This window comes from Peribacillus sp. NPDC101481, assembly GCF_044767165.1.
Lineage (GTDB): Bacteria > Bacillota > Bacilli > Bacillales > DSM-1321 > Peribacillus.
Genome location: NZ_JBIWNJ010000003.1, coordinates 220,112 through 277,782 on the forward strand (window position 1 = coordinate 220,112; position 57,671 = coordinate 277,782).

Annotated in this window: 50 protein-coding genes (1 of these 50 cut by a window edge); 40 read left to right on the forward strand and 10 right to left on the reverse strand. The window is 41.6% G+C overall.

From position 1 onward, the window contains the following. From ACIROD_RS19810 to spoIID, 13 genes are all read left to right on the forward strand, one after another. A partial coding sequence (locus ACIROD_RS19810; protein ID WP_402943345.1) for an NADH-quinone oxidoreductase subunit C occupies positions 1–877 on the forward strand: 877 nt, incomplete at its 5' end. A 5-nt stretch (positions 878–882) separates the two neighbouring features. Beyond that, positions 883–1,980 (forward strand): NADH-quinone oxidoreductase subunit D, encoded by a 1,098-nt coding sequence (locus ACIROD_RS19815; protein WP_101223829.1) that lies wholly within the window; start codon positions 883–885, stop codon positions 1,978–1,980. Beyond that, a complete protein-coding gene (gene nuoH, locus ACIROD_RS19820) occupies positions 1,981–2,988 on the forward strand; it encodes an NADH-quinone oxidoreductase subunit NuoH (RefSeq protein WP_402943348.1) in 1,008 nt (335 codons plus the stop codon). A 33-nt stretch (positions 2,989–3,021) separates the two neighbouring features. Next, positions 3,022–3,441, forward strand: a complete 420-nt coding sequence (gene nuoI, locus ACIROD_RS19825) for an NADH-quinone oxidoreductase subunit NuoI (RefSeq protein ID WP_101223827.1) — start codon at positions 3,022–3,024, stop codon at positions 3,439–3,441. Continuing rightward, positions 3,438–3,956 carry an NADH-quinone oxidoreductase subunit J gene (locus ACIROD_RS19830; protein WP_101223826.1) on the forward strand — a complete coding sequence of 173 codons (519 nt, stop codon included), beginning with the start codon at positions 3,438–3,440 and terminating at the stop codon, positions 3,954–3,956. The genes nuoI and ACIROD_RS19830 overlap by 4 nt, the downstream gene beginning before the upstream one ends. After that, complete coding sequence (gene nuoK / locus ACIROD_RS19835) at positions 3,953–4,267, forward strand: NADH-quinone oxidoreductase subunit NuoK (RefSeq protein WP_101223825.1); 315 nt, start codon at positions 3,953–3,955, stop codon at positions 4,265–4,267. The genes ACIROD_RS19830 and nuoK overlap by 4 nt, the downstream gene beginning before the upstream one ends. Positions 4,268–4,301: 34 nt before the next feature. Further along, on the forward strand, positions 4,302–6,173 hold the full coding sequence (gene nuoL, locus ACIROD_RS19840; RefSeq protein WP_260358787.1) for an NADH-quinone oxidoreductase subunit L: 1,872 nt from the start codon (positions 4,302–4,304) through the stop codon (positions 6,171–6,173). Beyond that, a complete protein-coding gene (locus tag ACIROD_RS19845) occupies positions 6,170–7,693 on the forward strand; it encodes a complex I subunit 4 family protein (protein ID WP_402943353.1) in 1,524 nt (507 codons plus the stop codon). Before nuoL ends, ACIROD_RS19845 begins: the two co-directional genes overlap by 4 nt. Before the next feature lie 3 nt (positions 7,694–7,696). Then, positions 7,697–9,223 carry an NADH-quinone oxidoreductase subunit NuoN gene (gene nuoN, locus ACIROD_RS19850; protein ID WP_101223822.1) on the forward strand — a complete coding sequence of 509 codons (1,527 nt, stop codon included), beginning with the start codon at positions 7,697–7,699 and terminating at the stop codon, positions 9,221–9,223. Positions 9,224–9,372: 149 nt separating this feature from the next. Beyond that, the gene (locus tag ACIROD_RS19855; protein WP_101223821.1) at positions 9,373–9,615 is read left to right on the forward strand and encodes a DUF1146 family protein; all 243 of its coding nucleotides are present in this window, start codon (positions 9,373–9,375) and stop codon (positions 9,613–9,615) included. Positions 9,616–9,773: 158 nt separating this feature from the next. Further along, positions 9,774–10,523: a YwmB family TATA-box binding protein gene (locus tag ACIROD_RS19860; protein ID WP_402943356.1), complete on the forward strand. Its 750-nt coding sequence runs from the start codon at positions 9,774–9,776 to the stop codon at positions 10,521–10,523. A gap of 32 nt (positions 10,524–10,555) precedes the next feature. Beyond that, positions 10,556–11,857, forward strand: a complete 1,302-nt coding sequence (murA, locus tag ACIROD_RS19865) for a UDP-N-acetylglucosamine 1-carboxyvinyltransferase (RefSeq protein WP_098371638.1) — start codon at positions 10,556–10,558, stop codon at positions 11,855–11,857. Positions 11,858–12,062: 205 nt separating this feature from the next. Continuing rightward, positions 12,063–13,100 (forward strand): stage II sporulation protein D, encoded by a 1,038-nt coding sequence (spoIID, locus tag ACIROD_RS19870; RefSeq protein WP_230176120.1) that lies wholly within the window; start codon positions 12,063–12,065, stop codon positions 13,098–13,100. Between the two features lie 19 nt (positions 13,101–13,119). Here spoIID and ACIROD_RS19875 read toward each other — a convergent pair whose 3' ends face one another. Then, complete coding sequence (locus ACIROD_RS19875) at positions 13,120–13,545, reverse strand: VanZ family protein (RefSeq protein WP_101223818.1); 426 nt, start codon at positions 13,543–13,545, stop codon at positions 13,120–13,122. A 152-nt stretch (positions 13,546–13,697) separates the two neighbouring features. Between ACIROD_RS19875 and spoIIQ the strand changes: the two genes are divergently transcribed. The 8 genes from spoIIQ to ACIROD_RS19915 all read left to right on the forward strand — a co-directional run bounded on the left by spoIIQ (position 13,698) and on the right by ACIROD_RS19915 (position 20,226). Beyond that, complete coding sequence (gene spoIIQ / locus ACIROD_RS19880) at positions 13,698–14,636, forward strand: stage II sporulation protein SpoIIQ (RefSeq protein ID WP_402943360.1); 939 nt, start codon at positions 13,698–13,700, stop codon at positions 14,634–14,636. A 435-nt stretch (positions 14,637–15,071) separates the two neighbouring features. After that, the gene (gene spoIIID / locus ACIROD_RS19885; protein ID WP_034315767.1) at positions 15,072–15,344 is read left to right on the forward strand and encodes a sporulation transcriptional regulator SpoIIID; all 273 of its coding nucleotides are present in this window, start codon (positions 15,072–15,074) and stop codon (positions 15,342–15,344) included. Positions 15,345–15,651: 307 nt separating this feature from the next. Then, complete coding sequence (gene mreB, locus ACIROD_RS19890) at positions 15,652–16,653, forward strand: rod shape-determining protein (RefSeq protein WP_101223816.1); 1,002 nt, start codon at positions 15,652–15,654, stop codon at positions 16,651–16,653. 278 nt (positions 16,654–16,931) lie between these two features. Continuing rightward, positions 16,932–17,771, forward strand: coding sequence for a flagellar hook-basal body protein (locus ACIROD_RS19895; protein WP_402943363.1), 840 nt, complete (start codon positions 16,932–16,934; stop codon positions 17,769–17,771). 53 nt (positions 17,772–17,824) lie between these two features. Beyond that, positions 17,825–18,667: a flagellar hook-basal body protein gene (locus ACIROD_RS19900; RefSeq protein ID WP_402943366.1), complete on the forward strand. Its 843-nt coding sequence runs from the start codon at positions 17,825–17,827 to the stop codon at positions 18,665–18,667. 163 nt (positions 18,668–18,830) lie between these two features. Further along, a complete protein-coding gene (locus tag ACIROD_RS19905; RefSeq protein WP_101223813.1) occupies positions 18,831–19,085 on the forward strand; it encodes a DNA-directed RNA polymerase subunit beta in 255 nt (84 codons plus the stop codon). A 129-nt stretch (positions 19,086–19,214) separates the two neighbouring features. After that, positions 19,215–19,643 (forward strand): 3-hydroxyacyl-ACP dehydratase FabZ, encoded by a 429-nt coding sequence (gene fabZ, locus ACIROD_RS19910; RefSeq protein WP_230176123.1) that lies wholly within the window; start codon positions 19,215–19,217, stop codon positions 19,641–19,643. Positions 19,644–19,932: 289 nt separating this feature from the next. After that, entirely contained in the window at positions 19,933–20,226 is a 294-nt protein-coding gene (locus ACIROD_RS19915) for a hypothetical protein (RefSeq protein ID WP_402943370.1), read from the forward strand. Between the two features lie 113 nt (positions 20,227–20,339). On the opposite strand, the gene ACIROD_RS19920 is transcribed toward ACIROD_RS19915, so the two are convergent. Further along, a complete protein-coding gene (locus ACIROD_RS19920; protein ID WP_101223810.1) occupies positions 20,340–20,774 on the reverse strand; it encodes a YwpF family protein in 435 nt (144 codons plus the stop codon). A gap of 360 nt (positions 20,775–21,134) precedes the next feature. On the opposite strand from ACIROD_RS19920, the gene ssb reads away from it, so the two are divergent. From ssb to ACIROD_RS19970, 10 genes are all read left to right on the forward strand, one after another. Then, entirely contained in the window at positions 21,135–21,497 is a 363-nt protein-coding gene (ssb, locus tag ACIROD_RS19925; protein ID WP_101223809.1) for a single-stranded DNA-binding protein, read from the forward strand. Positions 21,498–21,960: 463 nt separating this feature from the next. Continuing rightward, the gene (locus ACIROD_RS19930) at positions 21,961–22,965 is read left to right on the forward strand and encodes an ABC transporter ATP-binding protein (protein ID WP_402943375.1); all 1,005 of its coding nucleotides are present in this window, start codon (positions 21,961–21,963) and stop codon (positions 22,963–22,965) included. After that, positions 22,946–23,914: an ABC transporter ATP-binding protein gene (locus ACIROD_RS19935; RefSeq protein ID WP_402943378.1), complete on the forward strand. Its 969-nt coding sequence runs from the start codon at positions 22,946–22,948 to the stop codon at positions 23,912–23,914. The genes ACIROD_RS19930 and ACIROD_RS19935 overlap by 20 nt, the downstream gene beginning before the upstream one ends. Positions 23,915–23,956: 42 nt before the next feature. Next, complete coding sequence (locus tag ACIROD_RS19940; protein ID WP_101223806.1) at positions 23,957–25,573, forward strand: ABC transporter substrate-binding protein; 1,617 nt, start codon at positions 23,957–23,959, stop codon at positions 25,571–25,573. Positions 25,574–25,688: 115 nt separating this feature from the next. Further along, positions 25,689–26,693: an ABC transporter permease gene (locus ACIROD_RS19945; protein WP_137016483.1), complete on the forward strand. Its 1,005-nt coding sequence runs from the start codon at positions 25,689–25,691 to the stop codon at positions 26,691–26,693. A gap of 12 nt (positions 26,694–26,705) precedes the next feature. Beyond that, entirely contained in the window at positions 26,706–27,608 is a 903-nt protein-coding gene (locus tag ACIROD_RS19950) for an ABC transporter permease (protein WP_101223804.1), read from the forward strand. 206 nt (positions 27,609–27,814) lie between these two features. Beyond that, the gene (locus ACIROD_RS19955) at positions 27,815–31,552 is read left to right on the forward strand and encodes a S8 family serine peptidase (RefSeq protein WP_402943382.1); all 3,738 of its coding nucleotides are present in this window, start codon (positions 27,815–27,817) and stop codon (positions 31,550–31,552) included. Positions 31,553–31,636: 84 nt separating this feature from the next. Further along, positions 31,637–31,780 carry a hypothetical protein gene (locus ACIROD_RS19960; RefSeq protein ID WP_402943386.1) on the forward strand — a complete coding sequence of 48 codons (144 nt, stop codon included), beginning with the start codon at positions 31,637–31,639 and terminating at the stop codon, positions 31,778–31,780. An 87-nt stretch (positions 31,781–31,867) separates the two neighbouring features. After that, complete coding sequence (locus ACIROD_RS19965; protein WP_402943389.1) at positions 31,868–32,020, forward strand: hypothetical protein; 153 nt, start codon at positions 31,868–31,870, stop codon at positions 32,018–32,020. A gap of 279 nt (positions 32,021–32,299) precedes the next feature. Beyond that, the gene (locus ACIROD_RS19970) at positions 32,300–32,716 is read left to right on the forward strand and encodes a hypothetical protein (RefSeq protein WP_402943391.1); all 417 of its coding nucleotides are present in this window, start codon (positions 32,300–32,302) and stop codon (positions 32,714–32,716) included. A gap of 134 nt (positions 32,717–32,850) precedes the next feature. Here the strand turns inward: ACIROD_RS19970 and ACIROD_RS19975 are convergent, their stop codons facing one another. Further along, the gene (locus ACIROD_RS19975; protein ID WP_402943394.1) at positions 32,851–34,296 is read right to left on the reverse strand and encodes an aminotransferase-like domain-containing protein; all 1,446 of its coding nucleotides are present in this window, start codon (positions 34,294–34,296) and stop codon (positions 32,851–32,853) included. 124 nt (positions 34,297–34,420) lie between these two features. Here ACIROD_RS19975 and ACIROD_RS19980 point away from each other — a divergent pair, with 124 nt between their 5' ends. Then, complete coding sequence (locus ACIROD_RS19980) at positions 34,421–35,029, forward strand: LysE/ArgO family amino acid transporter (RefSeq protein ID WP_101223799.1); 609 nt, start codon at positions 34,421–34,423, stop codon at positions 35,027–35,029. A 158-nt stretch (positions 35,030–35,187) separates the two neighbouring features. Here the strand turns inward: ACIROD_RS19980 and ACIROD_RS19985 are convergent, their stop codons facing one another. The 3 genes from ACIROD_RS19985 to ACIROD_RS19995 all read right to left on the reverse strand — a co-directional run bounded on the left by ACIROD_RS19985 (position 35,188) and on the right by ACIROD_RS19995 (position 41,348). Beyond that, positions 35,188–38,160 carry a DEAD/DEAH box helicase gene (locus ACIROD_RS19985; protein ID WP_402943397.1) on the reverse strand — a complete coding sequence of 991 codons (2,973 nt, stop codon included), beginning with the start codon at positions 38,158–38,160 and terminating at the stop codon, positions 35,188–35,190. Next, complete coding sequence (locus ACIROD_RS19990) at positions 38,153–39,778, reverse strand: hypothetical protein (RefSeq protein WP_402943400.1); 1,626 nt, start codon at positions 39,776–39,778, stop codon at positions 38,153–38,155. Before ACIROD_RS19990 ends, ACIROD_RS19985 begins: the two co-directional genes overlap by 8 nt. A 676-nt stretch (positions 39,779–40,454) precedes the next feature. After that, positions 40,455–41,348, reverse strand: coding sequence for a helix-turn-helix domain-containing protein (locus ACIROD_RS19995; protein ID WP_101223796.1), 894 nt, complete (start codon positions 41,346–41,348; stop codon positions 40,455–40,457). Between the two features lie 548 nt (positions 41,349–41,896). Between ACIROD_RS19995 and ACIROD_RS20000 the strand changes: the two genes are divergently transcribed. Next, complete coding sequence (locus tag ACIROD_RS20000) at positions 41,897–42,214, forward strand: hypothetical protein (RefSeq protein WP_101223795.1); 318 nt, start codon at positions 41,897–41,899, stop codon at positions 42,212–42,214. Positions 42,215–42,242: 28 nt separating this feature from the next. Here the strand turns inward: ACIROD_RS20000 and ACIROD_RS20005 are convergent, their stop codons facing one another. Next, entirely contained in the window at positions 42,243–42,386 is a 144-nt protein-coding gene (locus ACIROD_RS20005) for a hypothetical protein (RefSeq protein ID WP_402943405.1), read from the reverse strand. Between the two features lie 459 nt (positions 42,387–42,845). Here ACIROD_RS20005 and ACIROD_RS20010 point away from each other — a divergent pair, with 459 nt between their 5' ends. The 3 genes from ACIROD_RS20010 (at position 42,846) to ACIROD_RS20020 (ending at position 48,991) form a co-directional block, all read left to right on the forward strand. Continuing rightward, positions 42,846–44,282 carry a magnesium transporter CorA family protein gene (locus ACIROD_RS20010; protein WP_230176132.1) on the forward strand — a complete coding sequence of 479 codons (1,437 nt, stop codon included), beginning with the start codon at positions 42,846–42,848 and terminating at the stop codon, positions 44,280–44,282. 374 nt (positions 44,283–44,656) lie between these two features. Continuing rightward, on the forward strand, positions 44,657–46,663 hold the full coding sequence (locus ACIROD_RS20015) for a penicillin-binding transpeptidase domain-containing protein (RefSeq protein ID WP_402943409.1): 2,007 nt from the start codon (positions 44,657–44,659) through the stop codon (positions 46,661–46,663). Positions 46,664–46,921: 258 nt separating this feature from the next. Next, on the forward strand, positions 46,922–48,991 hold the full coding sequence (locus ACIROD_RS20020) for a SpoIID/LytB domain-containing protein (protein ID WP_402943412.1): 2,070 nt from the start codon (positions 46,922–46,924) through the stop codon (positions 48,989–48,991). Between the two features lie 373 nt (positions 48,992–49,364). Here the strand turns inward: ACIROD_RS20020 and ACIROD_RS20025 are convergent, their stop codons facing one another. Then, complete coding sequence (locus ACIROD_RS20025; protein ID WP_402943414.1) at positions 49,365–50,780, reverse strand: alkaline phosphatase; 1,416 nt, start codon at positions 50,778–50,780, stop codon at positions 49,365–49,367. Between the two features lie 257 nt (positions 50,781–51,037). Between ACIROD_RS20025 and secA the strand changes: the two genes are divergently transcribed. The 4 genes from secA to ACIROD_RS20045 all read left to right on the forward strand — a co-directional run bounded on the left by secA (position 51,038) and on the right by ACIROD_RS20045 (position 55,903). Next, positions 51,038–53,413, forward strand: coding sequence for a preprotein translocase subunit SecA (gene secA / locus ACIROD_RS20030; protein ID WP_402943417.1), 2,376 nt, complete (start codon positions 51,038–51,040; stop codon positions 53,411–53,413). Beyond that, a complete protein-coding gene (locus tag ACIROD_RS20035; protein ID WP_402944035.1) occupies positions 53,413–53,859 on the forward strand; it encodes an SLAP domain-containing protein in 447 nt (148 codons plus the stop codon). The genes secA and ACIROD_RS20035 overlap by 1 nt, the downstream gene beginning before the upstream one ends. Before the next feature lie 15 nt (positions 53,860–53,874). After that, positions 53,875–54,030 carry a hypothetical protein gene (locus ACIROD_RS20040; protein WP_157831066.1) on the forward strand — a complete coding sequence of 52 codons (156 nt, stop codon included), beginning with the start codon at positions 53,875–53,877 and terminating at the stop codon, positions 54,028–54,030. Positions 54,031–54,106: 76 nt separating this feature from the next. Beyond that, positions 54,107–55,903 carry an LTA synthase family protein gene (locus ACIROD_RS20045; RefSeq protein ID WP_402943421.1) on the forward strand — a complete coding sequence of 599 codons (1,797 nt, stop codon included), beginning with the start codon at positions 54,107–54,109 and terminating at the stop codon, positions 55,901–55,903. A 21-nt stretch (positions 55,904–55,924) separates the two neighbouring features. Here the strand turns inward: ACIROD_RS20045 and ACIROD_RS20050 are convergent, their stop codons facing one another. Both ACIROD_RS20050 and ACIROD_RS20055 read right to left on the reverse strand, forming a co-directional pair. Then, complete coding sequence (locus tag ACIROD_RS20050) at positions 55,925–56,851, reverse strand: LCP family glycopolymer transferase (RefSeq protein WP_101223786.1); 927 nt, start codon at positions 56,849–56,851, stop codon at positions 55,925–55,927. Positions 56,852–57,136: 285 nt separating this feature from the next. Beyond that, positions 57,137–57,671 carry the 3' portion of a C40 family peptidase gene (locus ACIROD_RS20055; protein ID WP_101223785.1) on the reverse strand. The gene runs 506 nt beyond the window's last position, so the window shows 535 of its 1,041 coding nt (coding positions 507–1,041); the start codon falls outside the window, past its right edge; the stop codon is at positions 57,137–57,139.

Consider the following 57,671-nt stretch of genomic DNA (forward strand, 5'->3'; position numbering starts at 1 on the left):
TGCCCGAAAACGGGAGAAAGAGGAAGCTGCGGAGAAGCCGGAAGATGAAACGGATATAGCGAAGCAAAAGGCGGCGGCAGCGGCCAAGGCGAAAGCAGCGGCATTGGCCCGAAAACGGGAGAAAGAGGAAGCTGCGGAGAAGCCGGAAGATGAAACGGATATAGCGAAGCAAAAGGCGGCGGCAGCGGCCAAGGCGAAAGCGGCGGCATTGGCCCGAAAACGGTCGAAAGAGGATGCGACCGAAAAACCGGAAGGCGATATGGATGCAGCGAAGCAAAAGGCAGCGGCAGCGGCCAAGGCGAAGGCAGCAGCCGCTGCCAAAGCGAAAGCTGCTGCTGCTGCGAAGAACAGGACTGCTGTAAAGGAAAGCGATGAAGTTATCATCCCTAGCGAGCTTTCCCCAAATCAGTTGAAACTCGATCAAATTATTTCTGCTATTGAAAGCCATTTAGGACAAGGGGCATTATTAGAGCACTATATTAATAGATTATCAAAAGATGTACCCACTTTAGTGGCTAATCCGGATACATATTTCTCAATAGCAAAGTTTCTGCGATACGATGAACAGCTTGACTTTTCGTATTTATCGGAACTTCATGGTACGGATTTTGAATCCCATATGGAAATCTATGTACATTTACATTCATTCAAAATGAACCAATCAGTTGCCTTGAAGGTGAAGCTTGATAGGGAATCTCCCGTTATTCCATCATTGGTCTCATTATGGCCAGGAGCAAATTGGCCAGAATGTGAGGCATATGATTTATTAGGTATTAACTTTTATGAACACCCTGATCTAAAACGGATTTTACTTGGTGATGATTGGAAAGGGTATCCCCTTAGAAAAGATTATCAGCCTTATGATGTGGAGGTGTAAGCCCAATGTTAAGGACGGAAGAAATGCTTCTCAATGTCGGGCCGCAGCATCCGAGTACACATGGTGTTTTTCGGCTTGTCATCAAGATTGACGGTGAAATTATAAAAGAGGCTACACCTGTTATTGGGTATCTGCATCGCGGTACGGAAAAATTAGCGGAAAATCTGCAATATACACAAATAATCCCATATACCGATCGGCTCGATTATCTAGCGGCAATGACAAATAATTATGTGCTTTGCCATGCTGTTGAGACAATGATGGGGGTCGAGATTCCCGAAAGGGCAGAATATTTGCGGGTGATCGCAATGGAATTGGGCAGAGTTGCAAGCCACCTTGTCTGGTGGGGTACATACTTGCTGGATATAGGTGCGACGAGCCCTTTCCTATACGCCTTTCGAGAACGTGAAATGATCGTTAATTTATTGACTGAATTGTCAGGGGCACGCCTTACATTCAATTATATGCGTGTTGGAGGCGTGAAATGGGATGCTCCTGAAGACTGGATTGCGAAGGTTGCCGAGTTTGTCCCTTATATGAGGGAGCAGCTTGCCGGTTACCATGAGCTTGTGACAGGGAATGAAATCTTTGTTAATCGGGTTAAGGGGGTGGGCATCTATACGAAGGAAGAAGCCCTGCAGTATTCGCTTAGCGGTGCCAACTTAAGATGTACAGGTGTGAAATGGGATTTACGAAAAAATGAGCCATATTCCATTTACGACAGGTTCACATTTGATGTTCCTACAAGGGAAGAGGGTGATGCCTTTTCTCGCTATCACTGTAGAATGGAAGAAATCGAGGAATCACTGAAAATCATCGAGCAGGCGGTTGAGCAATTTCCAGAAGGGCCTATCCTCGCTAAGGTCCCTAAAATAATAAAGGTTCCTAAGGGTGAAGCATTTGTCAGAATTGAATCGCCAAGAGGGGAAATAGGCTGTTATATCGCGAGTGAAGGGAAAAAGGAGCCATACCGTTTGAAATTTCGCAGACCTTCATTTTATAATCTGCAAATTCTTCCGAAATTATTGGAAGGGGAAAATATGGCGAACTTGATAACGATATTAGGTGCAATCGATATCGTTTTAGGGGAGGTGGATGGATAAATGATCAAGGACCTTCTCCACTCCGCTCCAAGCCTGCTGAATTTTGGCATTTTTTTTGGTTTGGCAGTCCTGCTCCTGTTCGTCGTATTAGGGTTTGTAACCTATGGAATCCTTTCAGAGCGAAAAATCATGGGATTCATGCAGATGCGTGTCGGCCCAAACCAAATTGGGGGGAAATGGGGTCTCTTGCAGACCGTTGCCGATGTTTTGAAACTTCTGATCAAGGAAGATACGATACCCAAAAAAGCTGATAAGCCGTTATATATTTTAGCTCCGGTAATTGCTTTTGCTCCTGCTTTCATGGTCCTTGCCACCTTGCCGTTCACCGATGCCTTCCAATTTGCGGATATAGGTGTCGGACTGCTTTATTATATGGCGATTTCCGGCATATCGACCATCGGCATCGTCACTGCGGGTTGGGCATCCAATAATAAATATTCTTTGATTGGCGGGATGAGGGCAGCCGCGCAAATGATATCTTATGAAATCCCATTGGTGATGTCACTAGTGGGAATCGTCCTCCTAACAGGCAGTTTAAACTTGAATGATATAGTTGCAGCCCAGGAAAGGGTTTGGTTCATTTTTCTTCAGCCGATTGCGTTCATCGTGTTTTTCATTGCATCGGTTGCCGAGTTGAACAGGGTTCCTTTTGACCTTCCGGAAGCGGAATCCGAACTTATTGCAGGCTATCATGTTGAATACTCTGGATTTCGCTGGGCCTTCTTTATGTTATCTGAATATGTGTATATGTTTGCAATGGCAACGCTAACCACTGTATTATTTTTAGGGGGATGGAATTCTATTCCGTTTTTGGATTTTATTCCGGCAGCCATCTGGTTCGGTCTGAAGTTCAGTGCCGTATTCTATGTATTGGTCTGGATTCGTGTAACCTTTCCTCGTATAAGGGCCGATCAATTGATGGAATTCGGATGGAAGGTGCTGCTTCCGGTTGCATTGGCTAATATATTTTTGACGGCACTTATAAAAGAATTGATTAACCTTTTTTAGAAACTTAAGCTGGTCGGAAAGCGAGGGATTTATATGCTTGGTTTAGCAAAAGGTTTAACCTATACATTAAAGAACTTGACGAGGAAAAAAGTGACCTATGACTACCCGAATGAGCCGCTTCCACTTCCTGACCGATTCCGCGGAATCCAGAAATTCTATCCTGAAAAATGTATTGTATGCAATCAGTGCGTGACGATTTGCCCAACGGATTGTATTCAATTAACAGGTAAGAAGCATCCGGACCCGTCGAAAAAAGGGAAAATCATCGATACGTATGACATTAATTTCGAGATTTGCATTTTATGTGATTTATGTACGGAGGTCTGCCCTACAGAAGCAATCGTGATGACGAATCAATTCGAGCTGGCCGAATATAGCCGTGATCATCTATTTAAAAATCTGGAGTGGCTGGATGAAAATGATGAAAATGTCCGGAAGGTGAATAAAGTATGAGTTTGTCGGGTGAATTAATTGCCTTCATTGGTTTGGCACTCGTCTCGATAGTAGGCGGGGTGCTGTTGATTACCTTAACAAAAGTGGTGCACATGGTAATTGCACTTGTTTTTACTTTCTTGGGCATTGCAGGCATTTATATGTTGCTTTCGGCCGAGTTTGTCGCCATTGTTCAAATCCTGATTTATTCAGGGGCTATTACGATCGTGATGCTATTCGGGATTATGCTGACAAAACACCAAGAAAATGATGCACCCGCTAAAGGGGGCTGGGGGAATTTCTCCTTGCTGGCGGCGATTGCTGGATTTGCCGTGGCGGTGTATCTGGGGATTTATAACCTTGATATACCTGTACAGCCAACGGCCTTGCATGAGGAAAATACAAAGCAAATAGGAATCGAACTTTTTTCAAAATATGTAATTCCATTTGAAGTGATGTCGGTACTCCTGCTTGTTGCTTTAGTCGGTGCCATCGTATTGGCTAAAAAAGATGATGAGGAGGGAGATCGATCATGACGGGAGTTCCCTTGTCGGCTTACCTTGTATTGGCACTCGTTTTATTTTGTATAGGGTTGTATGGTGCCTTGACGAAAAGAAATGCGGTCATTGTTTTGATTTCAATCGAGCTGATGCTGAACGCTGCAAATATCAATTTAGTTGCCTTCAGTAAATTGGGGGTAACACCATCCATTACGGGTCAAGTTTTTTCCTTATTCACGATTACGATCGCCGCGGCCGAGGCGGCTGTAGGGCTGGCTATACTAATGTCCCTTTATCGCAATCGGAAGACGGTCAATGTCGATGAAATGGAAATTATGAAGAATTGAAGGTTTATATAAATGAAGAAGGGGATTTGATACGATGATGGAGTACGCATGGCTCATACCGGTCTTTCCACTCGTCACGTTTCTGGTTCTGCTTCTATCAGGCGGGCGGTTGCGGGAACGAGGGGCATTTATAGGAATAATATGTACATTGGCTTCGTTTGTTTTATCGTTGCTCGTCCTGATGGAACGATTTAAAGAACCTACTTATAATATATCGATAGATTGGCTTTCCTTCGGGGGGACGCAACTTTCAGCTGGATTCGAAATCAATCAGCTTAATGCCTTGATGCTTGTGGTCGTTTCCCTTGTCAGCCTGCTTGTCCAGATATATTCGAAGGGGTATATGAAGGGTGAAGTGCGATTCTCCATTTTTTATGCTTATCTGGGCTTCTTCACCTTTGCCATGCTTGGACTTGTCATGGCACCCAATTTATTACAACTTTATATCTTCTGGGAATTGGTCGGGGTGGGTTCTTTCCTGCTCATTGGGTTTTACTTTTATAAACATGAAGCTAAGGCTGCAGCGAAGAAGGCATTCATCATGACCAGGATTGGGGATGTAGGGCTCTTAATCGGCATCATTCTGCTATTCTGGGAAACAGGCAGCTTTGAATATGGAGAGATCTTTCAAGCCGTTCAATCGGGCATGATATCAAGCGAAAAACTGACTTTAATCGCTATTTTGATTTTTATCGGAGCGGTTGGGAAGTCTGGACAATTTCCTCTTCACACGTGGCTTCCGGATGCAATGGAAGGACCGACTCCGGTTTCCGCATTGATACACGCAGCAACCATGGTTGCTGCAGGGGTTTACCTGGTGGCGGCCATGTTTCCGCTATTCATGGCAAGTTTTGCTGCGATGCAGGTCGTAGCGATAACAGGTGGAATTACAGCCATATTCGCCGCAAGCATTGCCATCGTGCAAAAGGATGTTAAGCGTGTATTGGCATATTCGACAATCTCTCAGCTTGGCTTTATGATGCTTGCTTTGGGTACTTCGGGATATGTGGCCGGGGTGTTCCATTTAATGACCCATGCCTTTTTTAAAGCATTGCTGTTTTTGGCAGCAGGCAGTGTTATTCACGCTATACATACACAGGATATGGAAAAGATGGGCGGCCTATGGGGTAAGTTGAATTGGACTGGGCCGCTGTTCTTGACTGGCACGTTGGCGATATCGGGGTTTCCGTTACTCTCAGGTTTTTTCAGTAAAGATGAAATTCTAATGGCAGCCTGGGAGAATGGTAGTTATATATTGTTTGGTCTAGCGGTGGTTACCTCCTTTTTAACTGCTTTTTATATGTTCCGGCTGTTTTTCATGATGTTTGCAGGCGATTCGCGCAGTCAAGTAAAACAGGTCAAGGAATCACCTTCCATCATGCTAATTCCCATGCTCGCATTGGCTTTGCTTGCTGTAATCGGCGGGTATATCCAAACACCATGGTTTGGAACTTTCCTTGGGGAGTGGCTTGTGGAGGGAAATGAAGCTGCTCTAGGCGCCAGCCATAGTGAGGGACCCGTTTGGATAATGTTGCTGGCCGTGCTTGTATCGCTGGCCGGGATATACCTTGCTTATATGATATACGCTAAAAAGAAGTTACCACGGGACTGGCTTGTCAAAGAAAACTCCGGGGTATATCGGGTTTTGGAAAATAAGTATTATATTGATGAGATTTACTATTACACTGCAGGCTATGCAGTCAAGGGCTTTAGTATATTCCTATCTTATATGGAAAGGTTCATTGTCGGCGGCCTGGTTTCCACTGTAACAAGTTCGATAGAAGGATTAGGAAAAATAGGGTCTAAACTGCAAACAGGACAGGTACAGCAATATGGCATGATAGCCTTTCTGGGACTTGCGGTACTGTTGGTGATTTTTGCAGTAACTGGGGGGTATCTAAGATGAATGTCTATTTGCTCTCGCTTTTAGTGTTTTCACCGCTGCTGGGCATAGTGATGGTTGCCCTCATGCCGAAAAAAGAGGGAAGGACGATTAAACAATTTGGCTTTTTCGGAACACTGCCTCCTCTTTTCCTATCGTTCTTTCTATGCAGCCAATATTATTCGGGTGTGGCCCTATCCTTATTTGACATTAAGTTGAATTGGATCAGGTTTGGGAATTTGGAGATGTATGATCCCAAGCTCTTCACGGTTGACTTTGAGTTGGGGCTGGATGGATTAAGTCTCATCTTCATATTACTGACAACAATCATTTCAACACTGGCCGCAATCGCATCCATTTATATAAAAAAGGAATGGAAAGGGTATTATTTGTTATTTTTGATCCTGGAGATTGGGATGCTCGGTGTCTTCACCGCAGAAAATTTAATCCTTTTTTTCATCTTTTTTGAAATGACTTTGATTCCTGCTTTCTTTTTAATTGGCAGATGGGGCTTCCTGGAGAGGGAGAAAGCTTCTTATAGTTTTCTGATTTATAATGGCATTGGTTCGGCTGTTTTATTAGTGGCTATTTTGATTTTGTTTGCCAGGACGGGTACGACCAACATTGCAGCATTGACACAGATGATGACAATGGGCGGTGTTTCACTTTTTGCACCAATATCCGGTTCGATGAAATATGGTTTATGTCTCGCCTTTCTCGTAGCATTTGCGATAAAGCTGCCCGTCTTTCCCTTTCACAGCTGGATGGTGCGGGTCCATGCAGAAGCACCTCCATCCATAGTCATGATACATGCGGGTGTCCTATTGAAAATAGGGGCGTACGGAATCATCCGGTTTGGAATGGGGATATTTCCTGAACAATATAAAAGCTTGGCCTTTACCATTGTCCTATTTGGGGTCCTCAGTTTTTTATATGGTGCATTTCTAGCTTTGGTACAAACGGATTTCAAGCTCGTTTTAGCATACTCATCAATCTCACATATGGGTATCGTCATGATGGGGCTGGGAGCCTTGAATGAAGCGGGCATTCAGGGAGCTATTTTTCAAGTCATCTCACACGGGCTAATTGCTGCTTTGTTGTTTTTCTTGGTGGGAGTGTTGTATGAGCGTACGGGAACCACGATGCTTCCTAAGCTTGGGGGGCTGGCCAAGTCGATGCCGATTTTTTCAGGGTTTATGTTAGCTTGCGGGATGGCTTCACTCGGTTTGCCTGGCATGTCGGGCTTCATCAGTGAATTCATGGTATTTCTTGGCTTATTCAAGAGTCAGCCGTTGCTTGCGGCAATTGGGGTGATCGGGCTGGTTTTAACCGCTGTTTATGTATTGAGGGCGGTCATGCAGATGACTTTCGGGAAAAATGATAGCTTGATAGAAAAAGAGAAATGGGACCTAAGGAGCTGGGAGTTTTTCCCCGCGTTGGTTCTTCTCGCTTTGATAATATCTGTTGGGGTATACCCAAATTTGTTAGGCGGGCCTCTTCAAGGAACGATTGAAGCCATGATGCTTGCTCTAGGGGGGCGATGAAGGATGGATTGGAACACGATGCTTTCTTATGATTGGGGAGCGATGATGCCAGAATTCATCATCCTTGGAACAACCATGATTCTTTCGATATTGGATTTATTCTGGCCAAAGCACTTTAATCGGAGAAAACTGGCATGGCTCGCGCTAACCGGAATCATTTTGGCATGTTTGTCACTGATTAGCCTGCTATCCTTTGAGACAGTCAGTATCTTATCCGATACGTTTCGTTTGGATTCATTTGCAAAAGCTTTTAAGCTGCTGCTGTTATTAGGAGCGGCCTTAATCATCCTTCTGGCTGAAGGATATGAACCGCAAGAGGGGCTGCGGGAGCACCGGGGGGAATTTTATTATCTGTTCCTGACCGCTTTGCTTGGAGCGATGGTCATGTCCTCAAGCGGTGATTTGATAACGCTGTTCGTTGGACTGGAACTGCTTTCACTTTCATCTTATATATTGGTCGGAATACGCAAGCATGATCGGAAGTCCAACGAAGCGTCCATGAAGTATGTAATAAACGGAGGTATTTCCACAGCGATCACTTTATTTGGGATGAGCTATTTATATGGAGTGACCGGTTCCGTCAATCTAGGCGAAATGAGCCGGACGATGGCTGCGATGACGGACGGACAGCTGCAATACATCATGGGCCTCGCTTTCTTCATGGTGTTTGTAGGTATAGCCTTCAAGATAGCTGCCGCTCCATTTCATATGTGGGCGCCGGATGTGTATGAGGGAGCACCGACACCGGTCGCAGCCTTCTTGAGTGTAATTTCGAAAATGGCGGGTTTCGTCATCATCCTGCGCATTTTTCTCTCATTGTTCCTAACAGCTTCCGGTGATACGTTCGGAGCGCTCGACTTTTTGGAAAAAAATAATATCTATATAGCTTCGTTGGCGGGCCTGACGATCATCATTGGAAATGTGGTTGCGTTAAGGCAGCAAAATTTAAAACGATTATTCGCTTATTCAAGCATCGCCCATGCGGGTTACCTGCTTGTAGCGGTGGCCACATTGGGCGGGGGATATTTTCTCCTGGATACTGTCTGGTTTTACCTGATGGCTTATGTATTAATGAATATCGGTATATTCGCAGTCATTCAGCTTCTATCCAGCCAAAGTGGGTCAGAAGATATTAGCATTCTTGCAGGAATGGGGAGGAAATCACCTTATCTTGCCATGGCATTCACCGTATTTATCCTGTCGCTTGCTGGAATCCCCGGTACGACAGGTTTCATTGGCAAACTTAATATTTTTCTTGGAACATTCATAACGGAGCCTGGACATTTTGTCCTTGCGGGAATCATGATTGCAGGTACCATTGTATCCTATGTGTATTATTTCGGCTTATTGGTTCAGGTCTTTTTCCGACCGATTCATTCAGAGAAGGTCATTAAAATCCGTCCGGGTCTTTACATTGTGTTGATCATTTGCGTAATAGGCACCATACTTTTCGGGGTGGCGCCCAATATTGCCTTTGATTTTATTCATGATCAATTTGGCGAATTTACAGACTTTATTTCAAGTAAATGATATAATGCCTGTATCAGAGGCTTGTTCCATTGGATCAAGCCTCTATTTACAGTTTTAAAAAGATATTTTGCAATTCTTCCTTTTAAATTCCAAATATGAAGGGGTTTTGTGTTAGAATAGAATTCGGGTGTCTTTTAGGAGGTATGTACATGTTTTCAGCAATGGGACAGCAGGCTTTAACAGGAATAATTGCACACTTGTTTTTCATCGCAGTTACCTGGTGGGCTCTACAGGCATTACATTTTGATAAAATATTAAGATCCAATTCTGTCATCAAGGCAAGGGTTTTATATATTTTATTAACGGTTGCCATCGGTTCAGTTGTAAGTAATTTCTTCCTCGACTACCTGGGATTTGCAAATCAACTTCCGTATATGTTTAGTAATGACTGATATGCTGTAAGAATTTTCTTATAGCAAAATATGATTCTACTCTTGTATTCGCTTTTGCTTCCTGCCAGTATAAGGGGAAGTTGTCACCAATTGTCGGAAAACTCGAAGTATGATCTCTCTCCTTATGGAAAGAATGTGTAAAAGGGGAGGGATTTAACATGTTTAATTTAAACAAAAAAATGTTATCATACATAGTATTTCTCGGTTTGATGGTGATTTTAATAGGGAATAGTACGATTGTGGCAGAAAGCAAACCAGATATAGTTAAATTGGTGGGACTGTTACAAAAAGATAAAGATTTAGACATAGGCGATTGGTCTGTACTCACTAGAGAAATAAATAAAGAGATTACAACTAAACAAGAGTTTGAAAACGAAGTTACAGCTTTAAAACGAAAATACCCTCAATTTCAATGGCACCGGAAAGATGATGCTTCCGGCTGGAAGGCAGAGGCGTTAACTTACAATGTCGATTCAGGTCTGACCGAGTCTATCAAAATAATGACAACGGAAGAGAAATTTGATAAAGTTACCTATGTTATTTACGAAGTGGAGGGGAAAAAGTGGAAGAAAGCCAATGCGGCATTTTTTACTGCTACGTTCCAAAACAGGGTGAATGACCTATTTATAGGAACTCCTTCAATTTTTTCTTGTATTAAAGGGTCTATCAATGATAATATGGATTCGGTTTTAAGCTCTAAAACTGAAGACCTGTTAGATATGTTCCATGCAAGGGAAATTGAGAGTGTGCATGAAACAAACTTTACATCTATATCTGCACATTCAACATTGTTTAAACAACCTTTGACAAAAGAAAAATTAAATTTGCAGTTTGGGCTACGGACAGAAGGATTGGGTGACCGAACGAACTTTGTAGTTGGCACACCAATCATAACGTTTGAATATTAATATAGAGAAAATGGACGCGGAGGGGAATACTTTTGGAAAAAATCATCGTCCGCGGCGGAAAAAGGCTTAGCGGGACAGTTAAAGTAGAAGGTGCTAAAAACGCCGTTTTGCCAGTTATCGCTGCAACATTATTAGCAAGTGATGGGAAAAGTATCATTAAAGATGTTCCTACGCTCTCCGATGTATATACAATCAATGAAGTATTGCGCAACTTAAATGCAGATGTTGCCTTTCATGACAATCAAGTAACTGTAGATGCATCAAGAGAGTTATTAGAAGAAGCACCATTTGAATATGTACGCAAAATGAGAGCTTCCGTTTTAGTGATGGGCTCATTACTAGCAAGGAATGGCCGGGCCCGCGTTGCTCTTCCTGGTGGCTGTGCCATCGGATCACGTCCTATCGACCAGCATTTAAAGGGCTTTGAAGCGATGGGAGCAAAAGTGAAGGTCGGCAATGGTTTCATTGATGCCGAGGTTGAAGGCAGACTTAAGGGTGCAAGAGTGTATCTTGACTTCCCGAGTGTGGGTGCCACTGAAAACATCATGATGGCAGCAACACTTGCTGAAGGTATAACTATTCTTGAAAATGTGGCCAAAGAGCCTGAAATTGTAGATCTTGCGAATCTCCTTAATAAAATGGGTGCCAAAGTCAGAGGTGCCGGTACTGGTACGATGAGAATCGAAGGTGTCGATAAATTATATGGCACTGAACATACGATTATACCTGACCGTATCGAAGCTGGTACATTCATGACTGCGGCCGCTCTTACTGGCGGCAATGTTCTTGTTCAAGGAGCTGTACCTGAACACCTTACTTCCCTTATTGCCAAAATGGAGGAAATGGGTGTTGAAATTCTTGAAGAAGAAGATGGATTACGCGTTATCGGTCCAAAAACCTTGAAGGCCATTGATATCAAAACAATGCCACATCCTGGTTTCCCGACTGATATGCAATCGCAAATGATGGCATTACTACTTCGTGCTGAAGGAACAAGCATGATTACGGAGACCGTTTTCGAAAACCGTTTTATGCATGTTGAAGAATTCCGTCGCATGAATGCCAATATTAAAATAGAAGGTCGTTCCGTTATCGTTAACGGACCAACTAACATTCAAGGTGCTGAAGTAGCTGCAACAGATTTACGTGCCGCGGCAGCGCTCATCCTGACTGGATTGGTTGCAGATGGCATTACACGTGTTACAGAATTGAAGCATCTTGACAGAGGGTACGTGAATTTCCATGGTAAATTGGCATCTCTAGGTGCTGATGTGGAACGTATTAACGAAGATGTACCTGCTGAAACAAAAAAAATCGCAGATTTAAACGCATAAGTTAGCTTATAAAACCATTCACGTTCGAGTCATTGAACCGTGAATGGTTTTTTTTGTCTTGTTCCTGGTTCATCGCCTACAGTTAAATAGTTGTCGTTTTTCTATTCATAAAAGCTTGTCCTTCGACATACATTTGTTATGTAAAGATGATACCTGCCGAATGCGATTTACGGCAGAGAAAACAAGTGTAGGGAGGCTCAGGAATTTGAAAGCAATCAAACCGATGATCGTACTATTCATAGCAGTAGCATTCGTAATTATCATGATTCCAGCAGTGCTTGTGCTTCCATTTTCAAATGAAAAGACAAGTGGGCAATTGACCGAAGAGTTGGAAAAGAAAGTGAAGAATGAGGGTAAAGAGGTAGCTGCAAATGAAATGAGTTCCGTAGAAGTTGCCGTTTACCGCACATCTGCAAAAAAGATTGAAAAACTGCCGATTGAATCGTACTTGACTGGTGTGGTTGCAGCTGAAATGCCAGCAGATTTTGAAGAAGAAGCGCTGAAGGCACAAGCATTGACAGCGAGAACCTACATTGTCAATCAGCTCATAAGCGAAAGTCGATTAGGCTTGCCTGAAGGTGCCGATGTAAGCGATACGGTCATGCACCAAGTTTATAAGAATAATGATGAGCTGAAAAAACAGTGGGGCTCTGATTATAAATCGAAGATGCAAAAAATCAACAAGGCTATAAAGGAAACGGCCGGTCAAATCTTAACCTATGAAGGAAAACCGATTACTGCCACTTTTTTTTCGACCAGCAATGGCTATACGGAGAATTCAGAGGACTATTGGCAAGCTGAATTTCCCTATTTAAAAAGTGTATCCAGTCCATGGGATAAAGAAGAATCACCAAAATTTTATAATAAAGTTGTTGTTGATACTGCAGATTTTGAAAAAAAGCTGGGTGTAAGTCTTTCTTCGGGAACATCTATAGGGACTGTCATTGAAAGAACATCGGGTAATCGCGTAGGTGTAGTGGAAATCGGAGGAAAGAAAATGACAGGAAAACAGATTCGTGAGAAGCTCGGGCTGACATCATCCGATTTTGACTGGGAGCGTCAAGGCAACCAGATTGTCATCACGACAAAAGGGTCCGGACACGGAGTTGGAATGAGCCAGTACGGTGCTAATGGCATGGCCAGGGAAGGAAAAACCTATGAAGACATCGTTAAATATTATTATAAAGGCGTCAAAGTTCAGTCTTCAAGTAAGTGGCTGAATACGATGACGGCAAAAAAATGAGAGATGGGGATCCCATCTCTCATTTTTTTTCGTTTAATTTTTCTATAATCGTCAAAAAGCCCCGTTTACGCTTGAAATAATGATATTGGACATGAAAATAGACTGCAGCCACTCCAATGATATCCTTAATGACATCTATTAAGGTAGAGGAGCGGTATGGGACGAAAGATTGGTGGTATTCATCAATAACACCGTAAAGGCAAGCTACAAGGGCAGCCAACAGGCTTAAACCTGCTTTCATTTTTTGGTTTGCGGCAAGGGCCGAAACTAATAATATATACAAAAGGGCAAATTCGACCAGATGAAGTGCCTCTTTGATAAATCGGTCAATTGAGGATGAGGGAAGATCAAGAATCATATCATCGGGGTTGCTCGACATTATCCAAATGGCAATCATATATAGGAAAGGCAATAACGTTAACACAAGTTTAAAAGCTTTTTTCATGATTTAAACATCCTTCAACAGTAAGATATCAAACATTTTACCATTCTGCGAATAAAATCGGTTTCATTTCCACAAAATAAATCTAAAAAAATTTTTTCCTGAATGTATATAATCTTGGCAAAATGTTCAGAATGATTGCTGAGGTGATTAATATGAGAGAGGAAGAAAAGAAACCAACTTCCACAATCCGACGTATACTAAAACAACGTTGGGCATTATCAGCAATCTATATCGCAAGTGCAGCCATAATCTTAGCCGCGGCCTTCTTATTACAAAATAGTTTTAATGATTCAGCTAAAGATGGCAATGAGGAATCAGCTGAAACAGGAAAAAACTATGGTGAGCCTTCTGTAGAGGTTAATAGTAATCTTGAGACAATCAAGATGCCTGTAGCCAATGCAGATAAAACGGTTATCAAGAAACAGTTTTATGATGTGAATGCGGATGAAAAGGCACAAGAAGAAGCATTGGTTTTCTACAACAATAGATATGAGCAAAATAAAGGTATAGACATTGCAATGGAAGATGGAAAGTCTTTCGATGTAAAAGCTTCCTTAAGTGGAAATGTAACGAAAGTTCAAGACGATGCGTTGCTTGGAAATTTAGTTGAAGTTGAGCATGAAGATGGTGTCGTTACCCGTTATCAATCTGTTAAAGACATTAAGGTTGCAGTCGGTGACAAAGTGAAACAAGGACAAGCAATTGCTACAGCTGGAAAAAGCCAAATCAATGAAGAGGCTGGCGTACATGTCCACTTCGAAATCAGAAAAGATAACATTGCGTTAAACCCACTTGATTTTGTTGATAAACAAGCTTCTGCGATTCAATCGGCAACTGAAGCCGAGGGCAGTGAACTTAAAAATTCAGGTAATAAAGAAGAAACACCTGCAGTCGAAGGATCTGAAGCTGATAAAGAAGAAACGCCTGCAGTCGAAGAGTCTGAAACTGGCACAGAAGAAACTCCTGCAGTTGACGAATCTGAAGAGGGCACTGATTTAGAGAATGGCACTGATGAGGAAGGCTCTGTCCCTGGTGAAGATACAACTGAAGAAAGCGATTCCTTAAAAGATTCGTTAAATCAATCTAATTAAAATTAAGATTTTTAATAAAATCAAAACAAAAACCTAGAACGTTACGAATGACAACAACTGAAAATTTGGTAAAAGGAAGCCGTTCACTTTGAACGGCTTCCTTTTTTTCTTTCGAGGAAATATTGGACAATATGCTGAAACCTTTGAATTTCTGACAAATTTCTCGGGAAATAATTTGCTCTTAAGGAAAAGAAACAGATGAAAATCATAAATAAATCCAAACCTCCTGTCCCATTAGGCATATATTCTTAACCAAGCTAATAAGATGTTATAAACCATGCAAAGAGAGTGTTTGAGGTGAGGAATCGTTTATTACAAATTATCTAATAGGTGAATAATTCTATCTTTCATTGTTTATAGGGCAGCGGTATTCGATTCGAAAAATACGAATCTCATTTCACACTTCTCACATCCAATTTGGGGAGGTCGAGTGGTGTGCACGATTACATCAAAGAAAGAACTATCAAGATAGGAAAGTATATCGTGGAAACTAGAAAAACAGTCCGCGTCATTGCAAAAGAGTTCGGGGTCTCTAAAAGCACAGTGCATAAAGACTTAACTGAGAGGCTGCCAGAAATTAATCCTGATTTGGCTAACGAAGTGAAGGATATATTGGATTATCATAAATCCATTCGTCACCTTAGAGGCGGAGAAGCGACAAAATTAAAATATAAACGTTCTGAAAGAGAAGAAGAAATCGTTAAATGATACTTGAATCATTCCGGCAATTGGAAGTGAATCGGGCAATCGGGTAATGAATGAGGGGACATGAAAGTGAGTGTCAGCTCTTTTCTCAACCTTGTTGCGGTTCCATGCCGGGATTTTTTTATGGGGAAATAAGGAAATGTAGTACATAAGGCACCGGATTTTTTTACATATTGGCAAATTAGGAAATAATAGTCTATATTAGTGTTTATTTATAATTCATACTTACTTGTGTCAATGCAATATGGTAAAATAAACAATTAGGACAGAAGTAGGTTATATGTGAGGATATTCAAGGAGGATTTAAGAAATGTTTGCTAGAGATATTGGGATAGACCTTGGAACAGCCAATGTTCTTATACATGTCAAAGGTAAAGGAATTGTGTTAAATGAGCCTTCGGTAGTTGCGATTGATAAGAATACGAACCGTGTTCTTGCCGTCGGTGAAGAAGCTCGTAAAATGGTAGGCCGTACTCCAGGAAACATCATCGCAATCCGACCTTTAAAAGACGGTGTCATTGCGGATTTTGATGTAACAGAATCGATGCTTAAGCATTTTATCAATACATTGAATGTGAAAGGCTTCCTTTCAAAGCCTAGAATTTTAATCTGCTGCCCGACCAACATAACAAGTGTCGAACAAAAGGCGATTAAAGAAGCTGCCGAAAAAAGCGGTGGAAAGAAAGTATTCCTTGAAGAAGAACCAAAAGTGGCTGCAATCGGTGCCGGCATGGATATTTTTCAACCAAGCGGCAATATGGTCGTGGACATTGGCGGAGGTACAACGGATATTGCCGTTCTTTCAATGGGGGATATCGTTACATCTTCTTCTATCAAAATGGCCGGTGACAAATTCGATAATGAAATATTAAATTATGTCAAACGGAAGTATAAGCTCCTCATTGGTGAACGTACAGCGGAAAACATTAAAATCCAGGTTGCGACCGTCTTCCCTGGATCTCGTAATGAAGTCATCGATATCCGTGGGCGCGATATGGTATCGGGATTGCCTAGAACCATTTCGGTCAATTCAGAAGAAATTGAGGAGGCTCTCCGCGAGCAGGTTTCCATCATTGTACAAGCTGCAAAAAGCGTACTTGAGCGGACGCCGCCAGAACTTTCTGCTGATATCATCGACCGAGGCGTCATTTTAACAGGCGGGGGAGCATTGCTTCATGGGATTGATTTACTTCTTGCCGAAGAGCTTAAGGTCCCAGTACTCGTTGCCGAGCAGCCAATGGATTGTGTAGCAATCGGAACCGGTATCATGCTTGATAATATGGATAAATTGCCACGGCACAAATTCAACTAAAAAGCGGATGGAAATCTGCATCATAAGATAGGGGTCTAAGGTTCAGACAAACGTGAGGCATAGTGAAAGTCGTGCAGTTCTAGTACTGATGAGCAATAGGCCCTCTTCTTTTAGTCGAAAATTTAACACCATTCCTTTAAATTTGACCTTGCCTACGATATAGACAAATTCTTCTGCCTAATGCTTTTCCTTTTCCTTAACATACTGATGTTCATGTCCGATAAGATAGATATGAGAAATCGAACGGAATAAGTTATGTAGATTGAGGAGTGAAGAAGATGTTAAGAGGTTTTTATACGGCTGCTTCCGGGATGCTTACACAGCAAAGGCGCACAGAATTGCTCACAAACAATATGTCCAATGCGAATACAACAGGGTATAAAGCGGATCAAATGAGCGTAAGGTCTTTTCCGGAAATGCTCATAAGCAACATAGGTGGTAAAACGGTTCCTACTGAGAACAAATTGAACATGACTAACTTATCCCAGGTTGGAGGGCTCAGTACGGGTGTTTACGTACAGGAGGCGAATCCTTTATTTACCCAGGGTACATTGGAGGAAACTCAGCTTAATACGGATATTTCCTTAGTTGATGAAAATCTGCCGATCAATGAAGAAACGGGTCGGCAAGGATCGGTGTTTTTTACTGTCCAGGATAGGGATGGTGCTATCCGTTATACGCGTAACGGCAGTTTCACCCTGGATGGGCAAGGTTATATGACCACGCCTTCGGGTCATTATGTATTGAATGAAAATAATGAAAAGATCAAGCTTGATAGCGATCAGTTCACAGTAGCGGAAAACGGTGTTATTTTAGAAGGAAATGTTCAGACCGCACGTATGGGCATCGGTTATTCGAATGATCCGTCATTACAGCTCATGAAGGATGGGGAAGGCCTATTTAAGGCTGTGAATGATGGGGATTTACCTAGCGCATACGTGGCTGCAGATGTCGGTTTTTCTACTAAGCAAGGCTTTCTTGAAGGCTCCAATGTTGACCAATCGAGAACGATGACAGAAATGATGTCGGCATACCGCTCTTTTGAAGCGAATCAGAAGGTTCTTCAAGCCTATGATAAAAGTTTGGATAAAGCAGTCAATGAGGTTGGCAGGCTTTAATTGAACAGTAGAAAAAATGATTTTGGAAATTTGAACATGTAAGGGGAAAAACCATGAATCGGACGATGATGACGGCGACGAATACGCTGAACCAACTTCAAAGTAAAATCGATCATATAAGTAATAATATCGCGAATGTGGACACGACTGCCTACAAAAAGAGCCAAACGAGCTTCAATGACTTATTGACACAGAGTTTCAATAATCAACCGAGTGAGACCAAGGAAAAAGGAAGGTTGACCACACCTGGCATCCGGCAGGGAACAGGTGCCATGATAAGCCAATCTCAATTGGTGCTTTCACAGGGACCCTTAAAGACGACGGATCGCAACCTTGATGCTGCATTCACCCGTGAGGACCAATTCTTCACAGTAAGCGTTCAGGGTGAAAATGGGATCAATACAAGGCTAACAAGGGATGGTGCCTTTTATTTATCTCCTAATGGTAACGACCAAATGTTGCTCGTTACCTCTGCAGGACATAAAGTCCTTGATGAAAATGGTGAACCGATCCTCATTGAGGGAAATATTAAAGACATTAAGATTTCGGAAACTGGTTTATTGATAGTGGATACGGAAGAATATGGAAAACGTAGTTTTGGTCTCGGGATCGTCTCGGTAAAAAACCCCCAATTTCTTGACCGCTTAGGCGGAAATTTACTTGGTATGCCCGAAAACTTCAATGCCTTGGGTGGTACTGAAGACGATATCATGACTGCACTAACAGGGGATTCCCGTAACCAGGCAGCAGTTCAACAAGGCACTCTGGAGTCCTCGAATGTCGATCTTTCCAAAGAAATGACGGATCTAATCAATGTTCAGCGGTCTTACCAATTTCAATCCCGAGCGGTAACGATGGCTGATCAAATGAGCGGATTAGTCAATGGAATCCGTTAAGGTATCTGGTAAATAAAATGTCTCCCTGCGGAATTAGAGCAAATCGGTTATAATGAATTCATAACAAAGGAAATCATCGTGCCGATCATTTTGCATAGCTGCTGAATTTCTGATAGTGAAAATCAGTCGGCGAGTTTTCTTAAAAGGAGCTTTCACATTCTATATGGAACAAAATCGTGTAATGAGACAACAAATTGAAGAAGAGATAAAGGAAGTTGAGGCGAAACCGAATCGTAGAGTCAAGGTCCGTCTTTTACCGATTTGGCTTCGTTTACTCATTGTTATCGGATTGATTTTCATTGCTGTATTATCCGGGGCACTATTAGGATACAGTGTGATTGGTGGAGGACATGCAATGGATGTTTTCCAAAAATCCACATGGACCCATATTATTGATATAGTGAACAAGGGCGCGTAGTTCCATGTTTTTTATGAAGTAGTTGCTGTCGTTAGCGGATTTATATTACATGGCAACTACGCCTCTGTCTTCATGACAGGGGCGAGTTTACGTTATGTTTGAAATATTTAAGTCATAGGAGGAAAAAGTATGCTTGATATCACACAAATAAAGGAAATTATTCCGCATCGTTACCCATTCTTATTAGTCGACCGGATCATTGAAATAGATGAAGGGAAAAGAGCGGTAGGATTGAAGAATGTCACAGCAAATGAAGAATTCTTTAATGGCCATTTCCCCGATTATCCAGTTATGCCTGGAGTTTTGATTGTAGAGGCATTAGCGCAAGTTGGCGCTGTAGCCGTTTTAAAACAGGAAGAATACAAAGGGCGGCTTGCATTTTTCGCTGGGATAGATAATTGCCGCTTTAAAAAGCAAGTAAAACCAGGTGATCAGCTGCGTCTGGAAGTGGAAATAGTGCGTATGAGAGGTTCAATGGGTAAAGGGAAAGCAGTGGCAACGGTAGATGGAGAAACAGCATGTGAAGCCGATATCATGTTTGCTTTTGGTGACAAATAGGATTCATTTTACGCGAAAGGGAAATGGGGTATTTTAACTATATATTTCAAAAATGGTTTAAGGAATCGTGAAGCGGTGTATATAAATAGCGCCGCATGCTTTTTTAAAGCAAGCGCGGTTTTAAGAACTATCTATCTCCCTTTGAATGCCGGACATTTTTATGTCCGGCATTTTTTAATGATTAAATTCAAATTAGAGGATTTTCTTTTTAAATTTAAAATAGGACGCAAGTTATTTTCACATTCGGGCAAAATAACTAATGATAAAGAAAGAAGGGAGGTTGCCAAAAATGATGAAGAAAATTTTTGCACTAATTGGGGGATCTTTATTATCTATTATGTTCCTTGCTGGATGTGGAACGGATAATGATGACAACAACAATCCCGCTCCAGAAGATGATAACAACATCATTGAAGATGATAACAACGGTACAGATGATAACAACAACGATAACGATGATGGCATGCTTGATAATGACAACAATAACGATGATGACATCCTTGAAAACGACGATAATAACGTCGATAATGATGCCGATGACTTGATTGAAGACGCTGAGAAAAAAGGCGACAACAATAAGTAATTAGCACGGAATGACAAAGACTGGCTTAGGTAAGAAGAGGATTAATATCCTTCTTCAGCTAAGTCAGTCTTTTTATATGCATTCGTTAGGGGATGGGAATTAAAGGAAGGTTTTTATTTATTGGTTGCTAATTTAGGCTTTGAGCGGATTTTTTGCTTGAACTCATTTATTAATTCATCGCCGACGAGCCCTTTTTGAACCAAATCTTCAAGAAGAAGTTCTGCATATTTGCTCCGTGTTTTTTGGATGTGACCAACGAATAGAAGGCTATAATGGCTGCCGACTTTTCTTATTGTGCGTAGTACAGTGTGAAACAAAGCCGGTTCATTATCCTTGTTGGTAATGACGGCCTGGATATACACCTCTCCGTTTATATCGGGAAGTGAAGGTTCAAGCTCTTTGAAATGATTTTCATCTACAAAGGCTTCCAGTAACCACGATCTAGCGTCGTTTTCTTTATTTATAATCAATCCATCTGTTAATACAATATCAATCAAGTTAAAATTTTCAGTTACAATTTGCAACGAGATCAATTTAAATGATTTCATCTAATTCCTCCGTTTCTTGCAAGAAAGAGCGGTAATTACCTCTCTTAAACGTAAATTTTGAAATAGTACATATCGATAAATCCTTTTAAAGGTAATTATATCATACTAAAAAAAAGTTCCTTAATGAAATGAATACCCAACATTTGTCTAAATTATGAAGGATAGAATAAAAATTTGCAAAATATTTAATTTTGTTAACTATTCGTTTTTCACCTAATTTTAATCAATAAAAAATGGTTTTGCATCATTTCAAACGGTTTTTTATGAAGAAAAATGGTGTATTAAGGCTATTTCCTTCATTTTTTAATCGATGGAAGAAAGAGTATGATAAAAGCATATTAAAGAGGAAGGAGTGAAAAAATGATTAACCAAGTTACCCTCGTCGGCAGGCTTACGAAGGATCCCGAATTAAGACACACACCTGATGGCAAGGCTGTTTCCAATATCACTTTAGCAGTCAACCGGAACTTTCGTAATACTGTCGGTAACTATGAGGCCGACTTTGTGCAGTGTATCATATGGAAAAAGTCTGCTGAAAATACTGCTCAATATTGTAAAAAAGGTGCCATAATCGGCATAACTGGCAGAATACAAACAAGGAGATATGAAAATCAGGAGGGTAAATATGTATATGTAACTGAAGTGGTCGCCGAGAGGGTTCAATTCATTGGCTCTAAACAAAATGATGTTAAGCCTAAGGAATTTGAACATATTGGTTTATAGTTTTGGGCATGACGACAGGACAGAAGCAAGATTGTTATGCAGTAGTGGAAAAAAACATTAGTGATATATTCCGTCAATAATAGGAACGATCAATTTTATGCTTAAAACATAGGGAACAAAAAAAGTATTTATATGACCATAATGAAAAATAACTGTACAGAATTTCAACACTATTTATAAAATTCATTTTCATCAATTCATTCCCCCTAAGCTAATATAGCCTCTTCCTCGGCTGGAAACCCCGATTTACCCTCAATAAAATCGATTTATCTGTTTCCCCTCTTGTAATGACTGTAAATTTGCAGTCATTTTTTTGTGCCAAAAAGTGCGTAAATAGGAAAAAATAAAAAATAATTCTGTTAAATTAGAATTTTTAGAAAATATATTGTAATATTTTAATTTTGATGCAATAATAAACCCAATAATATAATTGGAAAAAAAGTTATATATAGGAAGTGATTTGATGGACGAACCAATTATTAAGGTGAATGGGCTGCAAACCAGTTTTCGTACGGACGATGGGGTGATCCCTGTCGTGAATTCAATCGATTTTCATGTCAATCCTGGTGAGGTTTTAGGGATAGTGGGGGAATCGGGGTGCGGAAAAAGCGTTACTTCTCTGTCCATCATGGGTCTCGTTTCTTCACCGGCTGGTAAGGTGGAGGGAGAAATCCTTTTTAAAGGAGAGAACATCGCAAATGCCCCTGAAGCGAAAATGAGAAAAATTCGCGGGAATGATATAGCGATGATATTTCAGGAACCGATGACAAGCTTGAATCCCGTGTTCACTATTGGCGAGCAGTTGGTTGAGACGCTTCGGATACATAAAAAATGGAACAAAAAACAGGCCCGCCAAAGAGCGGTGGAAATGTTGAAGCTGGTTGGGCTTGGCCGTGCCGAGGAATTGCTCGATGAATATCCTCATCAGCTTTCAGGCGGAATGAGACAAAGGGTCATGATAGCAATGGCCATGATCTGTGAGCCGAAACTCCTAATAGCCGATGAACCGACAACGGCTTTGGATGTGACGATCCAGGCACAAATTCTAGAATTAATGAAGAATTTAAATAAAGAAACAGACACGGCAATCATGATGATTACCCATGATCTTGGGGTAGTTGCGCAAATGTGTGAACGTGTCATTGTCATGTATGCCGGCAAGGTAATAGAGGAAGGAAATGTGCAAACGATTTTCCAAAATCCTAAGCACCCTTATACGGTCGGTTTACTACAATCGATTCCGGATATGCGAATAAAGAAAGAGCGCCTTTACTCAATACCTGGTAATGTGCCAAAACCTGGGACAAGCAACCTCGGGTGCCAGTTTGCCCCTCGATGCTCACATGCCATGGAGCAATGTATAAATGAGACCCCGTCTCTATTGAAATTCGATGAGGGTCAGCATGTTCGCTGCTGGCTGTATGAAGATGGGAAAGGAGCTGCCTTGCATGAGTCAAACATTGGTTAAGGTAGAAAACCTAAAGAAGCATTTTCCGATTAAAGGAGGGGTTCTGGGAAAGACCATTGGAGAGGTCAAGGCAGTTGATGGTTTGTCTTTTTCCATTTATAAAGGGGAAACTTTAGGCCTTGTCGGTGAAAGCGGTTGCGGAAAGTCGACGACGGGAAGATTATTGCTTCGATTGCTTGAGCCAAGTGAGGGTAATGTTTATTTTGAAGGAAAGGACCTGACGGCTTTATCTGCCGGTGAAATGAGAAAGATGCGCCGTGAAATGCAGATGGTCTTTCAGGACCCATTCGCTTCCCTCAATCCCAGGCATACAATTGAAAAAATATTGGAAGAACCGCTCATCGTTCATGGGGTTAAAGATAAAAAGGCACGAAAATCCCGTGTACAGGAACTTCTTAGGGTTGTTGGCTTAAGCAGTTACCATGCTAAAAGGTATCCTCATCAATTCAGCGGGGGCCAGCGGCAGCGTATTGGCATCGCGAGGGCACTTGCAGTCAACCCTAAACTGATCATTGCAGATGAGCCGGTATCTGCACTGGATGTGTCGATTCAGGCCCAGGTCTTGAATCTGTTGCAGGATTTGCAGGAAGATTTTGATTTGACCTACTTGTTCATTGCCCATGATCTTGGGGTGGTAAGGCATATCTCCGACCGTGTCGGCGTCATGTATCTTGGACATATAGTTGAATTGACGGAAAGTGAAGGACTTTATGAAGATCCGCTTCACCCATATACGCAGGCTTTATTATCAGCGGTGCCGATCCCGGATGTGGAATACAAGGGGGATAGGGTAATCCTGCAGGGAGATGTTCCAAGCCCATCAAACCCGCCCGGCGGCTGTCCATTCCATACGAGATGTCCGAAGGCGATGGAAGAATGCAAAACGGACAAGCCAATTTTGAATGAACATAAACCTGGTCACTACGTTGCTTGTCATTTATACAATTGACACGACGTATACATAAATTCGCAAATAATAAGGGGGAAGAATATGAAGAAAACATGGGCATTATTGCTGACTGGTATCCTTGCTCTTTCACTAGCGCTTGCGGGATGCTCCTCGTCTACATCAAAAGAGAAAGATGATGGTAAAGGGGGATCGAGTGAAGCGAAGGGCGGCGTATTGATATACGGTAAAGGCGGAGACGCTGTCGGTCTTGACCCAGCCATCGTAACCGATGGTGAATCATTCATCGTCACACAGCAGATCTTTGAAACGCTTGTGAAATATGGGGAAGATGATACGGAAATCAATCCGGGTCTTGCAGAATCATGGGAAGTGTCCGATGACGCAAAAACATACACATTCAAATTGAAAACCGGAATCAAGTTCCATGATGGTACGGATTTCAATGCAGATGCTGTCGTAAAAAACTTTCAACGTTGGGCACAAAGTAAGGATGAGGGTAAATTTGCGTACTATGCCTCCATGTTCGGAGGATTTGAAGGTGATGAAGGCCATGTTATCAAAGAAGTAAAAGCGATCGATGCCAGCACGGTGGAATTCACTTTGAACCGTCCGCAGGCGCCGTTCCTGAAAAACCTTGCCATGCCTACATTTGCAATAGCCAGTCCGGCTGGAATTGAAAAAGAGGGTGACGATTTCACTAAAAATCCATCTGGTACAGGTCCTTTCAAATTCAAATCATGGAAACCTGGCGATACGATTGAAGTGGTGAAAAACGATGACTATTGGCAAGATGGACTGCCAAAACTTGATGGTATCACATTTAAGGTCATTAAAGATAACTCTGCGCGTTTAAATGCTGCAATCAAAGGTGAAATCGACCTGATGGACGGGTTGAACCCAAGTGATATCAGTAAAGTTACAGGAGATGAAAACCTGCAAATATTCGAACGTGCATCCATGAATGTCGGGTACTTTGCTTTCAATGTTGAGAAGGCACCATTCGACAAGAAAGAAGTGCGTCAAGCCATCTCGCATTTGATCAATAAAAAGGAAATCATTGATAATTTTTATGAAGGCACAGCAGAGCCTGCCAAGAATCCTATGCCGCCATCCGTTTCTGGCTACAATGACAAAGTCGAAGACTATGATTACGATGTAGAAAAAGCGAAGGAACTGCTGAAAAAAGCTGGACTTGAAGACGGATTTAAAATGGACCTATGGGCAATGCCGGTACCGCGCCCATATATGCCAGATGGTCAAAAAGTGGCTGAAGCCATTCAAGCAAGCCTAAAACAAGTCGGCATCGAAGCGAATATCGTTTCATACGAATGGGCTGCATATTTAGAGAAAGTGCAGGCTGGTGAAGCCCAATCCTTCATGATGGGCTGGACAGGCGATAATGGAGATGCGGATAACTTCCTTTATACATTATTGGATAAAGATAATATCGGCTCCAACAACTATGCCCGTTACGCTAACGAAGAAGTCCATAAACTGCTGATCGAAGCTCAGTCCACGGCAGATGAAGCCAAGCGTAATGAGTTGTATGGAAAAGCCCAGGAAATCATTCATGATGAAGCTCCATGGGTTCCGCTTGTACATTCTTTACCGCAGTTAGCCGGATCTAAGACGGTCAAAGGGTTTGTTCCACATCCAACTGGTTCACAATCCCTTGTTAATGTTTCTCTAGAAAATTAACCGTACGAACCGGGTAGTATGGAGTCTTGCATGCTTCCCGGTTTTGTTATGGAATGCATTTCAAAATGATCGAGGGCGCTTTTAAGGCCCCTTATTTAAAAGGCGGGTGATTGTTTTGTTTTCCTATACCGTACGACGTTTAGGATCTCTCATTCCAGTGTTACTAGGAATGGCGTTTATTGTATTCATGATGATCCGGGCTATTCCAGGAAATCCAGCACAGGTAATTTTAGGGCAGCAAGCAACGGAAGAGGCAGTCGCTGCAATGACAAAGGAACTTGGTCTGGATAAACCTTGGTTCATTCAATTTTGGGATTACTTATCAGGCCTGTTAAAGGGAGACCTGGGTGTTTCCTTAAAAACGAATAGTCCGGTTTCCGAAGAAATTGGGCCATACCTCATGGCTACGATAGAACTGGCCTTGATCGCCATGATCATCGCCGTGGTCATAGGCGTTAATGCAGGGATTATATCAGCTTGGTTCCAAAACTCATGGTTTGATTATGTCGCCATGGTGATTGCGTTGATTGGTTTGTCCATGCCTATTTTCTGGCTGGGATTAATGGAACAATATATCATTTCAATTCAATGGGATTTACTTCCGACGACAGGGCGGGACAATATCAGGGATCCCGTTGAGGCCATAACCGGACTGTATTTGATAGATACACTCATGGCGGGCAGGGTGGATCAGTTTTTCGAAGTGATAAAACATCTCATCTTGCCGGGAATTGCGCTGGCGACCATTCCGATGGCCATTATTGCAAGGATGACACGTTCGTCCATGCTGGAAGTTATGAGATCGGATTTCATTCGTACGGCTCGTGCTAAAGGAATGAGAATGTTTTGGGTTGTTTACAAGCATTCCTTTAAGAATGCCCTGATTCCAGTGGTGACGGTTATCGGACTGCAAACAGGATTACTTTTAGGCGGCGCCATATTGACGGAAAACATTTTTGGGTGGCCAGGTATCGGTACATATATTTATGATGCAATCCTATCTCGGGATTATCCGGTGATACAGTCCGGAATTCTCGTCATCGCCTTTTTGTTTGTCATGATCAATCTAGTTGTGGACTTGTTGTATGCAGCGATCGATCCTAGGATTAAGTATAAATAGGGAGGGAAACTCATGCCTGAAATAGCAACGAATACTTCGCCAATCCTTCCTCCAAAAGAGGCAGAGGAAAAAGTCATCTCTCCCTGGAAGGAAGGCTGGAAAAGTTTTAAGAAAAATAAGGTAGCCCTTGTGGGTCTGGGGATTGTTTCATTTTTCATCCTAATCGCCATCTTCGCACCCGTTATAGCACCTTATTCATTTGAGGGGCAAAAGCTAAGTGATAAACATTTGGCCCCGTCTGCGGAGCATTGGTTCGGAACGGATGAATTTGGCCGGGATATTTTGAGCAGGGTCATTTATGGCTCGCGCATATCAATAGGGGTCGGCTTTTTATCTGTTGCCGGATCTGTTGTGGTAGGGTCTTTTTTAGGAATCATTGCCGGTTATTACGGCAGGTGGATAGATACGATCATATCGAGGATCTTTGATATTATTCTGGCCTTTCCAAGTATCTTGCTTGCCATTGCTGTCGTTGCCGTTTTGGGACCCTCCCTTCGCAACGCACTTATCGCCATAGCCATCGTCAATGTCCCGATATTCGGCCGGCTTTTACGTTCACGGGTCTTAACGGTGAAAGAAGAGGAATATGTAACGGCTGCAAAGGCAATTGGAATGGGGGATGGCCGCATTCTCCTTCACCACGTCCTTCCGAATAGCCTTGCACCGATTATCGTTCAAGGTACGTTAGCGATTGCAACTGCCATAATTGAGTGTGCAGCACTCGGCTTTCTCGGTCTTGGTGCACAGCCGCCAGCACCAGAGTGGGGAAAAATGCTCGCCGATTCCAGGGCGTTCATCATTCAAGCACCATGGACGGTTCTTTTCCCTGGGCTTGCAATCATGCTTACGGTACTCGGCTTTAACCTAATGGGGGATGGGCTGCGCGATGCTTTGGATCCAAGAATGAAAAACTAGAAGTTAAAGGGTGATGTTAGATTAACATCACCATCTTTTTGTCGTTTATCTGTAAATCTATCAAAATATGAAAAATAATAACAAAATCCTAGTTCGAAATAGGAAAATAGTGACTATTATCTCTTAAAATCACCCCAAAAGTTGTGATACTTTTATACTCAGTAAGAATATTCCAAAAATTGCTTATTTTAGAGGAGGAAAGTTCATTGATTAAACGTAGCTTGTCCATTCTAGCAATCTTTCTATTAGTATTTACTGCAAGCGTTTCCGCAGCCAAGCTCCCAGACCCCCCGGCAGGTTCGGGCGGTGCAGGTAAGAAGAATCAGGAAAGTATTATAAAGCTGAAGAAAAATGATTTGGATAAGAAATACAAAAGCAATGAGAAGGTCAGAGTCATCGTAGAGATGAAGGAAGCCCCGGCAATAGAAACAGCTTCGAAGGAAGGGAAACTTTTTAAACAGTTATCGAAAAATAAGAAACAACAATTAAAGTCCGAAAAGCTAGCTAATCAGAAGAAATTGAAAAAAAAGGTGAAAGAGAAAAAAATAGCTTTCAAAGAGCTTGAAAGTTTTACGACAGTCGTCAATGGGTTCAGCGGTGAACTTCAGTATGGTGAAATCAAAAAGGTGGAAGCCATGCCTGAAGTTGCTGAAGTACATATTGCGAATGAATATGAACGTCCTGTAGAAAAACCCGAAATGCTTTATAGTAAAGAACTAGTCCAAGCCCAGGAAGCTTGGCGGGAATATGGATATAAAGGGGAAGGGATGGTCGTCGGGATTATCGATACTGGAATCGACCCATCTCACCGTGATATGGTCCTGAATAATGATAATAAGGCAGAACTGACTGAAAATGAAATTAGCGGAATGAAGGAATCTAACCATCTATTAGGCAATTATTATACGGCGAAGGTTCCTTATGGATACAATTACATGGATGAAAATGAAGAAATCCTTGATCTTGGTGAAGGGGCGTCAATGCATGGAATGCATGTAGCAGGTACAGCCGGTGCCAATGGAGATGAAGAGAATGGCGGCATTAAAGGGGTTGCTCCTGAAGCCCAGCTGCTTGCTTTAAAGGTCTTCGGGAATGATCCCGACATGCAGACAACATGGGGCGATATATATATCAAGGCAATTGACGATGCCATCATCCTTGGGGCGGATGTGTTGAATATGAGCCTTGGCTCCACTGCAGGTTTTGTATCTGCAGAAGATCCGGAGCAGCAGGCGGTATCCAGGGCTGTTGATAATGGGATCCTCATGTCGATTTCAGCAGGAAACTCAGCACATTTTGGAAATGGATTTGCAAACCCATCAGCGTCGAACCCGGATATTGGCGTTTCAGGTTCACCTGGACTTGCATACGATTCTGTACAAGTGGCGTCGGTAGAGAATAACTATATGGATTTGGATGCAGCGACTTATGATATAAACGGACAAGTAGGGAAAGCTCCGTTCATGTCGGCTTCAAGCGTACATCCCAATACTTTAAATGAAAAAACACATGACTTGGTGGCTGCAGGTCTTGGGACGCCAGAGGAGCTTTCCAAAGTGGATGTTAAAGGCAAGTTCGCCCTCATCGAACGCGGCACGCTTTCTTTTATAGAAAAGGCGCAAAATGCCCAGGCAGCAGGTGCGACAGGAGTCATTATTTACAATAATGCTGACGGATATATTTCCATGGCCACAGATCCAAGCATCACCATTCCCCAGCTGTTCATGTTGAAATCGGATGGTGCAAAGCTGAAAGCGGCCTTAACGGATGGAGAAAAGGTGAAGATTACCTTTAATGGTGATAAAACAAAAGCTGTAAATCCAGAAGCAGGGAAAATGAGCTCATTCAGTTCATGGGGAGTCGCACCAAACCTGGATTTTAAACCGGAAATCACTGCTCCGGGAGGACAAATTTATTCGACGCTGAACAACGATGAATATGGAATGATGAGTGGTACTTCGATGGCGGCACCACATGTTTCCGGCGGCTCGGCACTTGTTCTTGAAAGAGTGGATAAAGAATTTAAATTAAATGGTTCTGCCCGGGCAAATTTAGCGAAGAACCTGATGATGAATACTTCAAAACCACTAGCGGATCAAGGTGTCGTCAATAAAGCCCTTGACTGGGAAAACCCTTACTCGCCTCGCAGGCAGGGAGCCGGGGTCATGCAGCTGCAATCCGCATTGTCCACACCTGCTGTCGTGACCGAGGCATTCACGAAAGAAGCGAAGGTTGCAATGAAGGAGATCGGCAATAAGTTCGCCTTTACTTTAAAGGTTGAAAACTTCAGCAACAAAGCGGTCAAGTATGATGTAAAAGGTAATATCCAAACAGACTATGCAATCCAGGGACAACTCGGTTATACCGCTAACGAACTGGAAGCACAGGAAATTAAGAACGCTTCGATTAAAATCAATAATAAAAGCACAAATAAGATTACCGTTCCCGCAAAAAAATCGGTTACATTCGAAGTGAAAGTTGACATATCCGATGCAAAAGTACTCGGTGATGACCTTCAGACTCTTGTAGACATTGACGAGGTCTTTCCAAACGGATATTTTGTTGAAGGGTTCATTTCATTGAAGGATCCTGCCGATACGAATCCGGAACTGAATGTACCGTATGTAGGGTTTAAAGGGGAGTGGGACAAAGCCCCTATCCTGGATGGCACTAAATATGATAAAGAGTCCTTCTATGGCATGGCAGGTGGAGTTTCTACAGCAGGTGAAGATTTCACTTATCTTGGCTATGACCCTGCGGGAAAAACATTCAATGGCAAAAATATTGCGATTTCCCCAAATAATGATGGTGCACAGGATGACTTCGTGCCTGTCCTATCATTCTTAAGGAATGCGAAAAAGGTAGAATACAATATATTGAATGGTGAAAACAAATCAATCCGGAAACTTCGCACAGAGAATAATGTACGCAAGGACTATTATGATGGCGGACAAGGGACCGCGTACACCCTTGATCCGGCCCGTAAATGGGACGGTAAAATCAATAATGCACTCGCTAAGGATGGGGTCTATTATTTTGAAATCAAAGCGATGATAGATTACGAGGGTGCAAAATGGCAGACGTTTAAAATGCCTATCAAAATCGATACGGTAAAGCCGACAGTCAAAATTTCGAAAAAAGGCAATGTATTAACCATCCAAGGCAAGGATAATTTGAATGGTTCAGGACTTGCTTATTACGATGTACAAGTCGATGGAGCATCCATCATGGAAGAGCCGCTCCCGGCGAATGCGAAGCAATTCACTTTACCTGATGTAAAAGGGGAAAAGGTTCAGGTTGTGGCAATTGACTATGCAGGTAATGAAAAAACGGCTGAAACTGAATTAGCCAGTGATTCAGCTCCAATCGATAATCATGCACCAGCTGTAAAGATCAAGAGTCCTGAAGCCTTGAGCGTGAACAATAAAAATAAAATCAAAATAACAGGGGAAATTGAAGAAGCGTCGGAAATAAAGGAGTTTAAAATCGACAATAAAACGGTACCTGCAACGTATAACAAGGCGAATAACAAATATGAATTCTCATATGAAAAGAAATTTGAAGAGGGTGTTCAAAGCTTCACTGTTAAAGCAACCGATAAGTGGGATAACACGGTTTCCTTTAAACGGACGATTATGGTCGATGCAACAAAGCCAGGTTTAAAAGTGAAGGGTGTACCGAAAACTGTGGGAGCCAAAGGGAAAAATCCAAAAGTGGACGTGACGGTGGAAGATAATTTCGATGAAATCCGCCTTTACCTGAACGGAAGCGAAGTATTCTATCATGAATTCAAGGAACCATACAAAATGCGTGCCTATAAGAAGAAGATAGAGGATTTGGAACTGCCGCTTAAAACAGGCAACAATAAGATTGAGTTTAAGGTGACCGATCTTGCAGGAAATGAAATGAAGAAATCCTTTAACATCAATAAAGCAAAAAAATAACGAAAGGAAGCCCTCTTACCCAAGAGGGCTTCAGTTTGTAGACATAATGATTTGTACCTACAGTTTTTTTGCGGGGTTGTACAATTGAACATTGGATGGGATGTAGGGCACTCGCTTTCAGCGGGCGGTCCGCTCTCGGCGCTCGCTGCGCCTTGGACACGCCATTCCCGCATGAGTCTTGTACACCCGCTCCAATCAACTGGAATGTCTTTCAAAATAATACTGTAGGCAAACTTGCTTTCCTTCGTACAAAATGGGGGTTCCGAATGGACTACCCCGAACCATGATTATAAAAAGAAGACTTGGTTATCCTTCATGAATTTTTACCTTTTAATATGGAATGAAACCACCATTAAATTGAAGAAATTTGCGACACTCCTGCCGAATAACTGGCTAGCCGAGACCCCCACAGACGCTTGCGTCGAGGAGGCTTGGCAGACAGTCGGCGGAAAGGGAGCGGATTTCTGAAATAAACTGGACGTTTTCAAAGAAAAAACTGCGGGCAAACTCGTTCGAATTTGTCTACAGTATGAGCCCTCTTATCCAAGAGGGCTGTTTTTGCATAATAAGCTTTCCCGAGTATGGATTTGATGAATGAATTCTTTAGTAGATTATGGTGTAGTTCCTTGCGTTTTCACCGTGCTAATATGGAAATCTCTTAGTGAGGAAGTTTTTTCATTATCCGGCAGGTATATCGAATAGGATAAAAGAATTAGGTATAAAGGTCTTATTGAAAGGAGGGTATCTATGAATTATAAGAAGAAATCTAGCAATAAAGTAACTAGTATTGCAATTACAGTGAAATTCGAAAGGAGAGGAAGCGACAGGTCATATCTTACAAAACCGAGTTTCTTTGATGCACTTCAGCACGTCCATTCTCCCTTTGAAAAGGATCTCCGCTCTGATTCACCTTATCAGGATTTTCCTCTATGTCAGGAGGTAACCCTTTCTTTTTTTGAAGAAGGTGCTAAAACATCTATTAATTATGACCCCCACCAAGAAAAAATCATCATTGAAGAAAGTTCAGAGACATATCAGCCGAATAAGGGTGAGGCGCTTACTGCAATCCTCGATCATATCATGATCAATCATGGCTATCACCATTCTTTTTTCATCATCCAGCAAAAAGAGCGGAACGTAAAAATGAAAGCTGCTACCCCATGAAAATCCCTAACATTTTTAGGCAGGACGTTGTAAGGTATGAGATTTCCGAATAATTCATACGAAAAGTTACTTTACTCAATAAGGATGGAGCTGCCACGGCAGCTCCATTAATGCCTCTCCAATCTTTCAAGATGTCAAACCAACCGCCGGATGATCTTTGAAAGGGTTTGGATGCCATAAGCTAATTGTTCCTCCGAGGCGTATGAATATGAAAGCCGTATATGTGTATGGTTATTTGGTTCGTATATGTATCCCGGATTAAGAAGTATGTTTTCCTTTAACACTTGCCTGAAAAGGTTTGAATTCACGATTGGTTTACATAATTTTAACCATATATAAAATCCGCCTTGAGGTATTTGCCATTCAGCCAGTCCCTTAAAATATTGATTGAGAAGAGTTAATGTAAAATCTCTGCGTCCTATCAACTCATGCCTTAGCCACTTTAAATGATTTGAATATTGCCCATTTGCTAACCATTCCGCCACAAGGTGCTGGGAAAGTGCACTTGAACCATAATCCATTTGCATTTTAATGTCCGCTAAACGTTCAATCACAGTTATTGGGCCAGCAATCCATCCGATACGCAATCCTGGGCTTAATGTTTTGGACATGCTGCCAATATGCAATACAAGGCCATCTGCATCAAGGGATTTTAATGGAGGCGGTGGTTCATTATCAAACCACAAATCACTATATACGTCATCTTCAATAATCGGGATCTGTTCCTTTTTGCATAGTGATAGGAGGTTAAGTCTTTCTTCTTTTGACCATGTAGTATTCGTTGGATTGTTAAACGTTGGAACAGTATAAAATAGTGACGCTTTCTTCCTTCCGTTGATGTGCTTTATTTGTGTCGGGATACTTTCCCGGCCTTGTATTGATAAACCTACTAAGTGCATGCCCGCAGATTGAAAAGGGTGAACGGAATTTAAATAGGAAGGGGATTCATGTAAAATCATCGATCCCTTTTGAAGTAAACCGACTGATATCAACTGGAGTGCCTGAAGCCCGCCAGAAACGACCATGAGGGAGCTGGGACTCGCGTTGATCCCTTTTGTTTCTAAATAAGCACTTATACATTGACGAAGTCTCTTATCACCCTTGGGTTCGGAATAGCCTAAAGAGTGGGCATCAAAAGAAGTGGATCGCAACGTCTTTTCGATTTGTTTTGCAGGCAATAGATCTGGAGATAGTTCGCCCGTGCCTAATCTGATGATGGCAGTGTCCGTTTCATACTGATTAATGTCCTGAATCGTTTTTAAATTAGGTTCATAGAGTCCATTCCTGACATAGTTTTTCCAGTCGGGCTGTTTGCTTGAGACGAGCACATTCCATGTATTATTGGAAACGAATGTGCCGGACCCAACCTTAGTTTCCAATAATCCATCAGCAATCAACTCATCAATGGCTGTGATGATGGTACTTCGGTTTACCCCAAATGAGTCGGCCAATGAACGTTGTGATGGAAGCTTGGTACTAACTGGCCATTCCCCTCGTGTAATTTGTTGTTTGATCCAATCCACTATTTGCAGGTGAAGTGATTGGTCGGAAGTACGGTTTGGTCTCCATTCGATAAACATACGAAAACCACTCCTTTCATGTTCTGTATTCAATATAAATTGGTTGGTTTGAAAGCCAACCAATTGGATGGTCAATTCCTTTGTTTTTTTCATTATACTGAATTTGAAAGGAGGGGGTATTCGTATGGGGCCATTTTTTCATGGATTATTATTGGCATTGGGGCTGATACTTCCGTTGGGAGTGCAAAATGTATTCATTTTTAATCAAGGAGCAATCCAACCTACAATAAAAAAAGCATTGCCAGCAACGATAACAGCTGCAATTTGTGATACACTGCTCATTTTGTTAGCTATTTTAGGTGTTTCGTTGGTTGTCATGCAATATGATTGGTTGCGCCTTACATTAATCATAATCGGAGTTATATTTTTATTGTATATGGGTTTTCAGATTTGGTTTGCCAAATCGAACTCACAGTCAGGTGCCCAATCCATGCAGATGTCGACCAAAAAACAAATTGTATTTGCTCTATCCGTATCATTACTGAATCCGCATGCAATCTTGGATACGATAGGTGTAATCGGTTCGAGCTCACTTGTTTATTCAGGAAAAGATAAAATGATTTTCACCGCAACGTGCATCTTTGTGTCATGGTGCTGGTTCCATGGATTATGTCTTGCGGGACGATTGCTGAAAAAGGTTGATACATCTGGTAAATTCCTTGGAATATTAAATAAAATTTCTGCAATCATCATTTGGATCACAGCTCTTTATATGGTTAAATCGATTTTTTGATAAAAGACATGCATTTGAACCTGGCCATACCAGGTATTCAATAAAGTTACAGGACGCTTATGTATAAAAAAGGGGAATGCATATCGAATTGCATTCCCCTTTTTTTCCTTATAAGTTAACAACCTGACCTCGTTCTTCTTCAAATCGTGATTGCGGGTTTATTGAAGAGCAACCAGGTCCTTGATTTCCTCTGTGGAAAGTTCGGTGATCCAGTTGTCACTGCTGATGATCTCGTCGTTCAGGGCTTGCTTTTTATCAAGCATCTGGTCGATTTTTTCTTCCAGGGTCCCTGTGCAGATTAGCTTATGAACATGAACGAAACGCTGTTGCCCAATTCGGTAAGCACGGTCGGTGGCTTGATTTTCAACAGCTGGGTTCCACCAGCGATCATAGTGAATCACGTGGTTTGCTTCTGTAAGATTAAGGCCAGTGCCGCCTGCTTTCAACGAGAGTATGAAAATAGGGAAATCCCCATCTTGGAACCGCGTGATCATTTCATCACGCTGCTTCTTGTTCGCACTCCCGTTCAGGAATGGCACTTCAAAGCCATATCGTTTTTCCAGCAAATCTTTAATCATATTGCCCATCCCGATATATTGAGTGAAAATGAGACAGCTTTCATCCTGTTCGCGGACAGCATCGATAAGCTCGGTCAGCTTCTCGAGTTTGCCAGATCGGTTAGGTGCCTTCATGATGTTTTCCTTTTCCATTTCTTTTAAGTAAAGAGCTGGATGATTGCAAAGCTGCTTTAGCTTATTCAGCATCTGGAGGATGATGCCTTTTCTTTCAAAGGCAGATAGTTGTTCGATATCAGTGAATGTATCTTTAATCAGTTGCTCATACAACGATGCTTGCTCGGTGGTAAGCGGTACGAATTCCTTTTGTTCTTGCTTATCCGGAAGATTAAGAGCGACTTCTTTATCACGCTTTGTACGGCGAAGCAAAAATGGCTGTATCAAACGCTGCAATTCCTTGATTTTATCCTTCTGATCATCACGCTCGATGGTCGCCACATATTTTTCCTGAAACTGACCTAGCGTTCCGAGATAACCTTTGTTGATGAAGTCGAAAATCGCCCATAGCTCACTTAAACGGTTTTCCATCGGCGTACCCGATAGGGCGATATGATGTCTGCCATTTAGCTTGCGGACCGCTTTGGATTGCTTCGTTTGGGCATTCTTGATGTTTTGTGCTTCATCAAGGATAACACTGCTCCAATGGATGGAGGTCAGTTCAGCCACATCTTGGTGGGTCAGTCCATATGATGTTAAGACAATATCATGATCGGCTGCCAGTTTAGTAAATGCCTCACCTTTAGCACGATTCGATCCGTAGTGTAGGTGAACTTTAAGTGATGGAGCGAATTTTTCCAATTCTTTTTGCCAGTTGCCAAGTACCGATGTCGGGCAGACGATGAGCGCCGATTGTACAGGGACGGATTCAGGGGCAGTGGTAATGACTTCACCCTCATCACTGCTCTCCGCGCTACTATCCTCTTCGACGATGATCGGTTCACTCTTTTGTTCATCCTTGGGCCCAGTGGGCAGCTCTTTACCGACCATTTCTTTGCCTTTAACATGAAGTAGGTAGGCAATCATCTGGACGGTTTTTCCAAGTCCCATATCGTCGGCTAGACAAGCACCAAAACCATGCTCCCTTAAAAAAAGGAGCCAGCTCATGCCCAGTTTTTGATAGGGGCGTAAATCACCTTGAAGTGCATTAGGGACGGGCAGGATGGATATGTTTTTGGTTTCCCGGAGCCTTCCCACCATTTTACGGAGCTCCTGGTTCAATTCAAATTGAATCCGGAGCATTTCGTCGTTTTCAGAATCGCCATCGCCATCTTCATTCACGCCATTCAACAGTTCCTGCTGCAGCAAGTCAGTCAGTTGGATGCCTTTTTCGTTCGCTGTTTCCATCAGCTCCTGAATTTGCTTAATGAAAGCAGGGTCAAGCTTGACCCATTGGCCGCGGATGAAGACAAGCCGCCTTTTTTCATTGACGAGCTCCTCGAACTCCGCCTCAGTGAGCTCCTTGCCATTTAATGAGAACCGCCAATCAAAGTCCATTAAAGCTTTTAACCCGACATAAGAAGGGCCGCGGTTCGATTGGCTCTTCACTTTCGCTTTGACCTTCAATGAGGACTCCTTCAAGGCAAGCCACCACGATGGAAGGAGAATTTCGACGCCAAGAAACAGGAGCTTTTCGCTTGCATCGGTCAAGAACTCCCATGCATCCGTTTCTGAAATCTCCCTTTTCAGACGGCCATTCTCCCCAAGCCAGGGCACGACGAGTTGCCAGCGTTTCGTAGCACGCACCACATCACTTGCATACTTATTCCAGCCGCGCGGAAGTTTTTTTCCTGTATATGTTTCAATGATATTCTCATCCCTTTTGGAACGAAGGGTAACATCGAGCATCCAAGGCCCGTTGCCATCTGGAGGCTCAGTTAAACGGAGACCTATAGTGAATGGTTTGGGATCGGGCAGGGTACCGAGCCATTCCTGCCAGCTGTCCTTGTCAAAAAAGGCCTGCAATTCTTCGGGAGAAAGTCGAGTATCCTTTAATGCCCCAACGGCTTCACTCCATTTATGCTGCATGGGTGAATAGTTTTTTAAATACATATTAGCGGCACCGTTATACCACTTTTCGATAAAAGTACGGTTGGTTTCCAGTTCAGGTGAAGGAAGATCCAAAGATATTTCTTCTTCCCAAAAGGAAGGGACGAATTCCTCTTCCACTTCCTCCGGCAGCTTCCAGCCGATGGAGTCCAATTGAAGATTGGTGAAATCCGGTACGGGGATTCCAGCTTCAATGGATTCATGAAGAACGGGAGCTGCTGACAGGCAAAGGGAGGATATCTCGGACCATTCCCATTCTATGAAGGAGTTGAAGCTTTCCCTCGCAAAAAAATTGAGAAGTCCCCAAGCGTCAAGAATGAATACTTGATTTCCATCCACTATATCCGTAGTCATTTTAGTGCCATAAAAGCTTGCGTCATCCCAGTTGAATAACAGCCTGCGTATATAATTCGTGGTGAGGAAGGTATTTTCTTCATTGACGACACCAAGGGCGTAAGTTCCGTTTTCGAGAGCGGCTATTTTGATTTTTAATTTCCCTGGATTAAACATCGATAAGCTTACCCCTTTTTAGTTCTTCTTGGAAAGCGCGAAGCCGTTTGGTCGAATCTGCTACATAAAGTATATAACGTTCGAATACGTCTTCCTTTTTGCTCTTCTTATAGATGGTGCGCATCCTTTTCAAATAACGGACAGCTTGCTTATAAGCAGGCCGATTTTTCAAAGAAACTTTTTCCTGGACCGCATGATAATAAAGCGGCAGGATTAGTTCCGGTTCTTTTGAGACCACTTCTTTGATGGATTCACTGCTGATTAAGTCAATGCTGATTTCTGAGTAAATATGCATCTCCACCCATTTTTTATATTGTCCTTGTTCAAAAAGGAAGTTTGCATAGTTCCAATAGCTGTGCGGAAGGGTGGCCCTGTAAAATTTCTCAAGCAAATCGGTCCGTTTTAATTTATAACAGCAACTGTTAATTAAAGTCGTAAAGGTCCGGACGAAATCTACCCGTTTATAATAATCGGATAAACCGGCAAGGAACTCCTGGACATTATTATTGATGAATTCAATGAAAGGGATAGCCCGTGCCCGGTTGTCGGATTCAGCCAAGAGATTCAGCCAATAAAAAATGTATGGACAGGCTTCGTTCTTCAATTCAGAAAGAAGCCCAATCGCTTGTTTATCATGGTTCTCCAAAAGGGATAGGTGAATCGCTGCGAGGGAATAGGACGTCCTCTCAGTGGTGCCCATATACTTCTCGGGAAGTTCTTTATTGATTCGTTCCAGTTCCTCTTTACGCCATGAGGAGTTGGAGAATAAGTAGCTCCATATCTCCCGGTAAAGGTCGATCTTTTCGTATTCGAGGCCTTCTCCTCCATCCAGCAGTTTAGCTACATCTTCCTTGATGCTAAAAACGAAGGGATCAAAGGCGAAGGGCCTCGCTTGCCTGCTAAGCGGCTGTACCGTTTCATGAAGCTCCTCTGCAAGGTCGACGGCAAGTGCATAAAAGACCCTGATCGTTTGCGTCTCACTTTTATGCAGCTGAATCATTCTCAGTGTCTGCTGCATCGTGCAAAATTGGGTAACGAAATGATAAAGTAATTTCCATTCCCTTTCCATTGGAGCTTTTGAGCTAAGGCGTTTAAAGTAAGTTTGTATGTGATTTTCAATCATATAAGTAGCCTCGCCTATATGAGGCTCCACATGTTCAGCGAATTCATCATTCACGAATTGCTTCCATGATGGATAGCTTTTATCTAAGATGATGGATTTCCCTGCCGCCTGTTTAAGTAATTCACTTGCCGGTTTCACTTGCTGCAGTGCTTGGGCCGTTGAGGTTTTTTTTGGTGCTTTCCAATCGCTCAGCCATTCGGAAACACTAGCGTGTTCAGAATATGCAGAAAAGAAAACGGCCATTTGATGCCGGCAAATGAACCTTGAATCACATGTACAGCTTCCATCCTGAGGGAAGAGCAGATTCAGCCTGGCCTTAAAGCGTGTCACATCCTGTACCTCAGCTGCAATCGTATCCGCCGCTTCTTCTTTAATATCAACGAGCCCCTGACGGTATAACTGGAGCCCTTGATTCACCACATCCGAATCTTCCGGATCCCCGGCCTCCAAAAATTCCGCCAGCCGCTCCCCAACTAACAACAACTCCCGCTCCATACTCTCCTCCTTCAGGGACAAGCCCTGTATACCAAAATTATATTTTTGTATGATCATGAACCATCAGTTCTTTAACTTATCGTTGGGTGCATAAATTACATCCCAGATCGAATGCCGGACTATGGCCGTTCTCTTTACGTTCTAATCCATTTAATCGAACAAACCATCAATGCTTCTAGCCGTATATTCATAAAAACCCTGTAAAAGTCAATATCGTCAAAAATCCCCTTGAATATAAGCGGTTCGGATATAAACAGGAATAACTGGCAATCACTTTAACATGCCTCAAATCCTTCATCCTCATCACGCTTCACAATACCAAGTGATGAGGCAGGAATCTTTTTTAAAATTGCTTTTTTGAAGCATCTCTTTATTATACTTCATTTTGGCTTGGAATTTAAAATGTAGATTAGAGGTTTTGGAAATGATGAGTGTGAGAAATTATATACTCCTGTTGAATGGCTCAATTTGTAGACAAAAGGGGTTCTATATATAAATTTAATACAAAGTAGATTGGAACAATGTGCGAGACTCCTGCGGGGGAAGAGCGTCAAGTGGAGACCCGCAGGCGCATAGGACCCGAGAACGGTCCGCCCGCGGAAAGCGAGTGACTGGAGGCATCGAGTTTGTCTATAATTTGGAGCCATTCCCGGGGAAATGGCTCCAAATTATAGAATTAGTTTATTTTCATTTCGTTCTTCCAACTGTCCAGCTTTTTGTTGATGAATGTAACAAAGGTATGGTTTTTTTGTAATTTGAATAGAAACGCAGATTTTTCCAAGTACTCTTTTGCCTCTTCAAAGTTACCTACGAGTTCAAAATTGTATCCTAAATGGTAATGTAAATCCGCTAAAGCATATAATTGATCATGTTCGAGGCACCACTTTATGGCATCTTGGCAGCAGGCAATGGACTCTCCGTATCGGCCAAGGCGTGTTAGCACTCTGCCAAAATTATAGGATAGGCGCGTCTTTAGCGTTTTATCCGTCAAGAATGGCAGGGCTTTCAAGTGATCTAAAGCTTTCCTTAACAAGGCAAATGCATTTTCGTATTGTTCTTCGGCAACATACATTACACCAAGACTGCTTAGGATTTCAAGCTCCCGTTCCGAATAAATTTTATCGGTCGTATGAGTAATTGAGATGGCCTTATTGATGAATTCTATGGCTTTATCTAAATCTTTATTTTTTTCATATTCGTATATTCCCTTGTGCCAAAGAATCAATTGATGATTCTTTTTATTTTGAAGAAAGAGGGGACTGTTTTCCTCAGCCTTTACAATTTGCTGCATTTCCTCATAATTTCGGGTTCTTCTGGCTATTTTTAATTGATAAATCACTTCTTCCACGTAATCCAGCCTAGGGGTCATTCCAATATCGAAAAAATAGTTTACATCAACGCCTAAACGTTGGGAAATTAAGTAGAGAGTGGATGCATATGGATAGACATCGCCCTTTTCAATCTTACTGATCTGTGCTTGTGTACAAATACCGGTTGCCAACTCTTCCTGGGAAAGCCCGATTTGTTTACGTAGCTCTTTGATCTTTTGTCCAACTGCAAAAAAATCCATTTTGATTCTCCTTAAAATATGCCTAGAGTTATATTTTGTTATGAAAAATCGGTGAAAGCGGTATGTACAGGTCCTGAACGGTTTAAATAGATTCTTTAGTCGAAATATATGACTTTAAGAATTGTGGTTAAATATAACTATAGAATTATTTTCTATTTTAACCAATATTTTTTTAAAAGAAAAGGAGGAATGACCTATGAAAAAAAGTACTAAAGCATTAGTCGTATCTTTTCTTATCATCGCTGCTTTTGTTATTGTCCCAAGCGAATTACCAGGCCTTTATGCAGAACTTCCAGGTTTATATAAATAAATAAATGAAGCTTCTTATCAATCATTCAAGCATCTTCAATTGAAGATGTTTTTTTTATTATTATTAAATGATGATTATTCTTTTGCGCATATTCCTGTAGTTATAATTATCTATGAATGGGGGGTGTAAGGTCCATTTGGTAGGTGTTGAAGAAACGTGAGCGTAGTTTGTAACGCCTATTTCCTTTTAATGCTTTTGTTATAGTGTATATAACAAAACGGAGAGAGGTGTAAGGTTAATGATTGATATTAATATGAAAGTTCAACCCTCTTTTTACGATGATGAATGTGCCATTGTGTTTTCTTTTTATTTTGATAAGGCAACCAGGAAAATTGGTGAAGCTGTGGTGTACACATGCAAAAAATCAGATGATAAAGAATCCAGCCAAGATCATATAGATACAGATGTACAAGAAAAAATCGCTTATCTTAAAGAGTTTTCCATTGTAGATGAATATCAGGCGACCTCGATGAAGAAGATTCAACATTTTTTGAATGTAATCGGTATCAAGAAATGTGTGAAGCACAATCTTCAAGGTAATGAAATCGCATTTTAAAAGATAAAAACTCATGACATCCCACATGTCATGAGTTTTTGCCATTTAAATGACTGTTTTGAGCATTCATTTTCTTTTTAATGAAATCGCTCATTTGTTTCCGCTTACTTGGTTTAGCGTTATTTGTTCTTTCAAAAAATTTAAAGTGTTGTTTATTGCTATCAATTTTCATGATGTCTCTCCTTTGCTTTTTTTTATTTACCCATTTTTTTCTTAGTTAAAACGTGATTTTAATGATAAAGGGATGAACAGAAGATCTTGCAAATATTCCTGTAGTTATATTTTCTTCTGTGAATCCCTGCATATAAGGATTTATTAGATGATAATAAGAGGTGAAGCCCAAATATGGAGGAATTTCGTATTTTATCATACTTAAAATAAATGTTAAAATGGTCCGAATATCGGATTTTTCATTAGAAACATCAGTTTCTAGTACCCTAAAGTGAAGAGGGTTGAAGAACTCTTTTCGATGGCCCCCATGCATATGCTTGGGGGATCTTTTTTATTTGGATAATTTGTCCACTTTTTTTCTATAATATGTTTCGTTTTGTTTGTATATACATGGGTAAATATAAGAAACAAGATGAATTAAACCTGTGTTAATCGCAGTTTAATCGGAGGAATATATTTTATGGATGTGAAAGTAAAGAATGATCCGACGAAGCGAACTTTCCAGCAGTACATTTTTCCATTTACGCTTGAAGGAAATAAGATTGAAAAGTTTGTGGAAAAGTTGTTTGAGGACAATTTCGTTTTTTTGAACTTGAAAGATATGGAACAACAAAATCAATTTTACGGTGGCCATAAAGTTTCGCACCGTAAACTGGAAAAGTATTTCATGCCTTACATCGAGCCAATTTTATTTCCGAGTAATGCCAAACAGAAGGAAGGCTTGCGGCGTTTCACGAAAAAACTGGATATTGATTGTACCTTCGAATCACCCTATCTAAATACCCCATTTATTATTAACTCTATCGATATCTTCATATGCCCATTTCATATTGGCATGATGAACCTTCGTGTTACTTTACCTGAAGGGCTTTCACATGATGATGTGCTCTATTTTGGCGATACATTCCGAATCCTTGAACCGATTGCTGATGATGAGGAAAAAACGAAAGTCGGCTGTCGGGAAAATCAGTATGAACAAGTGAAGGATTTCATCTTCAATGAACTATTGCCGCCAATTGAGGAATATATGGATGAAGAACAAGCGGACCCGACCTATTTTGGCAGTTTGCCCTTCTTCATCGATGAAAGGATGTACGTAATCAGTTATACGGCATTCCCTGAGGATCGTGATATTTCTAAAAATGACTTATTCCGGATCAGTGAACTGAATGGGTATGACAATGATGGTGAACCATATATAGGTGCATTAAATCCTGATTATATAGAAAAGTATTATCAGGAAAGAGTATATGACAGGTGGGGCAAGGAAACCTATTATGTAACTAGTATGTATCATTTCGCGTGTGTCACGAAAGCGACAGGTAAACTGGAACAGGAACTGGCAAGCGAAATGTATGGCCAGCATTTTTATTCATTGTTGCTTTTCTTCTATTATAAAATCGTACTGCTCAAATTGGCTCATGAACATTCCCAGATAGATGTGGAAAAAGATCAATCGGATACAGAACAGCTGATTTTCATGATCACTCAGTTTTCTGCAAAGTACTTATTCACTGAAGTGAATAGTACGGCAATCGGTAAAGAGCTTTTCAAAAAAACGGATGAAGCCTTCAGGATTGCCCCTCTCTACAGTGAGGTGAAGGAAACACTTTCCTACCTTTATCAAAATCAGGATAAACTGTCTGGGAAAAGAAGTAATTATCTTTTGCAAATACTAACGATTTATACGGTAGTCTCCGGGATATTCGGAATGAATCTATATATTGAAGATTGGAAAGGGAAATTACCATGGAAAGCGTATATGGATTACACCTTATACGAATGGGTAGCTGTCATTGTAACGACAAGCGGTCTCATCATTTCGGCCATACTGGGCTTTATCTTCCTGAAAAAATGGCTCCAAGAGAAAAAAAGCCGAAAAAAAAGAATGCTCTAGAATCCTGAACATTATGTACATGACCCAGGCTGTAGGCAAACTCGATGAAGATTGAGTTTGCCTACGTTTTTTAGGGTTTGTACAATTTTGAATGTTGCCTCTAGGCGCTGGCTTTCCGCCTGCGGGTTTCCTTTGTTAGCAGACCCGGCAGAAAGGGAGCTGATTCCTTAAATCAACTTGATCTTTTTTGTGAACTGGACCTTCATCTATTTTTTCTAAAACAAAAGTCCTGTACATAATGTACAGGACTTTTGTTTTAGAAAAAACATGGTTAATTAGAAAAATGAAGAAATTCGGCATGTAAAATCCCCCATTCCCCTAATATTTTGCTAAACTATAGGTATATCATTCTAACTATTCATTAGGAGGAAATCATGAAGAAACTAGCTTTAGTTTCCAGCTTATTGTTGTTGAGCGTATTGTTTCTGGCCGGATGCTCGGATGAGCCAAGTCCGGAAGATCGCTTTGCGGCATACACGAAGCTTTGGAATAAACAGGATTTTGCGAAGATGTACGAGTATCTGTCGCCTGAGACAAAGAAGAAAATCAGTGCGGATGAATTTGCTAAGCGTTATGAGAAAATCTATACGGGCATAGAAGCCGACCAATTAAAGGTGGACTATAAACAGCCAAAAGAAGAGAAAGACCATAAAGATGGGGAAAAGGTAAGCCTTTCATATACCGTTGATATGTCCACTATGGCGGGTGCTGTCAGCTCTGATCATAAAGCGACACTTGTCAAGGAAGGGGAAGGCGAGGAAGAAAATTGGTATATCAAGTGGGATGAAAGCTACATATTCCCTCAATTGAAAGCTGGCGAGAAGGTATCGGTTGAATCGTATCCAGCCATTCGCGGGGAAATTGTCGATAGAAATGAACGCGGCCTTGCCATGAATGGAACGGTTGCAGAAGTGGGAATCGTGCCAGAGAAAATGGCCAATGAATCCGAAACGGTTAAAAAGGTCGCTGGAATCCTTAATATGTCCACCGACGAAGTGAATCAGAAATTAAAACAAACATGGGTAAAGCCAAGCTATTTCGTGCCCATCAAGAAAATGTCAAATGATAATAATGCAACCTTGGAAAAGCTATTAAGCATTGCTGGTGTATCTGTCAATAATACGGAAGAACGCATATATCCATATAAAGAGGCTACTGCCCATCTAATTGGATATGTCGGTGAGGCATCGGCCGAAGATCTGGAGAAATTGAAAGGAAAAGGATATACAGCAAGTGATGTTATTGGCAAACGCGGTCTTGAGGAAGTTTTGGAAGCGCGGCTTAAAGGCAAACCTGGCGGTAAAATCTTTATTAGAGCCGAAGATGGCGAAGAAAAAGTGATTGCTGAAAAGCCTGCTGAAGAGGGAGAAACAATTACATTGACCATCGACGCCGAGCTTCAAAAGGATATCTTCAAACAATATAAGAACGAAGCCGGATCGGCATCGGCAATTGATCCGAAGACAGGCGAAACGCTTGCACTTGTTTCAAGTCCGTCATTCGATCCTAATAAATATATTTTCGGAATAACGAAAGCGGAACAAAAAGCGCTTGAAGAAGACCCGGAAAAACCACTTTTGAACCGTTTCAGTTCGACGTTTGCACCTGGTTCAACCATTAAGGCCATCACTGCGTCAATCGCTTTGAAAAATGGCGTGGATCCGAAAGAGTCGATCAATATTCAAGGGAAAACATGGGCCAAATCGACATGGAAAGATCATTCCATTACAAGGGTTTCGGACCCTGGGGTTCCAATCGATATGGAAAAGGCTTTAATTTATTCAGACAATATTTACTTTGCCCAAAAAGCTCTGGGGCTTGGTAAGGAAAAATTCACAAATGGACTCAAGGCATTCGGATTTGATGAGCCTTTGAATTACGATTATCCGATCAAAGCATCGAGCATCGGTAAGATCGATAGTGAGGGACGTTTGGCTGACGCTGGATATGGTCAAGCGCAAGTCCAAATGAGTACGCTTCATCTCGCCATGACCTATTCAGCCTTTTTGAATGCAGGGAACATCCCGGCACCTTCGTTAATAACAGGAGATAAAATAGAAAAGAAAATATGGAAGGAAAATGCGATATCAGCTGACCAAGCAAATCAGGTCACCAAGATGCTGACACAAGTAGTGGAACATCCTAAGGGAAGCGGACATGGAATAGATGATCTTGGCATCAAAATCGCTGCTAAAACAGGAACTGCTGAAATCAAGGCATCCAAAAATGCGGACGGAACAGAAAATGGCTGGTTCGTTGCCATGGACACAGAAGACCCGGAACTTCTCATGGCATGGATGATTGAAGATGTAAAAGGCCGAGGCGGCAGCCATGTCGTTGTCGATCAAATGAAACCGGTGTTGAAGAAGTATTTGAAGTAAAGAAAAAAGTCACCCATCAGCAAGCATTTACCAAAATAAAAGCAGGACATGGTTTCTTCCATGTCCTGCTTTTATTTTGGTTGTGGATTCCGATTACACAATAAAGCCGGATTTGAAGGATAATGCGGCGTACATACAGAATGTAAAAAGAGAGTTCAGTAACCTACAAGTAAACAGTTTTCTCATGCCAATAGATTGAACAGGGTTAATTCAAAAGTCTTGAAAAGATAAATAGAAAAGGAATGAGGATGAAGGGGAATGAGAAGTTTAAAGTATTTGTTTATCGCTTTCTTTATCACTTTTTTTGCATTTCCTTCTCATGAAGCAACGGCTGTGGAAGAGAATACAACAATTGAAGTGAAACTGAAGAATTATTTGGGGAATAGAACCAGTGTTAAAATAACGGCAACCGGGGACTACCGTAATTCAGGGGGAGAGATATTCATCAAGGCAGGTGAAAGTCTGACTCTGAAAGCGGAGTCGGCTGAACTTGCCGTTTACAAAGGTTCTCAGAAAACGGGATCTTATGCTTCCTTTAAGGTAATGCCAGTTAAACCTGAAGCTTCATTGTCCATAAACGGCCGTCCGTATCAAGGCTCAATGACATTTACAGTGGAGGACGGTTACATCCGGCCAATCAATGCTGTTTACATTGAAGATTATCTAAAGGGCGTTGTCCCGCTGGAGATGCCCGCACTATGGCATGCCGAAGCCTTAAAAGCACAGGCGATTGCCGCCCGGACGTATGCACTTCGCCATCAATCGTCAATCATTGATGATACAGTTTCTTACCAAGTATATGGCGGGGCTGCCGGTCATTATCGAACTGATTCAGCCATTGATCAGACAAAGGGCATGGTAATCAAACATGATGGCGAAATAATCGAAGCGTTCTTTTCATCAAGCAATGGAGGGATGACCGAATCGAATTCAAATGTTTGGTCAAGAGGCAACCCTCTTGCATATTTATCTATCAAAAAAGATTTCTATGATTCAAAAACCAATTGGTCGATAACGCTGGACAAGCAGCAAATCGACCTGTCAAAAATGGATTTATCTAAACCTGAAGAATGGTGGACAAGCGTAGAGGAAAAAGATAAAACGGTTGTGCCGAAGCTGAAGGCTTGGCTGACGAATAATGGATATGCGAAGAAAGATATTAAAATAACGGAGATTCCCTTGTTAACTTTTACAGATGAAAAAACGGGAGGTCGGGTTACGAAAGGCTCCATACAAATGAATTTCTATGTAAGGGATCTCGTTGATGATAGGGGAAAACTTTTGCAGCAAACGGTTAAGCTTACTAATGTAGCGGCTTCCAAAATCAGGGGCATGGTGGGGCAAGAGGTGATGAAAAGCTATTTGGTTGACCATTCATCTTCCGATCCTTCCAAAATTGCAATCGAAGGATCAGGATATGGGCATGGGGTCGGACTAAGTCAGTTTGGAGCGAAAAACAGAGCGGAAGCAGGACACTCATATCAAGATATTTTGGCTTTTTATTATCCTGACACAATTATAGAAAAGGAATATGGACCAGGCGCTGGATCTAAAACGGATATTGTTGTAAAGGAAGAACCGAATTCAGTAAACATGAAAGCGAAGACGGATCATTTAAATGATGAGGTTGGAATCACATACTCCCTAAAAGAAGATGCTGTGGTAACTCTCACGATTAAAGATAGGAAAGGTAATGCCTTAGCTAGCCCAGTCCGTGATCAAACAATGAAAAAGGGTACCCATACAGCTATCTGGAACATAATAGCGGTAAGTAACGGGACATATGAAGCAGAATTATCAGCAATGGAACGAGGCGGGAATGAAGGTTTGGAAACAATGGCGATAAAAATCAGTAGAGATACGTCGGCACCTAAAATCACGGATGTCAAAACATCGGGTGATTACAGTACCGAGAAAGCGAACATAACGTATTCAATTAATGAAAACGCTAATGTAACGGTGGAAATCAAGAACAGTAAAGGTAAGGTTGTCGGCATCCTTTCTGAAAGGCAGTTCCATAAAGGCAGTCAATCGGCAACCTGGGATTTCAAAAATATGTCCAACGGGATATTTACGGTAAAAATCTCCGCTAAGGATGAGAGTGACAATCAGAAAACCATTTCAACGAAAATCTCGATTAGGAAGACGACGGGAATAGTGAAAGCAAACGAATTATCTATTAAAGAAAGTAGAAATGCAGCTTCTGAAACGATTGGCACTCTTCACAGGGAACAAGCCGTAACGATACTGGCTCAACAAGATGAATGGTATAAAGTGAAAAAGGGAAGCCGAATTGGGTATGTATTAAAAAAGCACATAAAAAAATAAATGAGTAGGACGCTACGTATGGCGTCTTTTTTTGACCTTATAAAGAGTAAAAGCACTACACTTACAAGAAAACAGCACGAATTCGCGAGTAAATCGCAAACTCACGAGTAAATGCACTAAACTCACGAGTAAAGGGCGCAAACTCACGAGTAAAAGCACCAAACTCACGAGTAAGCGCTCAAATTCACGAGTAAAAGCACCAAACTCACGAGTAAAAGCACTAAACTCACGAGTAAATCGCAGATCAATGAGCAGATTCACCAACCTCATGAGTAAATGCTCCAAAACTTCAAAGAAATACCCCAAAACTTGAGTAAACGCATCTCAAAAGAAAGGTTAATGAGGAAGAAACTTAAAAGAGGATGTAATGATGTCATTCCTCTTTTGTTTTATGCTGCCCGGGTGTGAACGGAACACCGGCGGCTTTTGTGATGATTTTCGAAATATCCGTATTTTCAATGACTCCATCAAAGGCTTCACTGCCTGGACCCGAAGCGAAAACGGGAATCATATTGGCTGTGTGCCCTCCTGTGGAACTGGCCGCCCGTATGCTTCGATCAGCTATACCCGCCTTATAATGCCTGGCGATGGTGCTTCCGATTTCCCAATCTATTTGATGCTGTGGATAGACAAGCGTTTTATTTTTTCTTACGTTATCGATGAATTGATCGACTTCCTGATCCGTAAGGGATATATGTGCATACTTTTTGAATGTGGAAACGACGCTTTCTGGATTGATTTCATTATTTTTATCGAATGTAAGCTGTTTGGACATATATTCAGATGAAACCCTGATTTTTTTTAATGCCGTGATATCCATTGTTTCAGAAGCGGAGGTCCCCATTGTTTCGTGGTCTGCAAGTACAACGATCAACGTATCATTTCGATTTTTTGCCCAATTTACAACCTTTTTCACCGTTTGGTCAAATTCAATCGTTTCTTTCCATATTCCAGTGATATCGGCTGCATGCTCCATATGGTCAATACGCGCACCTTCGGCCATCAAGAAAAACCCCTTATCACCCCGTGATAAAATATCCAACGCTTTGGATGTCATTTCGGTTAGAGATGGCTCTTGAGAATGTAATACTTCTTTATCCAGTATAAAATTCATATAGGTAGGGTGAAATAACCCTAAAAGTTTTTCCGGTTTATTTATGGAACTAAGTTCTTCTTTAGTCGTCGTAATCCCATAGCCAGCTTGTTTAAATTTACCGATTAAATCCTCGCCTTTCTGCTTATCCGCCTCGAAATAGCTGGCACCTCCGCCGAGGATGACGTCGATCCGGTTATCAAAGAGCTGCCTCGCGATATTTGCGCCGCCTGTCCAGCGGTTAGGAACACTTGCACCAAAGGCAGCGGGGGTGGCATCGACTACCATATTGGTTGAGATGATCCCGACTTTTTTTCCATTGTTCTGAAAGGCATCCAATACACTATCGACCTCGGAACCATTGGCATCGACTCCGATCGATTCATTGTTCGTTTTTATACCAGTGGCAATCGCGGATCCTCCTGCTGCCGAGTCAGTGACGTAATTATTGGCGGAATACGTGCGCATCAGGGCAACATGCTCCAGTTTTTCCAAATGCAGTGCACCTGTCTTTCCATATTCTAATTGCCGGGCAATTTCTATCGCCCCTAACCCCATGCCGTCGCCAATCAGCAATATGACATTCTTGGGGGTATTTTTTGATTCTGCTTGAATAGGGGAGCTCATGCAAATAAAACAAATCATAAGAACGAATAATCCAAAGCGATGTGGTTTATGTCTGGATTTTTTATTCATCTGTAATCCTCCATCGGGTGAAAGTCTTCCTATTATTTGTCTAAATCGATAAAAAAAACCCCTCTCTGATATTCAGGATGGAGCTAATCTTTTTAGCACTGTTACCGGCAACCAGTCGGTTTTTGCGTAATTTATCTTTCAAAAAAAGAAAGAATTTCTATATAATTACAATATGAAGTTGATAATTTATAAACAGTAAATACTTAACTGATATAATTTCACTAAAGGTCAATTCAAATAATAGGAGAGAGAACCCTATGCTATCCAGTATGAAAAAGTTCTTCAAAGAAGGTTCTAAAGACTTGAAGAGAATTTATAAGTTGGTAGAAGAAGTGAATCGGCTAGAGGGTAAATATGAAAGATATTCAGATCTGGAATTAAGCGGAATGAAGGATAAATTTAAAAGCGTATTGGATGCTGGTGACAATATATTGGATATACAAGCCGAAGCTTTTGCGGTCGTGAGGGAGGCTTCCAAGCGAGTATTGAATCTTAGGCACCATGATGTTCAGATTGCAGGCGGTTTTGTCCTGAGTGAAGGGGGCATTGCACAAATGAATACGGGCGAGGGGAAGACGCTTGTCTCCACTTTGCCTAGCTATTTACATGCACTGTACGGTAATGGTGTGCATATTATTACGGCCAATGAATATTTGGCCAAACGTGATAAAGAGTTGATGGGAAAAATTCTAGAATATCTAGGACTGACGGTTGGTTTGAACATTTCCCAAATGGGGACTTCTGCAAAACGTAATGCGTATGCCGCAGATATCACATATGGGACGGCAACAGAGTTCGGTTTTGATTATTTGCGTGATAATATGGTCTACCGAAAAGAAGACAAGGTTCAAAGAGGACACCGATTTGCCATTGTCGATGAGATTGACAGCATCTTGATTGATGAAGCGAGGACACCATTAATCATTGCGGGCAGGGCAAGCTATGGAACCGAGCTTCACCAGATCACGGCACAAATCATGAAGTCATTTGTAGAAAATGAGGATTACGAGATTTACATCGATTCAAAGTCCGTCTTTTTCACGGATCAAGGGGCTTCCAGGATTGAAGCGGCCTTTGGTATCGACAATCTGTATGGAATGGAGCATCAAGAGCTATTACATAATGTTACACAGGCGGTAAAAGCCCATGCAATCATGAAATTGGATGTCGACTACATTGTCGTCGATGAAAAGATTGCAATCATCGATAAATTCACAGGCAGGGTGATGGAAGGGCGAAGTTTCAGTGAAGGGCTTCATCAAGCGATTGAGGCAAAAGAGGGCTTGGAGATTTCCGAAGAGAATGAAACACAGGCTATGATTACTGTCCAAAATTATTTTCGATTATATCATTCAATGTCTGGGATGACAGGCAGTGCCATGCCATCCAAGTCTGAATTCTGGGAAATATATCAGCTCCCAGTCATTGAAATTCCAACTAATGAGCCTATTATTCGAGTTGATGAGGTTGATTTGATTTATAAAGATGAAACAAGCAAAATCAACAAAATCGTCACGGAAGTAAAACGGATTCATGATGGAGGCAGACCCATTCTGATCGGGACGACCTCCATTGAGCAATCTGAAAAAATTTCGGTTCAACTAGAGAAGTGGAGAATTAAACATCAAATCCTTAATGCGAAGACGGAAGAGGATGAAGCGGAAATCATCGCGAATGCCGGGCAAAAAAATCAAGTGATGCTGGCTACGAACATGGCTGGTAGAGGAACGGATATAATACTTGGAAATGATGTCAAGGAATTGGGCGGCCTTCATATTATCGGTACGGAGCGACACGAGAGCCGTCGGATCGATATGCAGCTAAGAGGACGTTCCGGCCGGCAGGGGGATCCTGGTTCAACACAATTTATCATTTCTTTGGAAGATGATTTGTTTGATTACTATGATGAAGAAGAAATCGGACGTTATATCAAGAAAATCAAAACGGATGAAAATGGATTGGTGCTGAGCCCTGCACCCGATAAATTCGTTAAATTGGTTCAGGAAACGGTAGAGCAAATGCATCAATCAAGCCGTTACCATTTATTAAAGTTAGAGCATGCATTAAATGAGCAGAGTAAAATCATCTATGCAATGAGAGAGCGTATTCTTGAAATGGAGCCTGAACGGATGTCGGCCATTTTACTTGAATATATCAAAAAATACATTACTCGGCTCACAGTTAAATATTCCCCTGAACTTATGATGGAACCTGATTCCTCTGCCTTAATTGAAGAGCTTTCCCCTGTTTTCCAGTCGTTAGGTTGGCAGGCAAGTGATTTGCAGGATTTAGATGGCCAGATCCAAGGAAAAGCGTTGGATGCTTTAGGTGAATTGGAATCGAGATTGGTGATCTTTCAGGACGATGCAGAATGGGGAAACCAGTTGTGCGCTTTCATGCTGCAGCATATCGATACAAATTGGATGAACCACCTGGATCAAATGAACAGTGTGAAGGAAGGCGTTGGTTTAAGCGGATATGGTCAGCAGGACCCATATACGTTATTTGAAAAAGAAGCTCTCAATCAATTTAACCTTCTATTAAGTAAAATTGAGTCGGAGATAAGCATCCGCTTTATGGAATATATGAATAGCAATCAGGAAGATGAAGCTGCTTTGGAGGGTGAGGAGTGATGAGTTTATTAGAAAAAAGGGATAATACACAAAAGTTATCAGATCAGGATGACACCGTTCATACTTCCTTGATGTTTCACAAGGGGTGGGAAGTTTCCAAGCAAGAGGAATATGTATATAAATTCCACCATCAAAGGCTTCCTGCATTAAAACCGAACCAAATTTCATTATCCGGCATCAAGCTGACTAGGGTGGAAGATGATGTAATCATAGAGGCTTTTCTACGAAATTCAATAGAGAAAGCTGTCAGTTTTGATATCGTGGATTTACTGTTAGTTGATGGAGATGGAAAATTCCTCGCAAAAAGGGCATTCGATCTTTCAGAGCTTGGTGAGCTTCCAGCACTTTCAAGCATCCCCTGGCGTTTCTTATTCGAGGAAGGGGATATGTTGGCGGAATCGATTCCTGATGAAGGTTGGAAGATTGCTTTCGAATGGAAGAGATAATAGGGAAGTACCCGCATGAGTCTAGCGGCAACCGGCAGCTATTTTGCCGGAGATCCAAAGCAAAGCCCTCATCCTGTTAGTGATGAAGGCTTTTTGTTTATAAAGGAAGTCATTAGTGCCAAATATTTATGCCGTTTTCTGTGTGCAATTTCTCATAAATGGCAACGCTAAGTAATATTTATAAGTAATCTTCCGCAATCAGGCTTAACTAAGGCTTGGAAATAATGAAGAGGAAAGTGGCAGGAGCATGAAGAATAACCGTAATCAACGATTGAAGGAGAGACTATTTGAGTTATTGTCATTCTCAATCGTGGCCATACTTTTCATTTATACGAATGATAGGATGGGTAACGATCTTTCTATTGGGATAATTACGATAATCATCGGTGTTGCCGGTTTTATTGTTTATCTGAAGGAATGGATACCGAATCAAATCGTAAAGGGCATCATTTTTTCAGTTTTCCTTCTTTCGATCATGGTCTTTTTCCTTGGGGACATCTGGTTTTACCGTTATTATTCGACACCTATAACATCCTATATGTGGATGCAAAAAAGCAATCTGAATGGGCTGGGTGAAAGTATATTCAGTATGATGGAAATGAAGGATGCAATCTTTCTTCTGGCAGGCATTCCAATTGCTGAGTCATTTGTGAAGAAAAAATACCCCCTCAAGCATATGGCACTCGTTCCGGTCGTAATATTCCTGATGATAGCAGGTTTGAAGCCGGTCAAGAACATCTTTATCGACAAAGTAGATATAACCAGGCGTTATGAGGCAAATACCTTCTTGCGAAACTGGGGCCCGATCGGTCATCACGCATTGGATACGTATGCCTACTTTACTGACTCGGGAAGGCATGGAATGTCTTCACAAGAAAAGATGGCCGTTTCTGATTACTTCAATAAAAAGAAAAGAAAGGGAAACGGGCATTCAGGCTCCTTGGAGGGGAAGAATCTCATTATCATCCAGGTGGAATCTTTACAGGCGTTTCCGCTATTTCAAAGCAGTGCCGGGCAGGAGGTCACGCCATTCATGAATGAACTGGCGAAAGGTGGGTTGTACTTCCCCCATGTTTATCCACAGACGGTATTTGGGAATTCATCTGACGGAGAGCTTATCGTGAATACCGGATTATTTCCTTTAAAGCAGGGTGCGACCTTTTTTCGATTCCCATATAATGATTTTCCGGGTCTTGCTAAGGAATTAAAAAAGTCGGATTATCAAAGTTTTGCTTTCCACGGAGATGAAGAAGACTTTTGGAATAGGCAGCATGCATATCCCTCGCTAGGGTTTGATGACTATCTTTCCATAGAGGATATGTCGCAAGATGAGATGATTTCGATGGGGTTGGGAGACCGCAGTTTCTTCAATCAAAGCTATGATTTCCTAAAAGATAAACAAAATCCCTATTACGCTTTTTTCGTTACATTGACCAGCCATGTACCTTTTTCACTGCCAAAGGAACAGATAACATTGAAGTCTGAAGTTGGAAAAGAGAACAGTTACCTGACTAAATATTTTGAAGCAATTCATTATACAGATTCAGCCATCGGGGATTTCGTAAAGAGGTTGAAGGATGACGGGAAATTGAAAGACAGCGTGATTGTCATTTACGGAGATCATGATGGGCTATTTTTAAAAGATAAACACGAGGTAGAAGCTTATTACGGTAGTAAAATTAGCGATGAAGAGTGGATTGAAAAATATATGCCAATTCCTGTGATCATTTATCAGGAGGATATGAAAGGGAGAACGATTGATAAGGTAGCGGGCCAAATTGATATTTTACCAACTCTATATGATCTGTTCAATATTAAGAGTTCTTCATACTTTGGAGAGAGCATGCTGAATGGCGAAAATGGTGATGCTTTGATATTAAAAGGGGATTATGGTACTCAAATGAAAATAAATGGGGAAGGTAAGGTCGAAGAATTTTCACCTGAAGACCAAAAGGAGATTGATCTGAGTGATCAAGTGATACGTTCTGATTACTTTAAACAAATGAAGGAAGAGAAAAAAGGTGAAAAAAAAGAGGATGACTGATAAAAGCCATCCTCTTTTTTCTTATAATCCCAAATGCGTTTTCACACGATTTTGGGCTTCAAGCTTTGTATCTTCCGGAACGATGTTGTACCAAACGCCATCTACCCGTTGATTGTCACCTTCAAGTGTATATTGTTCAATATTTTTGAGGGATGATTTGTAGTTATTTTGGATGCTCAACATTTCATTGAAACTTAAATTGGTTTCCACGTTTTTACCTAAAGCTTCGAATATATCGTCATAATTGGTAAGTGTCGATAGGCTTGACCCTTTTTTCATGACAGCTTGGATAACCTGGCGTTGCCGCATTTGCCGTCCATAATCCCCGCGGGGATCTTCCTTACGGATTCGGGAATAAATCAAGGCCTCTTTACCATTTAAGTCTATTGTGCCTTTATTGAAAGTATAGCCTTTATAGGCAAGGTCCATATCATTATCGACTGTGACGCCACCAACAGCATTCACAATATCCTGAAAGCCTTCCATATTCATTTTGACGTAATAATCAATCGGAATATCCAAATAGGCTTCCACTGTATTTATCGACATGGCAACTCCGCCATATGCATAGGCATGGTTCATTTTATCATTTATACCTTTACCGATGATCTCTGTACGCGTATCCCTCGGTAAACTCAATAACTCGATCGATTCTTTTTTAGGATTAACCGTCATGACAATCATCGTATCTGATCGGCCTGAGTCATTTTCTCTTTCATCCACACCAAGAATCAGCAATGAAAATGGATCTTTGCTCTTGAACTTGATGTCCTCTACCCGTTTATCCGTTTTATGGGCTGTCCCCTGCATAGTGCTGATCGCACCGGCTAATGATTGATAAACTGAAGCGCCATAAACACCTGCGCCAATGAAAAGGATTAAAAGGGTGAAGCCGATTATTTTAAACGTTTTGCGTTTCTTTTTCTTTTTTTTATGTTCGGATCTCATTTTATATTCCTCCCTTAACCATCCCACAAAATGGAAGGTGTGAAAAAGTACCTAGTCGTTATTTTTAACTATACCTTTTTTTTGTCAAAAATAGAATAGTTTCTTTTTGTAGTTAGAGTGCATATTTACCATTTTTTATCCAAAAAAACGAAGGATTCTAGAGAAACCGAATTCCTTCGTTAGTACAACATTAGAATGTTTCGTTAATAGTAACCTCTGAAAAGGATGCTATGATTCTTTTACATGAAATTGCCAGACTTTAAGGGAAAGTCTGGCAATTAAATCTTATAGACTTCTATAACCGATGATTTTACTCTTGAAATAAGAGTTTGAAGTAGTACTGATCGTTACTCCCTTGCTTGATGAGGCATGAATGAATTCCCCGCCGCCCAAGTAGATTCCCATGTGGCTTATCACTGATTTATTGGAACCCGTTGCAAAGAAGATAAGATCGCCGCTTTTCGGTGAAGTAACCTTTTTACCCATATCATAATATGTGGAAGATGAAAGCCTCGGCACGTCATACCCAGCCTTCTTGAATGTATAGTAAATGAATCCGCTGCAATCGAAACCTGATGGGGAGGAACCCGCCCATGAATATGGTGTACCAATTAATTTTTTTGCTTCGGAAACGAGCTTGGCCACTTTGTTCCCCGAACTTGGGGCTTCCACTTTTCCCTCATCGTTTTTATCCGCTGGGGCAGTACTTGCCGATTTACTTAGTTTTAGCTTTTGACCCACTCTGATTAAATCGGACTTTAAAGAGTTGATTGATTTAAGCTGAGTTACAGTCAAGTTGGTTTTTCTGGATATCTTGGAA

Excerpts from the sequence above, each read along its gene's own strand:
- ACIROD_RS19815 (WP_101223829.1), top strand. The coding sequence starts at position 883 with ATGTTAAGGACGGAAGAAATGCTTCTCAATGTCGGGCCGCAGCATCCG.
- nuoH (WP_402943348.1), top strand. The coding sequence starts at position 1,981 with ATGATCAAGGACCTTCTCCACTCCGCTCCAAGCCTGCTGAATTTTGGC.
- nuoI (WP_101223827.1), top strand. The coding sequence starts at position 3,022 with ATGCTTGGTTTAGCAAAAGGTTTAACCTATACATTAAAGAACTTGACG.
- ACIROD_RS19830 (WP_101223826.1), top strand. The coding sequence starts at position 3,438 with ATGAGTTTGTCGGGTGAATTAATTGCCTTCATTGGTTTGGCACTCGTC.
- nuoK (WP_101223825.1), top strand. The coding sequence starts at position 3,953 with ATGACGGGAGTTCCCTTGTCGGCTTACCTTGTATTGGCACTCGTTTTA.
- nuoL (WP_260358787.1), top strand. The coding sequence starts at position 4,302 with ATGATGGAGTACGCATGGCTCATACCGGTCTTTCCACTCGTCACGTTT.
- ACIROD_RS19845 (WP_402943353.1), top strand. The coding sequence starts at position 6,170 with ATGAATGTCTATTTGCTCTCGCTTTTAGTGTTTTCACCGCTGCTGGGC.
- nuoN (WP_101223822.1), top strand. The coding sequence starts at position 7,697 with ATGGATTGGAACACGATGCTTTCTTATGATTGGGGAGCGATGATGCCA.
- ACIROD_RS19855 (WP_101223821.1), top strand. The coding sequence starts at position 9,373 with ATGTTTTCAGCAATGGGACAGCAGGCTTTAACAGGAATAATTGCACAC.
- ACIROD_RS19860 (WP_402943356.1), top strand. The coding sequence starts at position 9,774 with ATGTTTAATTTAAACAAAAAAATGTTATCATACATAGTATTTCTCGGT.
- ACIROD_RS19875 (WP_101223818.1), bottom strand. The coding sequence starts at position 13,545 with ATGAAAAAAGCTTTTAAACTTGTGTTAACGTTATTGCCTTTCCTATAT.
- spoIIQ (WP_402943360.1), top strand. The coding sequence starts at position 13,698 with ATGAGAGAGGAAGAAAAGAAACCAACTTCCACAATCCGACGTATACTA.
- mreB (WP_101223816.1), top strand. The coding sequence starts at position 15,652 with ATGTTTGCTAGAGATATTGGGATAGACCTTGGAACAGCCAATGTTCTT.
- ACIROD_RS19895 (WP_402943363.1), top strand. The coding sequence starts at position 16,932 with ATGTTAAGAGGTTTTTATACGGCTGCTTCCGGGATGCTTACACAGCAA.
- ACIROD_RS19900 (WP_402943366.1), top strand. The coding sequence starts at position 17,825 with ATGAATCGGACGATGATGACGGCGACGAATACGCTGAACCAACTTCAA.
- ACIROD_RS19905 (WP_101223813.1), top strand. The coding sequence starts at position 18,831 with ATGGAACAAAATCGTGTAATGAGACAACAAATTGAAGAAGAGATAAAG.
- fabZ (WP_230176123.1), top strand. The coding sequence starts at position 19,215 with ATGCTTGATATCACACAAATAAAGGAAATTATTCCGCATCGTTACCCA.
- ACIROD_RS19915 (WP_402943370.1), top strand. The coding sequence starts at position 19,933 with ATGATGAAGAAAATTTTTGCACTAATTGGGGGATCTTTATTATCTATT.
- ACIROD_RS19920 (WP_101223810.1), bottom strand. The coding sequence starts at position 20,774 with ATGAAATCATTTAAATTGATCTCGTTGCAAATTGTAACTGAAAATTTT.
- ssb (WP_101223809.1), top strand. The coding sequence starts at position 21,135 with ATGATTAACCAAGTTACCCTCGTCGGCAGGCTTACGAAGGATCCCGAA.
- ACIROD_RS19930 (WP_402943375.1), top strand. The coding sequence starts at position 21,961 with ATGGACGAACCAATTATTAAGGTGAATGGGCTGCAAACCAGTTTTCGT.
- ACIROD_RS19935 (WP_402943378.1), top strand. The coding sequence starts at position 22,946 with ATGAGTCAAACATTGGTTAAGGTAGAAAACCTAAAGAAGCATTTTCCG.
- ACIROD_RS19940 (WP_101223806.1), top strand. The coding sequence starts at position 23,957 with ATGAAGAAAACATGGGCATTATTGCTGACTGGTATCCTTGCTCTTTCA.
- ACIROD_RS19950 (WP_101223804.1), top strand. The coding sequence starts at position 26,706 with ATGCCTGAAATAGCAACGAATACTTCGCCAATCCTTCCTCCAAAAGAG.
- ACIROD_RS19965 (WP_402943389.1), top strand. The coding sequence starts at position 31,868 with ATGAATTTTTACCTTTTAATATGGAATGAAACCACCATTAAATTGAAG.
- ACIROD_RS19970 (WP_402943391.1), top strand. The coding sequence starts at position 32,300 with ATGAATTATAAGAAGAAATCTAGCAATAAAGTAACTAGTATTGCAATT.
- ACIROD_RS19975 (WP_402943394.1), bottom strand. The coding sequence starts at position 34,296 with ATGTTTATCGAATGGAGACCAAACCGTACTTCCGACCAATCACTTCAC.
- ACIROD_RS19980 (WP_101223799.1), top strand. The coding sequence starts at position 34,421 with ATGGGGCCATTTTTTCATGGATTATTATTGGCATTGGGGCTGATACTT.
- ACIROD_RS19985 (WP_402943397.1), bottom strand. The coding sequence starts at position 38,160 with ATGTTTAATCCAGGGAAATTAAAAATCAAAATAGCCGCTCTCGAAAAC.
- ACIROD_RS19990 (WP_402943400.1), bottom strand. The coding sequence starts at position 39,778 with ATGGAGCGGGAGTTGTTGTTAGTTGGGGAGCGGCTGGCGGAATTTTTG.
- ACIROD_RS19995 (WP_101223796.1), bottom strand. The coding sequence starts at position 41,348 with ATGGATTTTTTTGCAGTTGGACAAAAGATCAAAGAGCTACGTAAACAA.
- ACIROD_RS20000 (WP_101223795.1), top strand. The coding sequence starts at position 41,897 with ATGATTGATATTAATATGAAAGTTCAACCCTCTTTTTACGATGATGAA.
- ACIROD_RS20005 (WP_402943405.1), bottom strand. The coding sequence starts at position 42,386 with ATGAAAATTGATAGCAATAAACAACACTTTAAATTTTTTGAAAGAACA.
- ACIROD_RS20010 (WP_230176132.1), top strand. The coding sequence starts at position 42,846 with ATGGATGTGAAAGTAAAGAATGATCCGACGAAGCGAACTTTCCAGCAG.
- ACIROD_RS20015 (WP_402943409.1), top strand. The coding sequence starts at position 44,657 with ATGAAGAAACTAGCTTTAGTTTCCAGCTTATTGTTGTTGAGCGTATTG.
- ACIROD_RS20020 (WP_402943412.1), top strand. The coding sequence starts at position 46,922 with ATGAGAAGTTTAAAGTATTTGTTTATCGCTTTCTTTATCACTTTTTTT.
- ACIROD_RS20025 (WP_402943414.1), bottom strand. The coding sequence starts at position 50,780 with ATGAATAAAAAATCCAGACATAAACCACATCGCTTTGGATTATTCGTT.
- secA (WP_402943417.1), top strand. The coding sequence starts at position 51,038 with ATGCTATCCAGTATGAAAAAGTTCTTCAAAGAAGGTTCTAAAGACTTG.
- ACIROD_RS20035 (WP_402944035.1), top strand. The coding sequence starts at position 53,413 with ATGAGTTTATTAGAAAAAAGGGATAATACACAAAAGTTATCAGATCAG.
- ACIROD_RS20040 (WP_157831066.1), top strand. The coding sequence starts at position 53,875 with ATGAGTCTAGCGGCAACCGGCAGCTATTTTGCCGGAGATCCAAAGCAA.
- ACIROD_RS20045 (WP_402943421.1), top strand. The coding sequence starts at position 54,107 with ATGAAGAATAACCGTAATCAACGATTGAAGGAGAGACTATTTGAGTTA.
- ACIROD_RS20050 (WP_101223786.1), bottom strand. The coding sequence starts at position 56,851 with ATGAGATCCGAACATAAAAAAAAGAAAAAGAAACGCAAAACGTTTAAA.